48 protein-coding genes, 2 other RNA genes and 3 pseudogenes (1 of these 53 running past the window's edge) are annotated in these 57671 nt (G+C 58.8%); 28 read left to right on the top strand and 25 right to left on the bottom strand.

Annotation, left to right across the window (positions count from 1 at the left end; genetic code table 11):
- Both ACZ9H3_RS00265 and ACZ9H3_RS00260 read right to left on the bottom strand, forming a co-directional pair.
- Positions 1-32: the beginning of an extracellular solute-binding protein gene (locus ACZ9H3_RS00265; protein ID WP_099773984.1), read on the bottom strand. The gene continues 1096 nt to the left of window position 1, outside the view; 32 of the gene's 1128 nt are visible here — the first part of the coding sequence; it begins with the start codon at positions 30-32; its stop codon lies off the left edge, out of view.
- A gap of 97 nt (positions 33-129) precedes the next feature.
- Entirely contained in the window at positions 130-477 is a 348-nt protein-coding gene (locus ACZ9H3_RS00260) for a hypothetical protein (protein ID WP_330523901.1), read from the bottom strand.
- On the opposite strand from ACZ9H3_RS00260, the pseudogene ACZ9H3_RS00255 reads away from it, so the two are divergent.
- Positions 461-1555, top strand: a pseudogene (locus tag ACZ9H3_RS00255) (cache domain-containing sensor histidine kinase); the annotation flags it as partial. The gene ACZ9H3_RS00260 and the pseudogene ACZ9H3_RS00255 sit on opposite strands and share 17 nt — an antisense overlap.
- Positions 1529-2294: pseudogene (locus ACZ9H3_RS00250) on the top strand (methyl-accepting chemotaxis protein); the annotation flags it as partial. The pseudogenes ACZ9H3_RS00255 and ACZ9H3_RS00250, both read left to right, overlap by 27 nt.
- Positions 2295-2457: 163 nt before the next feature.
- On the opposite strand, the gene ACZ9H3_RS00245 reads toward ACZ9H3_RS00250, so the two are convergent.
- Entirely contained in the window at positions 2458-3204 is a 747-nt protein-coding gene (locus tag ACZ9H3_RS00245) for a substrate-binding periplasmic protein (RefSeq protein ID WP_476222656.1), read from the bottom strand.
- A 224-nt stretch (positions 3205-3428) separates the two neighbouring features.
- Here ACZ9H3_RS00245 and ACZ9H3_RS00240 point away from each other — a divergent pair, with 224 nt between their 5' ends.
- Positions 3429-3980 (top strand): 3'-5' exonuclease, encoded by a 552-nt coding sequence (locus ACZ9H3_RS00240; protein WP_330523899.1) that lies wholly within the window; start codon positions 3429-3431, stop codon positions 3978-3980.
- A 71-nt stretch (positions 3981-4051) separates the two neighbouring features.
- The gene (ppnP, locus tag ACZ9H3_RS00235; RefSeq protein ID WP_065761227.1) at positions 4052-4336 is read left to right on the top strand and encodes a pyrimidine/purine nucleoside phosphorylase; all 285 of its coding nucleotides are present in this window, start codon (positions 4052-4054) and stop codon (positions 4334-4336) included.
- Here the strand turns inward: ppnP and ACZ9H3_RS00230 are convergent.
- A complete protein-coding gene (locus tag ACZ9H3_RS00230) occupies positions 4333-5064 on the bottom strand; it encodes an alpha/beta family hydrolase (protein WP_476218922.1) in 732 nt (243 codons plus the stop codon). The genes ppnP and ACZ9H3_RS00230 overlap by 4 nt on opposite strands.
- A gap of 49 nt (positions 5065-5113) precedes the next feature.
- Here ACZ9H3_RS00230 and ccoN (ACZ9H3_RS00225) point away from each other — a divergent pair, with 49 nt between their 5' ends.
- The 17 genes and pseudogenes from ccoN (ACZ9H3_RS00225) (at position 5114) to ACZ9H3_RS00145 (ending at position 21235) form a co-directional block, all read left to right on the top strand.
- A complete protein-coding gene (ccoN, locus tag ACZ9H3_RS00225) occupies positions 5114-6544 on the top strand; it encodes a cytochrome-c oxidase, cbb3-type subunit I (RefSeq protein WP_099773981.1) in 1431 nt (476 codons plus the stop codon).
- Positions 6545-6554: 10 nt separating this feature from the next.
- Positions 6555-7163: a cytochrome-c oxidase, cbb3-type subunit II gene (gene ccoO / locus ACZ9H3_RS00220; protein ID WP_065761969.1), complete on the top strand. Its 609-nt coding sequence runs from the start codon at positions 6555-6557 to the stop codon at positions 7161-7163.
- Between the two features lie 5 nt (positions 7164-7168).
- Complete coding sequence (locus ACZ9H3_RS00215; protein WP_454241092.1) at positions 7169-7366, top strand: cbb3-type cytochrome oxidase subunit 3; 198 nt, start codon at positions 7169-7171, stop codon at positions 7364-7366.
- A complete protein-coding gene (gene ccoP, locus ACZ9H3_RS00210; protein ID WP_065761967.1) occupies positions 7363-8298 on the top strand; it encodes a cytochrome-c oxidase, cbb3-type subunit III in 936 nt (311 codons plus the stop codon). The genes ACZ9H3_RS00215 and ccoP (ACZ9H3_RS00210) overlap by 4 nt, the downstream gene beginning before the upstream one ends.
- Positions 8299-8795: 497 nt before the next feature.
- Positions 8796-10235, top strand: a complete 1440-nt coding sequence (gene ccoN, locus ACZ9H3_RS00205) for a cytochrome-c oxidase, cbb3-type subunit I (protein ID WP_099773980.1) — start codon at positions 8796-8798, stop codon at positions 10233-10235.
- Complete coding sequence (gene ccoO / locus ACZ9H3_RS00200) at positions 10235-10843, top strand: cytochrome-c oxidase, cbb3-type subunit II (protein WP_065761564.1); 609 nt, start codon at positions 10235-10237, stop codon at positions 10841-10843. Before ccoN (ACZ9H3_RS00205) ends, ccoO (ACZ9H3_RS00200) begins: the two co-directional genes overlap by 1 nt.
- A 5-nt stretch (positions 10844-10848) precedes the next feature.
- Positions 10849-11046, top strand: a complete 198-nt coding sequence (locus tag ACZ9H3_RS00195; protein WP_065761563.1) for a CcoQ/FixQ family Cbb3-type cytochrome c oxidase assembly chaperone — start codon at positions 10849-10851, stop codon at positions 11044-11046.
- Positions 11043-12023: a cytochrome-c oxidase, cbb3-type subunit III gene (gene ccoP, locus ACZ9H3_RS00190; protein ID WP_065761562.1), complete on the top strand. Its 981-nt coding sequence runs from the start codon at positions 11043-11045 to the stop codon at positions 12021-12023. Before ACZ9H3_RS00195 ends, ccoP (ACZ9H3_RS00190) begins: the two co-directional genes overlap by 4 nt.
- A 274-nt stretch (positions 12024-12297) precedes the next feature.
- Positions 12298-13713 carry a cytochrome c oxidase accessory protein CcoG gene (ccoG, locus tag ACZ9H3_RS00185; RefSeq protein WP_476218917.1) on the top strand — a complete coding sequence of 472 codons (1416 nt, stop codon included), beginning with the start codon at positions 12298-12300 and terminating at the stop codon, positions 13711-13713.
- A 12-nt stretch (positions 13714-13725) separates the two neighbouring features.
- Entirely contained in the window at positions 13726-14265 is a 540-nt protein-coding gene (locus tag ACZ9H3_RS00180) for a FixH family protein (protein WP_330523897.1), read from the top strand.
- A 78-nt stretch (positions 14266-14343) separates the two neighbouring features.
- Positions 14344-16794, top strand: coding sequence for a heavy metal translocating P-type ATPase (locus ACZ9H3_RS00175; protein ID WP_476218914.1), 2451 nt, complete (start codon positions 14344-14346; stop codon positions 16792-16794).
- A gap of 13 nt (positions 16795-16807) precedes the next feature.
- Complete coding sequence (ccoS, locus tag ACZ9H3_RS00170; protein WP_330523895.1) at positions 16808-17035, top strand: cbb3-type cytochrome oxidase assembly protein CcoS; 228 nt, start codon at positions 16808-16810, stop codon at positions 17033-17035.
- A complete protein-coding gene (locus tag ACZ9H3_RS00165; protein ID WP_065761557.1) occupies positions 17028-17711 on the top strand; it encodes a sulfite exporter TauE/SafE family protein in 684 nt (227 codons plus the stop codon). The genes ccoS and ACZ9H3_RS00165 overlap by 8 nt, the downstream gene beginning before the upstream one ends.
- A gap of 82 nt (positions 17712-17793) precedes the next feature.
- Positions 17794-19176 carry an oxygen-independent coproporphyrinogen III oxidase gene (gene hemN / locus ACZ9H3_RS00160; RefSeq protein WP_330523893.1) on the top strand — a complete coding sequence of 461 codons (1383 nt, stop codon included), beginning with the start codon at positions 17794-17796 and terminating at the stop codon, positions 19174-19176.
- Between the two features lie 110 nt (positions 19177-19286).
- Entirely contained in the window at positions 19287-20021 is a 735-nt protein-coding gene (fnrA, locus tag ACZ9H3_RS00155; protein WP_330523892.1) for a Crp/Fnr family transcriptional regulator FnrA, read from the top strand.
- Between the two features lie 56 nt (positions 20022-20077).
- Positions 20078-20626: an adenine phosphoribosyltransferase gene (locus tag ACZ9H3_RS00150; RefSeq protein ID WP_065761554.1), complete on the top strand. Its 549-nt coding sequence runs from the start codon at positions 20078-20080 to the stop codon at positions 20624-20626.
- Positions 20627-20778: 152 nt separating this feature from the next.
- Positions 20779-21235, top strand: a pseudogene (locus ACZ9H3_RS00145) (REP-associated tyrosine transposase).
- Positions 21236-21575: 340 nt separating this feature from the next.
- Here the strand turns inward: ACZ9H3_RS00145 and recR are convergent.
- The 8 genes from recR to ACZ9H3_RS00105 all read right to left on the bottom strand — a co-directional run bounded on the left by recR (position 21576) and on the right by ACZ9H3_RS00105 (position 30354).
- Positions 21576-22178, bottom strand: a complete 603-nt coding sequence (recR, locus tag ACZ9H3_RS00140) for a recombination mediator RecR (protein ID WP_065760962.1) — start codon at positions 22176-22178, stop codon at positions 21576-21578.
- Between the two features lie 99 nt (positions 22179-22277).
- On the bottom strand, positions 22278-23006 hold the full coding sequence (locus ACZ9H3_RS00135; protein ID WP_065760961.1) for a pilus assembly protein: 729 nt from the start codon (positions 23004-23006) through the stop codon (positions 22278-22280).
- Positions 23007-23212: 206 nt separating this feature from the next.
- Complete coding sequence (locus ACZ9H3_RS00130; protein WP_099773973.1) at positions 23213-23671, bottom strand: CS1 type fimbrial major subunit; 459 nt, start codon at positions 23669-23671, stop codon at positions 23213-23215.
- A 100-nt stretch (positions 23672-23771) separates the two neighbouring features.
- Positions 23772-24512 carry a fimbrial biogenesis chaperone gene (locus tag ACZ9H3_RS00125; protein ID WP_476218909.1) on the bottom strand — a complete coding sequence of 247 codons (741 nt, stop codon included), beginning with the start codon at positions 24510-24512 and terminating at the stop codon, positions 23772-23774.
- 39 nt (positions 24513-24551) lie between these two features.
- Positions 24552-25760 carry a hypothetical protein gene (locus ACZ9H3_RS00120; RefSeq protein ID WP_476218907.1) on the bottom strand — a complete coding sequence of 403 codons (1209 nt, stop codon included), beginning with the start codon at positions 25758-25760 and terminating at the stop codon, positions 24552-24554.
- Positions 25761-25791: 31 nt separating this feature from the next.
- Positions 25792-28329 carry a CS1-pili formation C-terminal domain-containing protein gene (locus tag ACZ9H3_RS00115; protein WP_476218905.1) on the bottom strand — a complete coding sequence of 846 codons (2538 nt, stop codon included), beginning with the start codon at positions 28327-28329 and terminating at the stop codon, positions 25792-25794.
- 169 nt (positions 28330-28498) lie between these two features.
- Complete coding sequence (locus ACZ9H3_RS00110; RefSeq protein ID WP_476218903.1) at positions 28499-28963, bottom strand: CS1 type fimbrial major subunit; 465 nt, start codon at positions 28961-28963, stop codon at positions 28499-28501.
- A 1094-nt stretch (positions 28964-30057) separates the two neighbouring features.
- A complete protein-coding gene (locus tag ACZ9H3_RS00105) occupies positions 30058-30354 on the bottom strand; it encodes a DUF3077 domain-containing protein (RefSeq protein ID WP_476218901.1) in 297 nt (98 codons plus the stop codon).
- A 571-nt stretch (positions 30355-30925) separates the two neighbouring features.
- Between ACZ9H3_RS00105 and ACZ9H3_RS00100 the strand changes: the two genes are divergently transcribed.
- Positions 30926-31845 (top strand): IS5 family transposase gene (locus ACZ9H3_RS00100; RefSeq protein WP_476218899.1). Its coding sequence is split into 2 segments (ribosomal slippage): positions 30926-31382 and positions 31382-31845, totalling 921 coding nucleotides; the frame shifts between segments, so codons are not numbered across the junction.
- A 367-nt stretch (positions 31846-32212) separates the two neighbouring features.
- On the opposite strand, the gene ACZ9H3_RS00095 is transcribed toward ACZ9H3_RS00100, so the two are convergent.
- The 5 genes from ACZ9H3_RS00095 to ffs (ACZ9H3_RS00075) form a co-directional block, all read right to left on the bottom strand.
- Positions 32213-32689 carry a CS1 type fimbrial major subunit gene (locus tag ACZ9H3_RS00095; RefSeq protein ID WP_476218897.1) on the bottom strand — a complete coding sequence of 159 codons (477 nt, stop codon included), beginning with the start codon at positions 32687-32689 and terminating at the stop codon, positions 32213-32215.
- Positions 32690-33935: 1246 nt separating this feature from the next.
- On the bottom strand, positions 33936-34403 hold the full coding sequence (locus ACZ9H3_RS00090) for a CS1 type fimbrial major subunit (RefSeq protein ID WP_476218895.1): 468 nt from the start codon (positions 34401-34403) through the stop codon (positions 33936-33938).
- Between the two features lie 292 nt (positions 34404-34695).
- The gene (locus ACZ9H3_RS00085) at positions 34696-35022 is read right to left on the bottom strand and encodes a YbaB/EbfC family nucleoid-associated protein (protein WP_065760970.1); all 327 of its coding nucleotides are present in this window, start codon (positions 35020-35022) and stop codon (positions 34696-34698) included.
- Between the two features lie 70 nt (positions 35023-35092).
- Positions 35093-37123, bottom strand: a complete 2031-nt coding sequence (gene dnaX, locus ACZ9H3_RS00080) for a DNA polymerase III subunit gamma/tau (protein WP_476218894.1) — start codon at positions 37121-37123, stop codon at positions 35093-35095.
- 197 nt (positions 37124-37320) lie between these two features.
- An RNA gene (ffs, locus tag ACZ9H3_RS00075) (signal recognition particle sRNA small type) lies at positions 37321-37415 on the bottom strand.
- A gap of 149 nt (positions 37416-37564) precedes the next feature.
- Here ffs (ACZ9H3_RS00075) and ACZ9H3_RS00070 point away from each other — a divergent pair.
- The 4 genes from ACZ9H3_RS00070 to ACZ9H3_RS00055 all read left to right on the top strand — a co-directional run bounded on the left by ACZ9H3_RS00070 (position 37565) and on the right by ACZ9H3_RS00055 (position 42144).
- A complete protein-coding gene (locus ACZ9H3_RS00070; protein WP_476218893.1) occupies positions 37565-38863 on the top strand; it encodes a tyrosine-type recombinase/integrase in 1299 nt (432 codons plus the stop codon).
- Positions 38864-39801: 938 nt separating this feature from the next.
- Positions 39802-40464 carry a hypothetical protein gene (locus ACZ9H3_RS00065; RefSeq protein WP_476218891.1) on the top strand — a complete coding sequence of 221 codons (663 nt, stop codon included), beginning with the start codon at positions 39802-39804 and terminating at the stop codon, positions 40462-40464.
- 713 nt (positions 40465-41177) lie between these two features.
- Positions 41178-41393 carry a hypothetical protein gene (locus ACZ9H3_RS00060; protein ID WP_476218889.1) on the top strand — a complete coding sequence of 72 codons (216 nt, stop codon included), beginning with the start codon at positions 41178-41180 and terminating at the stop codon, positions 41391-41393.
- 133 nt (positions 41394-41526) lie between these two features.
- The gene (locus tag ACZ9H3_RS00055; protein WP_476218887.1) at positions 41527-42144 is read left to right on the top strand and encodes a recombinase family protein; all 618 of its coding nucleotides are present in this window, start codon (positions 41527-41529) and stop codon (positions 42142-42144) included.
- Positions 42145-42363: 219 nt separating this feature from the next.
- On the opposite strand, the gene ACZ9H3_RS00050 is transcribed toward ACZ9H3_RS00055, so the two are convergent.
- The 8 genes from ACZ9H3_RS00050 to ACZ9H3_RS00015 form a co-directional block, all read right to left on the bottom strand.
- Positions 42364-43035: a hypothetical protein gene (locus ACZ9H3_RS00050; protein ID WP_476218885.1), complete on the bottom strand. Its 672-nt coding sequence runs from the start codon at positions 43033-43035 to the stop codon at positions 42364-42366.
- A 153-nt stretch (positions 43036-43188) separates the two neighbouring features.
- Positions 43189-44223, bottom strand: coding sequence for a hypothetical protein (locus ACZ9H3_RS00045; RefSeq protein ID WP_476218883.1), 1035 nt, complete (start codon positions 44221-44223; stop codon positions 43189-43191).
- Positions 44224-44387: 164 nt separating this feature from the next.
- Positions 44388-45293: a DUF4352 domain-containing protein gene (locus tag ACZ9H3_RS00040; RefSeq protein ID WP_476218881.1), complete on the bottom strand. Its 906-nt coding sequence runs from the start codon at positions 45291-45293 to the stop codon at positions 44388-44390.
- Between the two features lie 348 nt (positions 45294-45641).
- Positions 45642-45738: signal recognition particle sRNA small type (gene ffs, locus ACZ9H3_RS00035), an RNA gene on the bottom strand.
- Positions 45739-45849: 111 nt separating this feature from the next.
- Entirely contained in the window at positions 45850-48216 is a 2367-nt protein-coding gene (gene ligA / locus ACZ9H3_RS00030; protein ID WP_476218879.1) for an NAD-dependent DNA ligase LigA, read from the bottom strand.
- Positions 48217-48456: 240 nt separating this feature from the next.
- On the bottom strand, positions 48457-49335 hold the full coding sequence (gene zipA / locus ACZ9H3_RS00025; protein ID WP_454241080.1) for a cell division protein ZipA: 879 nt from the start codon (positions 49333-49335) through the stop codon (positions 48457-48459).
- Positions 49336-49539: 204 nt separating this feature from the next.
- Positions 49540-53028, bottom strand: a complete 3489-nt coding sequence (gene smc / locus ACZ9H3_RS00020; protein ID WP_476218876.1) for a chromosome segregation protein SMC — start codon at positions 53026-53028, stop codon at positions 49540-49542.
- Positions 53029-53030: 2 nt separating this feature from the next.
- Positions 53031-53690, bottom strand: coding sequence for a GntR family transcriptional regulator (locus tag ACZ9H3_RS00015; protein WP_065760382.1), 660 nt, complete (start codon positions 53688-53690; stop codon positions 53031-53033).
- Between the two features lie 239 nt (positions 53691-53929).
- Here ACZ9H3_RS00015 and xdhA point away from each other — a divergent pair, with 239 nt between their 5' ends.
- Together xdhA and xdhB are read left to right on the top strand one after the other, a co-directional pair.
- Positions 53930-55384, top strand: a complete 1455-nt coding sequence (xdhA, locus tag ACZ9H3_RS00010; RefSeq protein WP_476218873.1) for a xanthine dehydrogenase small subunit — start codon at positions 53930-53932, stop codon at positions 55382-55384.
- Positions 55377-57671 (top strand): xanthine dehydrogenase molybdopterin binding subunit (xdhB, locus tag ACZ9H3_RS00005; protein ID WP_476218871.1); only part of this gene is annotated, 2295 nt, incomplete at its 3' end. The genes xdhA and xdhB, both read left to right, overlap by 8 nt.

The following is a 57671-nucleotide window of genomic DNA, read 5'->3' as shown; positions in this document are numbered from 1 at the left end:
GTACGGCGTGAAAGGTCGATGCTTTTTTTCATTATTGTCTCTCCTCGGTGATGGAAAGTTGCTTCTGTCCTTCTGGCCTCGCCTCTTGCTTTTTTTCTGTTTGGGTACGCGAACAGAGGAGGAATACCGTCAACGCCCCCTTCCTCTCAGCCCCGCCGCAGCAACATAAACATTGAATTGAATGCCCCCATACGACCCAGCATTGACGGATTCCCGAGAAGCATTGCAGCAGATACCCACACGCCGTTTTTGTACGTGTCCGACCTGAAATTGATCAGATCCGCCCTTGCCGATTTTATTGGGCTCAGGCGTGCCAAACTGCTGACGTACACCGCTCGATTGGCGATTTTTGCGTACTTCAAGGACGGCATCCCCAGGTTGCTCTTTCAATGGGCCACCACGTTTTTCTGAAACAGCTAATTCACCCGGACAACACAAATAATAAAAAGTAGAGGGTTGTATGACGATTCGCTTCAAACTCATAGCCGCCTTTATTGGCGTCACGTTGATTCCCGTATTGATGATTACGTTGTTTGTCGCCAACCAGGCGATGAACAGGGAACGCGAACAGTTCAACCAGAGCAGCATTAAACAAATTCATGAAGTGGATAATGCCTTTTCTTTCTTCCTTGAAAGTGTCGCAGAAAACGTCACGCTATTGAGTCAGACGCAGGTATTGAAGTCCGCCGACAATACCCTTCAGCGTTATATCGAAACATCACACGTGACGAAGATGCACGCCCCTGATAGCGGGGTGGGCGCTGCGATCTATGAGCTGTTCGCACAGATGGGCAAATCGCACCCCAGTTACGCCTACGTCTATGCGGCCACGAGCCAGGGGCATTATCTGCAATGGCCAGAGTCAGATATCCGCGCCCACTACGACCCACGTGAACGGCCTTGGTTCAAGGCCGCCCTTACGGGCAATGGCAAGCCTGTTCGCACGCAGGCTTATACGTTTGCCGAGGATAACGCCGTTATTGTTTCCACGGCACAGACCTTTATCGATGCCGATGGCGGAACGGGTGTCGTGTCGCTGGACGTTTCGCTGAACAAGTTGACCGAAGTGGCCGGAAAGATCCGTTTTGGTAACAACGGCTATCTGTTGTTAGTGGAGAGTGACGGCAACGTGCTGGCCGACCCAATGCACCCCACCAACAATTTCAAAGCCCTGGCAAGCCTGGGTGACGGGTATGCCTTTCTTGCCAACCAACCAGCAGGTTTCTACACCGTGCAACTGGATGGCAAAGACTACAACGCCAGCGTGTACAAGTCGCAAACCTTGGGCTGGACCTACATTGCCCTGATCGATAGCAGCGAAATCAACGCTGGCGGCTGGCACCTGGTGTGGGTGATCACATTGCTGGGCGCTGTCCTGGTGATGATCTTCGGGCTGTGCGGCGTAGCACTGTCCCACGTGCTGATTGCACCGATCAACACAACCTCAGCGGGCTTGCGCGATATTGCCAGCGGCGAGGCCGACCTGACGCGCCGTTTACAGATCAAGGGCAACGATGAAACCGCACAAATGGCCAAGGGCTTCAATGGCTTTGTCGACAGTATCCAGAACTTGATCAAGGATATTCGCGCGTCCAGCGTGCAGGTCGAACAAAGCGCTGCGGCTATCGGTGTCCAGGCCAGCCAGCTCGACGATACGGCACAACGTCAGTCGACGGCGGTGGACATGGTCTCTACTGCGTTCCATGAAATGGTCGCCACCGCCAATGAAGTGGCGATCAACTGCAATCGCGCCGCCGAAGCCGCACAGCACGGCCAGGACCAGGCGCACAAAGGCCAGCAGGTTATCGGGCTCATGGTCAGCCAGGTTGGCAGCCTGGGGGACCGTATTCGTCAGGCCGCGGAGTCGATCAGCCAACTGGAGCACAATACCCAGGGTATCACCGCGATTCTCGACACCATCCGCGGTATCGCTGAGCAGACCAACCTGTTGGCGCTCAATGCCGCCATCGAGGCCGCACGCGCAGGCGATCAGGGACGTGGTTTTGCGGTAGTGGCCGACGAAGTGCGTGCATTGGCCAAGCGCACCTCCGATTCAACCGAACAGATCAACGGCTTGCTCGGCAAACTGGTCAGCAGTAGCCAGAGCGTGGCGATGGAAATGCATCACAGCCTGGTGCAGTCAAACGAATCGGTCGAATTTACGGCTCAGGTGGAGGCAGCATTTGCCGGTGTGCATGAGGCCGTGACTACGATCAAGGATATGAATACCCAGATTGCCACCGCCGCCGAAGAACAACATGCCGTGGCCGAAGACATCAACCGCCATATCGCCGATATTCACAGCGATGCCAGTCGTATCAGTGAAGTATCCAGTGTGTCCAGGACCACCACGCGCTCGCTGACCCAGATCTCAAGCGAGCTGAACACCTTGGTGGGGCGCTTCCGCACCGATTGAGTGCTGTACAGGTGTGTTGGCAGGCTAGGCCTGCAACGGCGTCAACGCGACTTCGCGACGTGGATTTGATACGGCTTGAAAATACCCGCCAGCTTTCCATTGTCGCGTAGTTGCTGCAGCAGCGCCTGGAACGCTTCGCCGCTGATCGGTGCACCGGGGCGCAACAAGGCGAAGTGATGGTAAACCTGATCCACTCGTTCGGAAGCCAACAGCTGTTCAGCGCTGCCAGGATTACGCGCCAGGTAATCCGACAGGTACGAACGGGTAACCAAGGCAATATCCGCCCGGTCGCGCTGAACCATCAACAGGTTGCTGTCGTGGGAATAGGTCAGCGTGGCGTTGTAAAGCTCAGCCAGGTCGCGTGGGTTTGAGTTGAACTTGGCAAAGGCGTAGTGATAGCCACTGAACAGTGCCAGTCGCTTACCCTGAAGGTCGGCGAAATACGCTTGATCACGGCCAGGCAGGCGATGGGTAACGAACACCTCGGCATCCTCAAGCCCCATGTCGACGCTGGCATGAGGAATCTGTTGCCAGCCCCATTCAGGGTTCTCGAAGATCGCCATATCGATGCGACCGTGCTGGAAGTCGCGAAAGCGTCGCGGGATCGACGTGGGCACCAGAACGAAGCGGTACTGCTGCTGCAGTTGGTTGAGGGCATCGATCAGTTGCGGCAACAAGCCTGTATCAGCGCCTTGCTCGGGGCGTACCGTGTAAGGAGGGAAATGCGCGGCGCCCACCCGGACCTCAACATCCTCGAATGCACTTGCCGACGGAGCGAGCCACGCCATGGCAAACAGTAGCAGAGCGGACAACAGCGGCGGCAATGGCACGGACTTCAAGGCTACACACTCTCGACGGACGGGACGTGGACGCCCTTTAAGCTAGGCGTTTTACCACGTTTGCACAACCAAAGAGTAGGCCAGCAAGGGCGCCACCGCTGCCAAAACAGGGGATATCCTAAACGCCGCGCATTGGCTACGCTCTAGCCAGCATATTGGATGGGAAGCGGATGATGGGGCATTGGCTGGTAATCGACCTGGAAGCCACCACTGACGACGGTGGCTGGCCAGTCGCGGAAATGGAAATCATTGAAATCGGTGCCAGCCTGGTCAACCGCGACGGCCGCGAGGTGGACCACTTCCAGCGGTTTATACGGCCACGGCGTCGCCCCCAGCTGACCACGTTCTGCCGCGAGCTGACCCATATCAGCCAGACCAATGTCGATACAGCAGCCTCGTTCATGGAGGTCTGGGCGCAATTCGAGCGCTGGCTCAGCCACCATCAGCCGCACCTTGAGGGTTGGGTCAGTTGGGGAGACTACGACCGCAAGCAGTTGCTGCAGGAATGGCAACAGCATGAGGTCGACAGCCTGCTGGCCAACATTCCCCATATCAACCTGAAACAGCACTTCGCCAAGGCCCGACACCTGCAACGTCCGCTCGGCCTGAATGGCGCGCTGCAACTGGCCGGCCTGCAGTTTTGCGGGCAGCAGCACCGCGCCCTGGAAGATGCCCGCAACACGGCGCGCCTGCTACCGTTGACCCTGCCTGCCAGCGGCATTTGAAAGCGGATGACGGCAACCGGGCGCTTGGGCATACTGGCCAACCTTTTTTCCCCCTTTTTCAGGAGTCGCCCATGTTTAAAGTCAACGAGTACTTTGATGGCACGGTCAAATCCATCGCATTCGGCACCGCCGAAGGTCCGGCCACGATTGGCGTGATGGCTCCGGGCGAATACGAGTTCGGTACCAGCCAGCGCGAGATCATGCATGTGGTCTCCGGGGCCCTGACCGTCAAGCTGCCAGACAGCGACAACTGGGAAACCTTCAGCGCTGGCAGCCAGTTCAATGTACCGGCCAACAGCAAGTTCCAACTGAAAGTCGCTGTCGACACCGCCTACCTTTGCGAGTACCGCGGTTAAGCAATCGTCGCCGGGGTTGCCCTGACCCCGGCACTCACTTCATCAATGAAGCGCACAACCCGGTCTGCCGCCGTCTGTAAATGATCGGCATGACTGAACCCCGACGCCTTGAGTGGCTTCAAGTCATGGTCAGCGGCGTGCAGCCAGCACAGCTCGATGGCTGACGACAACGCATACCCCTCCACTGTTTGGCGATTGCCCAGCGCGTCACGTTCGCCCTGAATGATCAGGGTCGGCGTCTTCAGTACTGCCAGATGCGCTACCCGAGGTTTTTCCGGCTTGCCCGTCGCATAGAACGGATACCCCAGGCAAACCAGTGCATCGGCGCCCAGTTCATCGGCCAACAAGCTCGCCATGCGCCCGCCCATGGACTTGCCACCGATTGCCAATACCCCAGCGACCGATGGTCGCACTTGACAGTACACCTCGCGCCAGTATTCGAGCAGTACCGCCTGCGGATTCGGCGGCCTTTTGCCGCCATCCAGCCGTCGCTGAGCCATGTAGGGAAACTCAAAGCGCAACACCGCCAACCCTTGCCCCGCAAGCCTTTGCGCCATGTCTTCCATGAACGCGCTGTCCATGGGGGCGCCTGCACCATGGGCCAGAATCAACACGTCGCGACAGGGTTTATCCCCCTGATTCTGCGGGGCATTCCAGCGCCAGCCACGTGCCGCCACCCGTTGCGCCCATTGATCCCCGTCAATACCGGCCAATTGCCCATTACTCATGCTTGCCTCGCTAATAAGTCTGCCTATAACCGTGGATGGGAACCCATACATGAACACAACCAGCAGTACCGCCTACAACTACAAGGTGGTCCGCCAATTCGCCATTATGACGGTGGTGTGGGGGATAGTCGGGATGGGACTCGGCGTTTTTCTTGCCGCGCAACTCGTCTGGCCTTCACTCAACTTCGACCTCCCCTGGACCAGCTTCGGGCGCCTGCGCCCGCTGCACACCAACGCGGTGATCTTCGCCTTCGGTGGTTGTGCATTGTTCGCCAGTTCCTACTACTCGGTGCAACGCACCTGCCAGACCACGCTGTTTTCGCCGCGTCTGGCCGCGTTCACCTTCTGGGCCTGGCAACTGGTCATCGTCCTGGCTGCCGTATCCCTGCCGCTGGGCTTCACCAGCTCCAAGGAATACGCTGAGCTGGAATGGCCAATCGACCTGCTGATCACCATCGTCTGGGTCGCTTACGCCGTGGTGTTCTTCGGCACGCTGATGAAACGCACCACCAAGCACATCTACGTGGGCAACTGGTTCTTCGGTGCATTCATCATTACCGTGGCCATCCTGCACATCGTCAACAACCTGGAAGTGCCGGTCAGCCTGACCAAGTCCTACTCACTGTACAGTGGCGCCACTGACGCCATGGTTCAGTGGTGGTACGGCCATAACGCCGTAGGCTTCTTCCTGACCGCAGGCTTCCTCGGCATGATGTACTACTTTGTGCCCAAGCAAGCCGAACGTCCGGTGTACTCCTATCGCCTGTCGATCGTGCACTTCTGGGCACTGATCACCCTGTACATCTGGGCCGGCCCGCACCACCTGCACTATACCGCCCTGCCCGACTGGGCTCAGTCGCTGGGCATGGTCATGTCGCTGATCCTGCTGGCGCCAAGCTGGGGTGGCATGATCAACGGCATGATGACCCTCTCGGGCGCCTGGCATAAGCTGCGCAGCGACCCGATCCTGCGCTTCCTGGTGGTATCGCTGGCGTTCTACGGCATGTCGACCTTCGAAGGCCCGATGATGGCCATCAAGACCGTCAACGCGCTGTCCCACTACACCGACTGGACCATCGGCCACGTACATGCGGGCGCCCTGGGCTGGGTCGCGATGATCTCCATCGGCGCGCTGTACCACATGATCCCGAAAGTCTTCGGTCGTGAGCAGATGCACAGCATCGGCCTGATCAACGCCCACTTCTGGCTGGCCACCATCGGCACCGTGCTCTACATCGCCTCGATGTGGGTCAACGGTATCGCCCAAGGCCTGATGTGGCGCGCGGTCAACGCCGACGGCACCCTGACCTACTCCTTCGTCGAGACCCTGGTCGCCAGCCACCCTGGCTTCATCGTGCGCTTCGTCGGCGGTGCCATCTTCCTGACTGGCATGTTGCTGATGGCCTGGAACACCTGGCGCACCGTGACCGTCGCCGCTCCGGCCAAAACCGAAGCCGACGCCGCCACCCAGCTGGCCTGAGGAAAGCGAAATGAAACACGAAACTATTGAGAAGAACGTCTTCCTGCTGGTGCTGCTGATGGTGGTCGCCGTGAGCATCGGTGGCCTGACCCAGATCGTCCCGCTGTTTTTCCAGGACGTCACCAACAAGCCGGTCGAGGGCATGAAGCCCTACACCGCACTGCAACTGGAAGGCCGTGACATCTACATCCGCGAAGGCTGCGTCGGCTGCCACTCGCAGATGATCCGCCCGTTCCGTGCTGAAACCGAGCGCTACGGCCACTACTCGGTTGCCGGTGAGAGCGTCTGGGACCACCCGTTCCTGTGGGGTTCCAAGCGTACCGGCCCGGATCTGGCCCGTGTCGGCGCTCGCTACTCCGACGACTGGCACCGTGCGCACCTGTACAACCCGCGCAACGTCGTGCCTGAGTCGAAGATGCCCGCCTACCCATGGCTGGTGGCCAACCAGGTCGACAGCACGCACACCGAAGCCAAGCTGCGCACCATGCGCACCCTTGGCGTGCCGTACAGCGATGCCGACATCGCCGGTGCCCGCGACGCAGTCAAGGGCAAGACCGAAATGGATGCGCTGGTCGCCTACCTGCAGGTGCTCGGCACCGCGATCAAGAACAAGAGGTAAGCCCCATGGACTTCACACTGGATATCGGCCAGCTACGCGGCCTGGGCACACTGCTGGTGATGATCGCCTTCATCGGCCTGGCCTTCTGGGTGTTCAACGCCCGCCGCGACCGTGACTTTGCCGAGGCACGCCTGCTGCCGTTCGCCGATGATCGCCTGCCCCCTACCGCCAATGAACCCGCCTTGAGGAGTACCCGGCAATGACCACCTTCTGGAGTACGTATATCTGCGTACTGACAATCGGTAGCCTGGTTGGCCTGACCTGGCTGCTACTGGCCACACGCAAAGGCGAAAGCAAAGGTTCCACCGACCAGACCATGGGCCACAGCTTCGACGGCATCGAGGAATACGACAACCCGCTGCCCAAGTGGTGGTTCTGGCTGTTCGTTGGCACCCTGATGTTCTCGGTCGGCTACCTGATCCTCTACCCTGGCCTGGGTAACTGGAAAGGCATGCTGCCTGGCTACAAGGACGGCTGGACCGGCGTTAACGAATGGCAGAAAGAGATGGACAAGGCAGACGCCAAGTTCGGACCGATCTTCGCCAAATTCGCCGCCATGCCAGTGGAGGAAGTGGCCAAGGACCCACAAGCCCTGAAAATGGGTGGCCGCCTGTTCGCCTCCAACTGCTCGGTGTGCCACGGTTCCGACGCCAAGGGCGCCTATGGCTTCCCTAACCTGACCGACAATGACTGGCGCTGGGGTGGCGAGCCGGAGACCATCAAGGCCTCGATCCTCAATGGCCGTCACGGCATCATGCCGGCCTGGGCTGAAGTGATTGGCGAACAAGGTGTAGCCGACGTGGCAGCCTTTGTCCTGACCAACCTCGATGGCCGCACCCTGCCAGAAGGCACGAAAGCCGATCCGGCCAATGGCCAGAAGCTCTTCGCAACCAACTGCGTGGCCTGCCACGGGCCTGAAGGCAAAGGTACCCCAGCCATGGGCGCACCGAACCTGACTCACCCACAGGCGTTCATCTACGGTTCGAGCTTTGCCCAACTGCAGCAGACCATCCGTTACGGCCGCCAGGGCCAGATGCCTGCCCAGCAGGAAATCCAGGGTAACGACAAGGTTCACCTGCTGGCCGCCTACGTCTACAGCCTGTCCAAGGGGAACGAACAGGCCTCTGCCAAGTGAAATGATTTTGTAACTGAGGCTTGACTAAAAACGCCGCACCTTCAGGGGTGCGGCGGCTTATCCCCCCTCCTTCACCCCGCCTTGCGACCAAGTGTCGCAGCCAGGCACACCCTCGCCTTGCACCGCCATCAATTGGAACTAAGCTTGTTGCCACAGTGGGTGGAATGAGCGGTCCTGCTGCACTTTTCTGGGGCACTCACCGCCAACGATTCGGCGCAAAGGCTGATAGGGCGGCTCATGTCAGCCATCCTCGACCCGACAGCCGTTTCGACAAACGGTGCATCCGCGCGATTGTCCGGTAATAAAAACCGAAAAATCGTACACATAAAAGTAAATTAACTGTGTACAATTTTCGCGCCAGAAAAGCTCGAAAGGGCCGCAACACACGCTCTGGCAAGGATCGGCGCGGATGCCATCGCGTTGCAATAACCACACGGTTTATACATACTTGCGCCGATTTTTACCCTAAAAAAACACCCAAACCGTGGAACCTTAGAATGAGCACAGCAATCAGTCCGACTGCTTATAACTATAAGGTAGTCCGCCAGTTCGCCATCATGACGGTGGTCTGGGGGATCCTTGGCATGGGGCTTGGTGTCTTCATTGCCTCGCAATTGGTATGGCCCCAGCTGAACCTGGACCTGCCCTGGACGACCTTTGGACGCCTTCGCCCGCTGCACACCAACCTGGTGATTTTCGCCTTTGGTGGATGTGCGCTGTTTGCCACCTCCTATTACGTCGTGCAGCGTACCTGCCAGACGCGACTGATCTCTGACAGCCTTGCGGCCTTCACCTTCTGGGGTTGGCAAGCCGTGATCGTCGGTGCACTCATCACCTTGCCGATGGGCTACACCACGACCAAGGAATACGCAGAGCTGGAGTGGCCGATCGCCATTCTGCTGGCCATTGTCTGGGTGACCTACGGTATTGTGTTCTTTGGCACCATCGTCAAGCGCAAGACCAAGCACATCTATGTCGGTAACTGGTTCTACGGCGCCTTCATCGTGGTCACCGCGATGCTGCACATCGTCAACCACATGTCGTTGCCGGTCAGCCTGTTCAAGTCCTACTCGGCTTACTCCGGCGCCACCGATGCAATGATCCAGTGGTGGTACGGCCACAACGCCGTGGGCTTCTTCCTGACCACCGGCTTCCTGGGCATGATGTACTACTTCGTACCCAAGCAGGCCGAGCGTCCGATCTACTCCTATCGCCTGTCGATCGTGCACTTCTGGGCGCTGATCACCCTGTACATCTGGGCCGGCCCGCACCACCTGCACTACACCGCCCTGCCAGACTGGGCCCAATCGCTGGGCATGGCCATGTCGATCATCCTGCTGGCACCAAGCTGGGGCGGCATGATCAACGGCATGATGACCCTGTCGGGCGCTTGGCATAAGCTGCGCACCGACCCGATCCTGCGCTTCCTGGTGGTATCGCTGGCGTTCTACGGCATGTCGACCTTCGAAGGCCCGATGATGGCCATCAAGACCGTCAACTCGCTGTCGCACTACACCGACTGGACCATCGGCCACGTACACGCCGGCGCTCTGGGCTGGGTAGCGATGATCTCCATCGGCGCCCTGTACCACCTGATTCCGAAGGTCTACGGTCGCGAGCAGATGCACAGCATCGGCCTGATCAACGCCCACTTCTGGCTGGCCACTATCGGTACCGTGCTGTACATCGCCTCGATGTGGGTCAACGGTATCACCCAGGGCCTGATGTGGCGTGCAATCAACGATGACGGCACCCTCACCTACTCCTTCGTCGAAGCGCTGCAAGCCAGCCACCCGGGCTTCATCGTCCGTGCACTGGGCGGTGCGTTCTTCGCCTCCGGCATGCTGCTGATGGCGTACAACGTCTACCGTACCGTACGCGCCTCGAAGCCGGCAGAAGCTGAAGCCGCCGCTCAGATCGTAGTTGGAGCTCACTGATGAAGCACGAAGTAGTCGAGAAGAATATCGGCCTGCTGGCCTTCTTCATGGTCATCGCCGTCAGTATCGGCGGCCTGACCCAGATCGTCCCGCTGTTCTTCCAGGACGTCACCAACAAGCCGGTCGAAGGCATGAAGCCGCGCACCGCGCTGGAACTGGAAGGCCGTGATGTATACATCGCCAACGGCTGTGTCGGCTGCCACTCGCAGATGATCCGCCCGTTCCGTGCTGAAACCGAGCGCTACGGCCACTACTCGGTTGCCGGTGAAAGCGTCTGGGATCACCCGTTCCTGTGGGGTTCCAAGCGTACCGGCCCGGACCTGGCCCGTGTTGGCGGTCGCTACTCCGACGACTGGCACCGTGCGCACCTGTACAACCCGCGCAACGTCGTGCCTGAGTCGAAGATGCCTTCCTACCCATGGCTGGTAGAGAACAAGCTCGACGGCAAGGAAACCGCCAAGAAGATGGAAGTCCTGCGCACCCTGGGCGTGCCGTACACCGACGAAGACATCGCCGGTGCCCGCGACGCGGTCAAGGGCAAGACTGAAATGGACGCCCTGGTTGCCTACCTGCAAGGGCTGGGCACCATCATCAAAAGCAAACGGTGACCTTGATGGATATCGGGATGATTCGTGGCCTGGGCACCGTCGTGGTGATGGTGGCCTTCATTGGCCTGGCGTTGTGGGTATTCAGTTCTCGACGCAAGTCTGAGTTCGACGAAGCGACCTTGCTGCCTTTCGCGGATGATCCCGAGGCCATCAAGCACGTCGAGCAAGCGCAAGCGAGAGCTTCTAGGAGTAACAACGAATGACTACCTTCTGGAGTCTGTACGTCACCGTTTTGAGTCTGGGCACCATCTTCGCCCTGACCTGGCTGCTGCTGTCCACCCGCAAGGGCCAGCGCAGCGAAGCCACCGATGAAACCGTGGGCCACTCCTTCGATGGTATCGAGGAGTACGACAACCCACTGCCGAAATGGTGGTTCATGCTGTTCGTCGGCACCATCATCTTTGCCCTGGGCTACCTGGTGCTTTACCCAGGCCTGGGCAACTGGAAAGGCATGTTGCCAGGTTATCAGTACCTGGATAACGACAAGAAAACCGAGTTCGCCAACGGCCAGCCTGGCTGGACCGGCGTTCACGAGTGGGAAAAGGAAATGGCGCGCTCGGATGCCAAGTTTGGGCCTATCTTCGCCAAATTTGCTGCCATGCCGATTGAGGAAGTCGCCAAGGATCCGCAAGCACTGAAAATGGGTGGCCGCCTGTTCGCCTCCAACTGCTCGGTGTGCCACGGTTCCGACGCGAAGGGCTCCTACGGTTTCCCGAACCTGACCGACAACGACTGGCGCTGGGGCGGCGAGCCGGAAACCATCAAGACCACCATCATGGCCGGTCGTCATGGTGTGATGCCTGCCTGGGCTGAAGTGATTGGCGAGCAAGGCGTAGCCGACGTGGCGGCCTTTGTCCTGACCAACCTCGATGGCCGTACCCTGCCAGAAGGCGCGAAAGCCGATCCGGCCAACGGCCAGAAGCTCTTCGCTGCCAACTGCGTGGCGTGCCACGGGCCTGAAGGCAAAGGTACCCCGGCCATGGGCGCACCGAACCTGACTCACCCACAGGCGTTCATCTACGGTTCGAGCTTTGCTCAACTGCAGCAGACCATCCGTTATGGCCGTCAGGGCCAGATGCCTGCCCAGCAGGACCTGCAGGGTAACGACAAGGTTCACCTGCTGGCAGCCTACGTCTACAGCCTGTCGCACCAAGCCGACAAGGCGACCGACGCGAAGTAATTCGATCGGCTGAAAGAAGCCCCGCCAGCCTGCGCTGACGGGGCTTTTTTACACCCATTAGGCCGTGACGGATTCCGCGATCACCGGCTTCGTGACCTGCGTCAATTGACACATGCCATTACACTATCGCAAAGCTTTACCCAACGCGGCCAAAAGTCGCACCCCTCCCCCGTAATGCCAGTACAGGCGTATCATGCGCCCTAGAGCATCAAGCTTTTGACTGCGGCCTGCATGTACGGGTCGTGGCACTTTTCCACTGCCGTGGGACTCAATGATGAGCAACCAGATTCCGGTACACGACGTCACACCGCCTGCCAAGAAAGCCGACAACAGCGTCGACCTCTATGCCTCTCGTGACAAAATCTATACCCGCGCTTTCACCGGCCTGTTCCGCAACCTGCGGATGGTTGGCGGCGCAGTCCTGTTCGTGCTCTATTTCGGCACCGTCTGGCTGAACTGGGGCAACCACCAGGCCGTCTGGTGGAACCTGCCCGAGCGCAAGTTCTACATCTTTGGCGCGACCATCTGGCCGCAGGATTTCATCCTGCTTTCTGGCCTGTTGATCGTGGCGGCCTTCGGCCTGTTCTTCATCACCGTCTTCGCCGGCCGGGTGTGGTGTGGCTACACCTGCCCGCAAAGTGTCTGGACCTGGGTCTTCATGTGGTGCGAAAAGGTCACCGAAGGCGACCGCAACCAGCGCATGAAACTCGACAAGGCCCCGATGAGCGGCAACAAATTCCTGCGCAAACTGGCCAAACACAGCCTGTGGCTGCTGATCGGTTTTGTCACCGGGATGACCTTCGTCGGCTACTTCTCGCCGATCCGCGATCTGGCGGTAGAGTTCTTCACCGGCCAGGCCGATGGCTGGGCCTACTTCTGGGTGGGTTTCTTCACCCTGGCCACCTACGGCAACGCCGGCTGGCTGCGCGAGCAGGTGTGCATCTACATGTGCCCGTACGCCCGCTTCCAGAGCGTCATGTTCGACAAGGACACCCTGATCGTCTCCTACGACCCGCGCCGGGGCGAAGCCCGTGGCCCGCGTAAAAAGGATATCGACTACAAGGCCAAAGGCCTGGGTGACTGCATCGACTGCACCATGTGCGTTCAAGTGTGCCCGACCGGCATTGATATCCGTGACGGCCTGCAGATCGAGTGCATCGGCTGTGCCGCCTGTATCGACGCCTGCGACACCATCATGGACAAGATGAACTACCCACGCGGGCTGATCAGCTACACCACCGAGCACAACCTGTCGGGGCAGAAAACCCACATGGTGCGCCCACGCCTGATCGGCTACGCCATTGTGCTGTTGACCATGATCGGCCTGCTGACCAGCGCCTTCGTCATGCGTTCGCTGGTTGGCTTCGATGTCAGCAAAGACCGCGTCCTGTACCGTGAAAACGCCCAGGGCCGGATCGAAAACGTCTACAGCCTGAAAGTCATGAACAAGGACCAGCGCGACCACGTGTACGTGCTCGATGCCGTCGGCCTGCCAGGCCTCAAGCTTGAAGCCGTGCGTGAAGTCAGCGTCGCTGCCGGCGATATCGTCAGCCTGCCCGTGCAACTGTCGATGGCACCGGAACAACTGCCCTCGACCACCAACGAAGTCACCTTCATCCTGCGCGACGCCGATGACAGCAACGTCCAGGTTGAAGCCAAGAGCCGATTCATCGGCCCGCAAATTCGATAAGAGAGTCTGCCAATGCGTTCAGCAACTGCCGCAAGCCCCTGGTACAAGCACCTCTGGCCCTGGATCATCATTGGCATTCTGGCCACATCGGTGACCCTCAGCCTGACCATGGTTGGCATCGCGGTAAACAACCCGGACAACCTGGTCAACGACAACTACTACGAGGCCGGCAAAGGCATCAACCGCTCACTCGACCGCGAGTTGCTGGCGCAGACGCTCAAGCTCAAGGCCAGCGTGCACCTGGACGAGCTCACCGGCGAAGTCGACCTGCGCCTGCAGGGCGACAGCCAGCCGCAACGCCTGGAGCTGAACCTGATCTCGCCAACGCAGCCCGAGAAAGACCGCAAGATTGAGCTGGTACGCAGTGAAAGTGAACCCGGCCGCTACCTTGGCCAGCTCAATGACAAGGTAGAAGGTCGGCGTTTCGTGGAATTGCTGGGCAGCCAGGACGAGCACGTCTGGCGCCTGTTCGAGGAAGAGCAGGTCGGCCACGACAAAACCCTGGTACTGGGCGATGAAGCCCTTCAGGGCGCCGAACACCTGGAACAATGAGTTTCGCCATCATCGCTGGCACGCTCGGCCCCTGCGGGGGTCGCCTGTGCCCGTCCTGAACTGCCTGCGATAGACACCATGACCAGCCCCACCCCCTGCTACCACTGCGCCCTGCCCGTCCCTGGCGGCAGCCACTTCACCGCTGTGGTACTGGGTGAACCGCGCCAGTTCTGCTGCCCGGGCTGCCAGGCAGTCGCCGAAGCCATCGTCGCCGGCAACCTGGAAAGCTACTACCAGCACCGCAGCGAAGCCAGCGCCAACCCTGATGCACTGCCCCTGCAACTGGTCGATGAACTGGCCCTGTACGACCGTCCCGACGTCCAGAAACCATTCGTGCGCCACACCGGCGAACAGGCCGAGACCACCCTGCTGATCGAGGGCATCAGTTGCGCCGCCTGTGGCTGGCTGATCGAAAAGCACCTGCGCAACCTGCCCGGCGTGGCCGAAGCCCGGCTGAACCTGTCGAATCACCGCCTGCAAGTGCACTGGAGCGACAGCCAACTCCCGCTGTCAAAAATGCTCGCCGAACTGCGCCAGATCGGCTACGCCGCGCACCCCTACCAGGCCGACCGCGCCGCCGAGCAACTGGCCAATGAAAACCGTACAGCCCTGCGCCAACTGGGCGTTGCCGGGCTGCTGTGGTTCCAGGCGATGATGGCAACCATGGCCACCTGGCCGGAGTTCAACATTGACCTCAGCCCGGAACTGCACACCATCCTGCGTTGGGTGGCGATGTTCCTGACCACCCCGATTGTCTTCTACAGCTGTGCGCCGTTCTTCCGCGGCGCCGCCCGTGATCTACGTACACGCCACCTGACCATGGACGTCTCGGTGTCACTGGCCATTGGCCTGGCCTACGGCGCCGGTATCTGGACGGCCATCACCGGCAGTGGCGAGCTGTACTTCGACGCGGTCGGCATGTTCGCCCTGTTCCTGCTGGCCGGCCGCTACCTGGAGCGGCGGGCCCGCGAACGAACCGCAGCGGCTACCGCGCAACTGGTCAACCTGCTCCCGGCTTCCTGCCTGCGCCTGGACGCACAGGGCAGCAGTGAACGCATCCTGCTCAGCGAACTGCACGTGGGTGACCGCGTGCTGGTCCACCCGGGCGCCGTGCTGCCCGCCGATGGGCGCATCCTTGACGGCCAGTCCAGCGTCGATGAATCGCTGCTCACCGGCGAGTACCTGCCACAACCGCGCCAACCCGGCGATGCCGTGACCGCCGGTACCCTGAACGTGGAAAGCGTGCTCACCGTCGAGGTACAGGCACTGGGCCATGACACCCGGCTGTCTGCCATTGTCCGCCTGCTGGAGCGGGCGCAGTCGGAAAAGCCCCGGCTGGCGGTGATCGCCGACCGCGCCTCACAGTGGTTCCTGCTGTTCACCCTGATCGCTTCGGTTGCAATCGGCCTGCTCTGGTGGCAACTGGATGCCGACCGGGCCTTCTGGATCGTGCTGGCCATGCTGGTTGCCACCTGCCCGTGCGCCCTGTCGCTGGCCACCCCCACGGCACTCACCGCCGCCACCGGCACCCTGCACAAGCTGGGCCTGCTGCTCACCCGCGGCCATGTGCTGGAAGGCCTGAACCAGATCGACACCGTGATCTTCGACAAGACCGGCACCCTGACCGAAGGCCGCCTGACCCTGCGCAGCATTCGCCCACTCGGCAACGCCGACGCCGATCACTGCCTGAAACTGGCGGCCGCCCTCGAAAACCGCTCCGAGCACCCGATTGCCCGCGCCTTCGGTCGCGTCCAACACGTCGCTGACGAAGTCCAGGCCTCACCCGGCCTCGGCCTTGAGGGCCAGGTTGACGGGCAGCGGCTGCGCATCGGTCAGCCCGCCTTTGTTTGTGCCCTCAGCGACAGTACCGTGCCGTCGATGCCCAATGAGGCCGGGCAATGGCTGCTGCTCGGCGACACCCAGGGCCCGCTGGCCTGGTTTGGCCTGGACGACCGCCTGCGCCATGACGCCAGCGACCTGGTGGCGGCGTGCAAGGCCCGCGGCTGGAAAACCCTGCTGCTCTCCGGGGACAGCTCCCCCATGGTCGCCAGCGTCGCGGCAGAACTGAACATCGACCTGGCCATCGGCGGCCTGCGCCCGGACGACAAACTGGAGAAGCTCAAGGCATTGCAAAACGAAGGGCACAAAGTGCTGATGCTCGGCGACGGCGTCAACGACGTGCCGGTGCTGGCAGCCGCCGACATCAGCATTGCCATGGGCTCCGCCACCGACCTGGCCAAGACCAGCGCCGATGCGGTGTTGCTGTCCAATCGGCTGGACGCACTGGTGCATGCCTTCGCCCTGGCCCGGCGCACCCGCCGCATTATTATCGAGAACCTGCTCTGGGCAAGCCTGTACAATGGCCTGATGCTGCCGTTCGCGGCACTGGGCTGGATCACACCGGTCTGGGCGGCGGTCGGCATGTCGATCAGCTCATTGATCGTGGTGCTCAACGCACTGCGCCTGACCCGCGTCGCCGGTGATTCGGCCCAGGCCGCGCCTGCCACCTCTCGCCCCGCGACGGCCTGACCAGGAGATTTCCATGCCCGCGCTCTATGTCATGATTCCTGCTGCGCTGCTGATCGTTGCCATCGCCGTGTACATTTTTTTCTGGGCGGTCGACAGCGGCCAGTATGACGACCTCGAAGGCCCAGCCCACAGCATCCTGTTCGACGACCAGGACCCAAAACACCAGGCGGCGGTAGACACCACGCAAGCGACTCAAAAAACCGCCAGCCCCGACGACGAAGGCGCCCCACCCCGTGGCTGACCTGCTGCCCCTGCTGAGTTCGGCGCTGATTCTGGGTTTGCTCGGCGGCGGCCATTGCCTGGGCATGTGCGGCGGCCTGATGGGCGCCCTGACCCTGGCGATCCCGCAGGAGCAACGCAGCCGCCGCCTGCGCCTGCTGCTGGCCTACAACCTGGGCCGCATCCTCAGTTATGCCACCGCCGGCCTGCTGCTCGGCCTGGCAGGCTGGGCACTGGGCAATAGCCCGCTCGCCACCGGCATGCGCGTCGTGGCGGCACTGCTGCTGATTGCCATGGGCTTGTACCTGGCAGGGTGGTGGAGCGGCCTCACCCGTATCGAAGGCCTTGGCCGAGGCCTGTGGCGGCATATCCAGCCGATTGCCAACCGCCTGCTGCCGGTGTCCAGCGCGCCACGCGCCCTGCTGCTCGGCGCGCTTTGGGGCTGGTTGCCGTGCGGCCTGGTCTACAGCACCCTGCTGTGGGCCGCCAGCCAGGGCAATGCCCTCGACAGCGCCCTGCTGATGCTCGCCTTCGGCCTCGGCACCTGGCCGGTCCTGCTAGCCACCGGCCTTGCCGCCGAACGCACCCGCGCAGTACTGCGTAAACGGGGCGTGCGCATCGCGGGCGGCCTGCTGGTGATCCTCTTCGGCCTCTGGACCCTGCCCGGCCCGCACCAGCATTGGCTGATGGGCCACTGAAGCGGCGTTGATGCAAATCAACACCCTGTTGCGAATCGCTCCCTAGACTTCAAACATTGCCGCATCTCTAGGGACTGCCTCCATGCTCGACGTACTTCGTTGGGACTCTGACCTGATTCGCCGTTACGATCTGGCAGGCCCACGCTACACCTCCTATCCAACTGCCGTGCAACTGCACAGCCAGGTGGGCGCCTTCGACCTGCTGCACGCCCTGCGTGACAGCCGTCGAGCGGTGCGCCCGCTGTCGCTGTATGTGCATGTGCCCTTCTGCGCCAATATTTGCTACTACTGCGCCTGCAACAAAGTCATCACCAAAGACCGTGGTCGCGCCCAGCCCTACCTGCAGCGCCTGGAGCAGGAAATCCAGCTGATTGCCTGCCACCTCGACCCTAACCAACAGGTCGAGCAGTTGCACCTGGGGGGCGGTACTCCCACCTTCCTCAGCCACGAAGAACTGCGCCAGCTCATGGCTCACCTGCGCAAGCACTTCAACTTGCTCGACGACGACTCCGGCGACTACGGCATCGAAATCGACCCGCGCGAAGCCGACTGGTCGACCATGGGCCTGCTGCGCGAACTGGGCTTCAACCGCGTCAGCCTTGGCGTACAAGACCTCGACCCGCAAGTACAGCGGGCCATCAACCGCCTGCAAAGCCTGGAGCAAACCCGTGCGATCATGGAGGCCGCACGTACCCTGCAGTTCCGTTCAGTCAACCTCGACCTGATCTACGGCCTGCCCAAGCAGACCCCGGAAGGTTTTGCCCGCACGGTCGAGGAAGTGATCAAACTGCAACCAGACCGGCTCTCGGTGTTCAACTACGCACACCTGCCCGAGCGCTTCATGCCGCAACGGCGGATCGACGCCAACGACCTCCCCGCCCCTGCGGCCAAACTCGAGATGCTGCACAACACCATCGAACAGCTCACCGCTGCGGGCTACCGCTACATTGGCATGGACCACTTCGCCCTGCCGGACGACGAACTGGCCATCGCCCAGGAAGAATCGACCTTGCAGCGCAACTTCCAGGGTTACACCACCCACGGGCACTGCGACCTGATTGGCCTGGGTGTTTCGGCGATCAGCCAGATCGGCGACCTGTACTGCCAGAACAGCAGCGACCTGAACGAATACCAGAACAGCCTGACCCTGTCACAACTGGCCACCAGCCGCGGGCTGATCTGCAACCAGGACGACCGCGTGCGCCGCGCCGTGATCCAGCAGTTGATCTGCCATTTCGAGCTGAAGTTCGAGACCATCGAACAAGCATTCACCCTCGACTTTCGCGGCTACTTCAAGGACCAATGGCCGGCACTGGAAGGCATGGCCAAGGACGGCCTGATCAGCCTCGACGCCCAAGGCATCACGGTACTGCCAGCGGGCCGCTTGCTGGTGCGCTCGGTGTGCATGGTCTTCGACGCCTACCTGGACCTGCACAACCGCCAGCGTTTCTCGCGGGTCATTTGACGATGAGTGGCCACAGACACCGATCAACAGCCTGTATAGCGCGCTGGCTTCAGGGAATTTGCTGAGTTACCCTTATGGCTTATGTGTGCTTTACCACAAGGACTGATGAAATGTCTGAGCCAGTTAAACAACGCGCTCACAACCAAGCCCATTGCAAGGATTGCAGCCTGGCGCCCCTGTGTCTCCCCCTGTCACTCAACATGGAAGACATGGACGCACTGGACGACATCGTCAAACGCGGGCGTCCGTTGAAGAAAGGCGAGTTTCTGTTTCGACAGGGCGAAAACTTCGGCTCGGTCTATGCCGTACGCTCAGGCGCACTGAAGACCTTCAGCCTGAGCGACAGCGGCGAAGAACAGATCACCGGCTTCCACCTCCCCAGTGAGCTGGTCGGGCTTTCCGGCATGGACACCGAGGCCTATCCGGTATCAGCCCAGGCCCAGGAAACCACATCGGTGTGCGAGATTCCCTTTGAGCGCCTGGACGAACTCTCGGTACAACTGCCGCAATTGCGTCGCCAGTTGATGCGCGTCATGAGCCGGGAAATTCGTGACGACCAGCAAATGATGCTGCTGCTGTCGAAGAAAACCGCCGACGAGCGTATCGCCACTTTCCTGGTCAACCTGTCGGCGCGCTTCCGTGCTCGCGGCTACTCGGCCAACCAGTTCCGCCTGAGCATGTCGCGCAACGAAATCGGCAACTACCTGGGCCTGGCGGTGGAAACCGTGTCCCGGGTGTTTACCCGCTTCCAGCAGAACGGCCTGATCGAAGCCGAAGGCAAGGAAGTGCGCATCGTGGACCCGATCCAGCTGTGTGCCCTGGCGGGCGGCGCCCTGGAAGGCTGAACACCGCGTATAAGCGGGTATACTGATGGGCATTTGTTCCTCAGGATACCCGCACCATGCCCAGCGACACTTTCAACCTCAAGGCCTTGATCCGCCCGGTAATGGACTTCCCCAAGCCCGGCGTCGTGTTTCGCGACATCACCCCGCTGTTTCAATCGCCCCGAGGCCTGCGCCATGTCGCCGACGCCTTTATCGAACGCTACGTCGAAGCTGAGTTCAGCCATATCGGCGCCATGGATGCGCGTGGCTTTCTGATCGGCGCGATCATTGCCCACCAGTTGAACAAACCGCTGATACTGTTCCGCAAGCAAGGCAAACTGCCTGCAGATGTGCTGACCGAAGGCTACCAGACCGAATACGGCGAAGCCTTTCTGGAAGTGCATGCCGACAGCCTGTGCGAAGGTGACTCGGTACTGATCTTCGACGACCTGATCGCCACGGGTGGCACGCTGCTGGCCGCGGCCAACCTGATACGCCGCACCGGCGCCCAGGTGTTTGAAGCCGCAGCGATCATTGACCTGCCCGAACTGGGCGGCTCACAGCGCCTGCAGGCGGCGGGCATTCCGACGTTCTGCCTGACCACCTTCTCCCTGAGCGAACAGTAGCCAAGACACCGTCGCAGGCAAGCCTGTTGCCACAGGAGCCCGGGCAGCAGGCTGCCTGCGATACCGTTATCCGCACACATCCAGTGCCATTGATATAACCCCCGTACCCCATCGTCCATCTACTTTGAATCATGACTTCCAAGGAGATAGACATGGACCGTCCAAGCGCCCATCGCCTTCGGCGGGGCAGGTTTTCCGAACCTGGCAGGCTGTATCTGTTGACCAGCGTCACAGAGCATCGAACACCTATCCTCACAGACCTGAGGCTCGCACGACTGTTGGTCGCTGAGTTCCGCCATGCACAACAGGCAAGCACTGCGCGATCACTCGCCTGGGTGGTAATGCCCGATCACTTCCATTGGCTGATGGAACTGCGACAGACAACCTTGAGCAGTGTGATGCGGCAGCTCAAATCGCGAAGCACCTGCGCAATAAACAAGGCCTGCCTACGTTCGGGCCGGCTATGGCAAGCAGGCTTCCATGACCGCGCGTTACGCCACGAAGAAGATGTTCGGGCCATTGCCCGCTATATCATCGCCAACCCCACTGCGCGCCGGGCTGGTTCAAAAAATTGGCGACTACCCTCACTGGGATGCCGCCTGGCTCTGAACCACTGAATGCCTGTGATGGCTAGTGACTGCATCGCGGGCAAGCCCGGCTCCTACAGCTGGCGCAGACCCTGTTGGAGCTGGCTTACCTGCGATGGCCTCGGTGGGGTGCCAGCGAGTTCGCGGCGTCTGTATCGCGGGCAAGACCCAATCCCACAGCTGGCGCGGGCTCTGTTGGAGCAGGCTTGCCTGCGATGGCGTCGGTGAGGTACCAGTGAGTGCGCGGCGTCCGTATCGCGGGCAAGCCCGGCTCCTACAGGTTGCGCGGGCCCTGTTGGAGCTGGCTTGCCTGCGATGGCGTCGGTGGGGTACCAGTGAGTGCGATGCTTTTCGTACAGCGACTAAAGCGAGATTGGTTTACGTCCGGCGAACGAATGCGCCAAGGTACCGCCGTCGACCAGTTCCAGCTCACCACCCAGCGGCACGCCATGGGCAATGCGCGATGCGACGACGCCTTTGTCAGCCAGCAACTGGGCGATGTAATGCGCAGTCGCCTCCCCTTCCACCGTCGGGTTGGTGGCCAGGATCACTTCACGCACGCTGCTCTGCTCGGCAATGCGGGCCATCAACTGCGGGATGCCGATAGCCTCAGGGCCCAAACCGTCGAGCGGCGACAAATGGCCCTTGAGCACAAAGTAACGCCCCCGATAACCGGTCTGCTCCACCGCATACACGTCCATCGGCCCTTCAACCACACACAGCAGGCTGTCGTCACGACGCGGGTCGGCACATTGTGGGCAGAGCTCTTGCTCGGTCAGGGTTCGGCATTGGCGGCAATGCCCAACCCCATCCATGGCCTGGCTTAGTGCCAACGCCAGGCGCGCACCGCCACTGCGGTCACGCTCCAGCAAGTGCAGCGCCATACGCTGCGCCGTTTTCTGGCCGACACCCGGCAAGGTACGCAAGGCGTCGATCAACTGTCGGATGAGTGGGCTGAAGCTCATGGGAAAAGGCCTGAACGCGACTAAACGCGGTTTATACCCGGCTGCCGGGGTGGCGTCAAATCCACGGCAACGCCCCCCGCCACCCTGCCCAAGGGTTACTTAGCGTTCGATTTCGGTCTTTTTCTCGCCTTCGATCAGGTCGAAGGCATAGCTGCGCCCGCCGGTTTTATCGAACTCAAGCACAGCCCCTGGCAGCAAACGGTGCACAACAGCCGAGGCGCAGTTCTTGCCCTTGCTTTCACAGGCACGGAAACGGTCCAGTTCCACGGTTGCATTACCATTGTTACGCACCACCAGCTTGCCCTGGCGCTCATCTATATCGACCTTGAACTGGGTGTTCGTTGGGCGTACGTAGAACAGCGAACCGAAACCCGCCATGACCTGAACACCGGCTTCCAGGCTGTCCTTGTAGTCCTTGGCACCGTCGGCATTCACCTCAAAGCCATCACCAACCTCAGGCACCACGGGGTTGAAGCGCAGGCGGTAGTAGCGCTCGCGGTCGCGCTCACCCCGGTACAGCAAACGCACCGACTGCATGCCAGAGGCCGGGATAATCAACCGAGCGGGGCTTACCACCAGTGAGCGGCTGGCACTGTCCTGGCCATCGAGGGACACTTCACGGAACTTGCCGTCCGGCCCACGCACCAGCTCCCAGACGCTGACCTTGACGAACGCCGTGGAAGTGCCGCCATTGTAGATACGCTTGACCTGAGTGGTCTTGGAGGCATCGAGATAATCGTTCAGGGCGCCGATGTTCAGGCGTGGCATCGCTTGGGCAGCCCAGGGTTGCAACAACAGCGCAGCGGCAATGATCAGTAGTTTTTTCATGGCATAAACCCTTGTTAATGGTATTTGGAAACAACCAACTAACCGGCATGCAATGATCCCTAACCGGCGAGGCAGATTCTTCCAAACAAACAGCCGCGGACATACCGGGCTATTCCGCTAGAGGTGTAGGACTATTCCTACCAAGGGCACTACCAAAGACACTGCCAAACCACACATCCCAAGCTCAGCGCCCGGCGCCACATCACTCACAAGGGTGTTTCAAAGATCAGATTGACAAACCCCTGATAATGCCCGGGCGCATAGGGCCCGTCAGCGGCAGAGATCTGCACCGGCATGTACGCCTGCACGCTGCTGTCGGCGGCCGAAAGCACCTCTTGAGCGATCAGGTTCAGCTCTCTGCCGTTCACCTTCACAGTGAGTGGAATTGAATCCGAACCACTGGTAATCACCGGCTGCTGGACCAGCCTGGCCTGGATGCCCCCCGAAACGCTCTTGGCGATATAGCGCTTGGTCAACGGCCGCAGGCGCTGCTGCATCACGTTATAGCTCAGCGCCTGGCTGCGCTGGTCCCAACCGCCTTCAGCTTGGACATAAAACTCCTGCGACGGAACCTGAACAATGACCTCAACCTGTTTCCGAATATCCACTGCCATTGCACTGCCCGCGACGAGCAATGCTAACGGGATAGCCAAGTACTTTTTCATATTAGGCTCGCTAAAAAATTCTCAGATACAGGCCCGACAATGCCAACGCACCTGGGGTTACCTGCCCAAGGCCACTGCATAACCGGCCAACAACACACACTCAGCCTTTAAGCGCGTAGGGTTTAAGGGCCTCGCCTTCGCGCAGCTCGAACTGGTACGTGCGCCCGGCCTGCTTGGTGAACTCACGCACCTTCCCGGGCCGCACATGGTAGGTATACGGGGCAGTACACTGCTCGCCCTTGCTGTCACAGTCCTTGAACGACTCCAACACCACCGACGCCGTACCGTTGTTACGCACCCGGAACATACGCGGCTGGTCATCCAGCACCGTGGCATAGCGGACGTTACGCGGTGCCACCAGCAGTACCGTGCCAAAGCCCTTGAGCACACTGACGTCCGCTGCAAGGGTTTTCTGGTACTGGGCCGCCTCTTCCTTGCTCAGGGCAAACTCATCCTCGCCTTTGGGCAACACCGGCTTGAAGCGCAGACGAAAGTAGCGCTCCACCGTCCGGTCACCGCGAAACAGCAGGCGTACGTTCTGCATACCCTGGGCCGGAATGATCAACCGCGAAGGCGTTGCCACCAGCGCCCGTTGCCCGCTGTCCTGGCCATCCAGCGGGGTTTCCTTGACCTTATCGTCGTGATCGAAATGCATCTCGGCCACCGACACGCTGACAAAGGCCGTTGAGCTGCCGATGTTGTTCAAGCGCTTTTGCATCGTGCTGCGCTCTGCGCCCAGGTAGTCATACAACGTGCCGACGTAAAGCTCGGGCATGGCCTGCGCCACACAGGCCTGGCCAAGCAGCAGCGCTGCCCACAACTGACGTTTGATCATTACCATTACGCTCCTCTTGAGCCGCCTCACCTCGCACCCCAGGTGCTAGAGCAAGGCATCGAACACCACCGTGACATTCCCCCGGTAGGTGTCTCCCGGGTTTGCCACCATCGCTGCCGCTTCACCAGGGGCCGTCGCAAAATGTAGCGCCCCGGGCTGGTTGAACACCGGCGTCACCGTCTCGACACGCAGCGGCATCGTGCGCCCGGTCGGGATCGGGTGGCGCTCTACCGCCTGCCCGTTATGGAGCTGAAGGCCCCCGGGCAGCGACATCTTTATATCCAACGCGGCAGTATGGTTATTGCGGGGGTTTCGAACACCACATAAGAGGCCGACTGGGTACTCACACTCCATGAAAACAGACATCGGCCCGGTTTTGGTAATCCGGAACGGCAGGTCGCGCACCAACTTCTCGGGCGCAGGCCCGCCATTCAGCCAGCGCATCCAGCCACCGGGCGGCTCGAGAATGACCTTGTCGGAGTTGGCCGGGAACTGCAGTTCGAAGGCGTGTCGTACATCGAGTTCGAATTTGATTTTCAGGCTATTGGTATTGAGGTTTGTGACGTTATTACCGAGAGCAATTTCACCATTCTCGCCAACAGTGTAATTTACCTCACCCGTATAGATACCTGCTGGCAATGAAAGTGGGTTAGGGGCGATCATGCTGTAACCAACAGAAAACTCTGAAATATCCGCAACAGCCCTAAGCCCCTCAGCGTCCCGATCAGAACCCGCGTGACAACCAGTGGGAGCATCAGGATTATTAATACGCCACAGATTAACAGCCCAAGTACCATTACTAAGAGCCGGCTCCAATACTCCACACCCCCCAAAGACATACGCCCCATAATTCGAGGGTAATCCGAGGCCACTTCTTTTTACTAAATACACACTGGACGACGTGAACGAAAAATTCAATTGAACAGGAGGCCCACCAGCCACAGAAACGTCGACAAGCCGACTTCTCGGAAGCAGCACATAAAATTTGTCTCTCTCATTTGGGGCCCACGTCACCGTTTCTTTAGTGTAATTAATACCTAAATCAATGGATTTTCCATCCTCCCCCTGACATGGAGCATAAGACGGCCAACGACTACAAAACCCACTAATCGGCGTCGTATTCTTAAACCGCGTATTCGTCGTAGAAGGCCGGTACTCCGCCGTAATCGTCACCTCGGATGCCGCCGCAACCTCGGCGCCACCCAGCAGCGCCAGCGAAAGCGCCGCCAGGCGCATTGTTTTCATCGGTTTCATACCGACCTCTCCATCGTCGTTGTCGTCAAGGTTAGCCACGCTTGGCGCTTGGCGCCTTGGCCGGTTCTGCCGCTGCCAGCCGCTCGGGCGTGCAGGTCTGGTCGCCGACCAGCAACACATCGTGCTCACGCTCGTAGCGGTCTTTGTCCAGGCGCAGGAAGCACTGCTGGCCACCTTTGTGCCGCACTTCCAGCGTAGGCGTGGACTCGCTCATTTCCACCGAGAAGAACCCATCGGCCTCACTGACACTGCGGCTGGCATGGTTGATTACCATCGCGCCACGCAGCGGCTCGCCGCTCTTGTCGAGCAACCGGCCGATCACGGTCACGGTGCGCATGATCCGCACTTTCTGGTATGCCACACCGCCCTTGTTCAGGTGGTAGCTGGCCGAGGCCGGCTGGATTACCGCCGCAGGCGCCGCATCGCCGTTGAAGTCGAACTGCAGGTTGCCGGACTTGTACGCCGACACCGGGACCAGGTTGCGCCCCGGTTTAAGGGTGCTGGCCAAGCCCTGTTGGTCGTAGGCCTGCATTTCCAGGTCGGTGAAGTCGGACTCGACATCCACCACCATGGCCGACTGCATCAGGCCGGTGTCGCCGGTCATGGCCACTGAGCCGCCACCAATGCCCACGGTGCTTTGCAGGTTCAGGCCGCCACTCAGTTCGTTGTTGAACGATGAGGTTTGCAGGTGGGCAGAACCGGACATGGCACGGCCTTGCAGCTCTGCACTGGAACCAACGCCCACGCCGAAGCTGTCGGCGTTGAGGGTACCGGTCACGCTGCGCAGCACGCCGTGGTCGAGTTGCTGCTGATAGCTGAGCGAGGCGTTGTGCTCGCGGCTGCCGTCACGGCCAGTGCGGCTGCCAAGGCTGCCATAGGCACGGCTGCCATCGCTGCCCAGGCTCATGGTCAGGCTGACATCGACGCCGCGGTTACGCGCCCCACCGCTGCTGGCACTGCCGGGGCGGTCGAACACCGAGAAACGCCAGGTCGCATCCGAACCCATGACCATGCCACGGCGCACCCAGGACAAGTCGACACCCACACCCGAGTTGGCACCAGTGCTGTGGTTAACCCGCAGGTTGGCGCTGTTCTTGTCGTCCAGGCGCTGCTGCAGGCTGAGCGAATTCTGTTGCGTTTCACGCACTTCACGCTTGGCACGGCTGTTCAGGCGGTCTACCGAGTTACCGGTGGTGGTCTCTATCCAGGAACGGCTGTGGCTGAGGACCACGCTGCCGCCTTTGTGGGCATAGATGCTTTGCAGGTCGTAGCCATTGCCCTGGTTTTCGGTGTGATGCAGGTTACCGTACAGCTTGACGTTGTCTTTGATGTCCCAATCCAGCGAGGTGCCGTACTGCATGGCGTCGTTGACTCGCTCGGTAGAAAGCCCCAGCACGGCACGTGGGTGCAGCAGGTAGTTGGCCATCACCCCGGCGCCCAGGCTTTTCGCCCGGTCATCCTGCCAATTGCTCAACAGGTCCTGGCTTTGCCCCAGGTAGGCGTTGTAGCGCCAGCGCTGATCGGGGTTCGACCAGTTGCGTGGCTTGTACACGAACTCTTCGCTACGCGAGGTGATCTCGCCATCTTCAATCAGGCGCACTTCCACTTCATAGATACCCCCCGGCAGGCTGCGCGTGTCGAGGGTTTGCAGGCCTGGTTGCACGGCCTGGGTGTAAATCAACGAGCCATCACGGTACACCTCGACCGTCGCCGGGCGGTTGGGCGTGACGTAGATCGGGGTGGTGCTGGCCTGGCCGTCATTGATCACCAGGCTGTCGTTCGAGCCGAACATGAACCCTACGATGCCCTCCGGGCGACTGCCCAGGGTGTTCGGCTGACGGGTAAGCCCTTGAGCGCTCGGGGCAAAGTAGCCCAAACGGTAGAAGCGGTCATCGACCAGGCGGTCGGCGTGCAGGTCACTGACCCGGTAGCGTTGCATCTGGCCGCCGGTACCCGAACTGCGGTCCACCTGGCCACGGGCCGTGGTGGTCCACTGCCCTACACTGCCTACACCTTCCAGGGTGTAGGTGCCATGCACGTCGCGCTCACCGCCGGAAAGGTTCAACTGGTTGCGCAGCAGCACGCCGTGGCTGCCCTGCTCGGGCAAGGCATGAAAACGCGCCAGGCTGGCATCACGCTCGGCGGCCTGGGTCAGAATCGACAGCTGCGAGTTGGCCAGGCTGTAATGCAGGGCCAAGAGGCCATTGGCGCATTTTTTGGTGCAATCGCCCAACGGCTGCGGTTCGTTCAACGTGGCCAACCACTGCTGCAACACCTGCGCCGAAACCTCCGACTCGTGGGTATCGGTGTACTCAAGCAGTTGAACCTTCTCGTCACGGCTGAGCACCAGCATGGCTTCTGCCATGAAGCGGCCGTCGAGGTCGACCCGTACGGCCAGGGGTACATCAAAGAAATGATCACGAAACTCCGCCGGCAGGCCCTGGGCCTGGGTCAGCAGCGAGATTGCGCTCGAGGGCTGCTGGTTGGCCTGAGCTGTACCCAGCCCAATGCTCAACGCACCGGCCAGTGCAAGCGCTAACAAACTTTTGGCGTACGGAAAAGTTGTCATGATCATCTCTCGGGCAATAAGTCCCCGGCTCGCGCAAAAACAAGCGCGAACGATTAAAGATGGGGAGGTTTAAACGGGAAAAGCGCAATAGCAGCCTGGGGGCACGAGGGGGAACACAATACCCCCAGGCATTCAAACTAGAGACGGTGTAGCGATTACAACTAGAACATCAAGGATCTGGAGTTTCAAACGTCATGTTGATAGTGCCACTGTAGTCACCTGGCTGATATGGACCGGCCTGAGCAGCAACATTGAACATCATGAACGACTCTGTAGCGGCAACAGGAGCCGGGATAACTTCCGTGCTGGTAGTAGTCAGTGCGATGCCGTTCAACTTAACATCAAGGCGAATGGCGTTTGCGCCGCTGTTGATTTGCGGCAAGCTGTCAAGCTTGGCGCTAATGGCGCCCTCGGTGCTCTTGGCAACATAACGTTTCTGGACGGGCATCAAAGTTCCCGGAACCGGATCGTAAGCAAGTGCTTGAGGGGCAGTATCCCAACCTGCCTCAGCCTGAACATAGAATGCACTGGTTGGAATATAAGCAGTGACATCAACTGCCTTGCTTTCCGTCTGAACAGCAAAGGCGCTACCAGCAGCGAGCATGGCGAAAGGAACAACCATAAACTTTTTCATTTGAACTCCACAGGGAATTTCGAGAAACGATGTGTTTGATGCAATCGACAGCCTTACATAAGCAAGTTTCTGTCTATGGCTTACAGCGCTTTCTGTCAGACATTCATCACTGCTAACCAATGCGCACAGTATGGCGATTGCTTTACACGCAAGATGTAGGTACTAAGCTCAGAAAATGTAGGAATATTCTTACTAAAGCCCGCGATAAGCGCATAAGCCGTGACTACACCTTTGTAGGAGCAGGCCTTGCCTACGATAGGATCAGTGGGGTATCAGCACGCACGCAGCGCCTGCCACACTTGTTGGCAACACGGTCATTCTGTAGGAGCAAGGCTTGCCTGCGATGGCTTCGGTGGGGTTTCAGTGAGTCCGTGGTGCCTGCATCGGGGGCAAGCGCGGTTTTTGTTGGAGCTGGCTTGCCTGCGATGGCGTCGGCGGGGTGTCAGTGAGTGCGCGGCGTCTGCATCGCGGGCAAGCCCGGCTCCTACAGGTTGCGCGGGCTCTGTTGGAGCTGGCTTGCCTGCGATGGCGTCGGCGGGGTGTCAGTGAGTGCGCGGCGTTTGCATCGCGGGCAAGCCCGGCTCCCACAGCTGGCGCGAGCCGTGTTGGAGCTGGCTTGCCTGCGATGGCGTCGGTGGGGTTTCAGTGAGTGCGCGGCGTTTGCATCGCGGGCAAGCCCGGCTCCTACAGCTGGTGCAGGCTCTGTTGGAGCTGGCTTGCCTGCGATGGCGTCGGTGGGGTGTCAGTGAGTACGCGGCGCTTGCATCGCGGGCAAGCCCGGCTCCTACAGGCTGGCGCGGGCTCTGTTGGAGCTGGCTTGCCTGCGATGGCTTCGGTGGGGTGTCATTGAGTTCGCGGCGCCTGCATCGCGGGCAAGCCCGGCTCCTACAGGCTGGCGCGGGCTCTGTTGGAGCTGGCTTGCCTGCGATGGCTTCGGTGGGGTGTCATTGAGTTCGCGGCGCCTGCATCGCGGGCAAGCCCGGCTCCTACAGCTTGCGTGGGCTCTGTTGGAGCTGGCTTGCCTGCGATGGCTTCGGTGGAGTGTCAGTGCGTTCGCAGCGCCTGCATCGTTGGCAACATGCACTGTCTTTGGCTTAAAAAGCCTCGTCGCAACCCTCGATCAACGCATCGACAACCGCCTTGGCGCTGCTCAAGGTATGCCGAAGCAGCCAGGCAGCATTGCCCTGCAGCGGCACGTCCCCCATCGCCGCGTCATACAACACGCCCTGCATCGTACCGAGCAATTCAGACACACTCTCCAGCGCATCAGGCATGGCAATACCGGGCACAACAGCAAACAACTTGCCCTGCTTCGCCGCATCGCCAGTGCCATGAAACAACGCACCTGAACCCGTGCTAACAAGGAACCTCTGCCGCTCCTCGGGCGTCATTGGGCACCGCCTTGCCTGGCAGGCGGGAAAGCGTTGGGCATGAGGGTGTGGGATAGGCTGAATATCTGCATGATGGGCTCCAAGTTTGCTCTGGAGCTGCCACGATCCTTCCTACGGGATTGGGTGGCAGCTGTGCATGGGGTAGGAATACCGGGAAACTTGGAACCCGGCCAGGCCGAAGCCTGCCCACACACAGCCGCCATAACGCGAACCACACGCTCAAAAAAGATGCGTGCAATCGCTATGGAGACGCGATGTGCGCCAAGTTATCCAACGGGTTCCTACGCCCGGCCACGGGATTGACCGTGACTTTCGCTGACGAGTCAGCGACGGGCGAACCATACCGAGCCTGACCGCAGGCTGCAACCCGGTTTACAGCTGGGGTTCTGCACACCTCGCCATGACCGCACATGCTGCACAAGGGATGGTGCAGCGTGACAAAGAGCATCCAGGTCACTACAGAAAAATACTACAAAGCATTAAGGATTCTCCGATCAAGTCAGCACAGGCCACCTGACCTGTGCTGAAATAGCCCTCCGTCCAATTGCCCTCTACAAGCCCCCTCCATCCCATGAGTCAGATGAGCTTTTCCGATTTCGAGTACGCCGGTAAGCGCAAGCAAACCCGTCGCGAGCGTTTCCTGGCCGAGATGGAGCAGGTGGTGCCGTGGAGCGGTTTGGTGGCATTGATCGAGCCGCATTACCCAAAGGCCGGCGGTGGTCGCAAGCCGTACCCACTGGATACCATGCTGCGCATTCACCTGCTACAGAACTGGTTCTCGCTGAGCGACCCAGCCATGGAAGAGGCGCTGTACGAGATCACTTCGATGCGCCAGTTTGCTCGCCTGACGCTCAGCGCTCCGATCCCCGAAGATACGACAATCATGAATTTCCGGCACCTGCTGGAGAAACACGAACTAGCTTCGGGGATTCTGGAAACCATCAACAATTACCTACGAGACAAGGGCCTGTCGTTGCGCCAGGGCACCATTGTCCACGCGCCCAGTTCGACCAAGAACAAGGAGGGCAGCGCGATCCCGAGATGCATCAGACGAAGAAGGGTAACCAGTACTTCTTCGGCATGAAGGCGCATATCGGTGCCGATGCCGAGTCGGGCCTGGTGCACCACGTCCACGGCACAGCGGCGAATGTGGCTGATGTAACGGAGGTCGCTCACCTGTTGCATGGCGATGAAAATGTCATCTGTGCCGATGCGGGTTATACCGGCGTGGAGAAGCGGCCGGAGCACGAAGGACGGCCGGTAATCTGGCAGATTGCGGCTCGTCGTAGTACCTACAAGCACTTGAACAAACGCAGCGTGCTCTACAAAGCCAGACGCAAGATCGAGAAGGTCAAAGCGCAGGCGCGAGCGAAAGTCGAACATCCATTCCGTGTGATCAAGCGCCAATTCGGTTATGTGAAAACCCGCTTTCGTGGGTTGGCCAAGAACACGGCGCAACTGACCACGCTGTTTGCCCTGTCGAATCTGTAGATGGTGCGCAGGCAATTATTGCCTGCTGTGGGAGAGGTGCGCCCATGAGGGCAGATAACCAAGGCTTTGCCTTGGTTATCCAATAATGAGCGGCTGAAAATCGGGTTTTTCGGCATCCCCAGGCCGTCCATTTCCGGCTGATGAGCAACTTGTTCGGAGCTTCCCTAACAAACTTTTGGCGTACGGAAAAGTTGTCATGATCATCTCTCGGGCAATAAGTCCCCGACTCGCGCAAAAACAAGCGCGAACAATTAAAGATGGGGAGGTTTAAACGGGAAAAGCGTAATAGCAGCCTGGGGGCACGAGGGGGAACACAATACCCCCAGGCATTCAAACTAGAGACGGTGTAGCGGTTATTCCAAAAATGTTACGGCACAGTAATTGGCGCCGGAGTTTCAAACGTCATGTTGACAGTGCCGCTGTAGTTACCAGGCTGATATGGACCGGCCTGAGCAGCAACATTGAACATCATGAACGACTCTGTCGCGGCAACAGGAGCCGGGATAACTTCCGTGCTGGTAGTAGTCAGTGCGATGCCGTTCAACTTAACATCAAGGAGAATGGCGTTTGCGCCGCTGTTGATTTGCGGCAAACTGTCAAGCTTGGCGCTAATGGCGCCCTCGGTGCTCTTGGCAACATAACGTTTTTGGAAGGGTATCAAAGCTCCCGGAACCGGATCGTAAGCCAATGCTTGAGGGGCAGTATCCCAACCTGCCTCAGCCTGAACATAGAATGCACTGGTTGGAATATAAGCAGTGACATCAACTGCCTTGCTTTCCGTCTGAACAGCAAAGGCGCTACCAGCAGCGAGCATGACGAAAGGAACAACCATAAACTTTTTCATTTGAACTCCACAGGGAATTTCGAGAAACGATGTGTTTGATGTAATCGACAGCCTTACATAAGCAAGTTCCTGTCTATGGCTTACAGCGCTATCTGTCAGACATTCATCACTGCTAACCAATGCGCACAGTATGGCGATTGCTTTACACGCAAGATGTAGGTACCAAGTTCAAAAAATATAGGAATATTCTTACTAAAGCCCGCGATAAGCGCATAACCCGTGACTGCACCGTTGTAGGAGTAGGCCTTGCCTACGATAGGATCAGTGGGGTATCAGCACGCACGCAGCGCCTACCACATTTGTTGGCAACACGGTCACTCTGTAGGAGCAAGGCTTGCCTGCGATGGCGTCGGTGGGGTGTCAGTGAGTCCGCGGAGTTTGTATCGCGGGCAAGCCCGGCTCCTACAGGCTAGCGCGGGCTCTGTTGGAGCTGGCTTGCCTGCGATGGCTTCGGTAGGGTTTCAGTGAGTGCGCGGCGTTTGCATCGCGGGCAAGACCCGCTCCTACAGCTGGCGCGGGGCCTGTTGGAGCTGGCTTGCCTGCGATAGCGTCGGCGGGGTGTCAGTGAGTGCGCGGCGTTTGCATCGCGGGCAAGACCCGCTCCTACAGCTGGCGCGGGGCCTGTTGGAGCTGGCTTGCCTGCGATGGCTTCGGTGGGGTTTCAGTAAGTGCGCGGCGTTTGCATCGCGGGCAAGCCCGGCTCCTACAGGTTGCACTTTCTGTTGGAGCTGGTTTGCCTGCGATGGCTTCGGTGGGGTGCCAGTGAGTGCGCGGCGTTTGCATCGCGGGCAAGACCCGCTCCTACAGCTGGCGCGGGGCCTGTTGGAGCTGGCTTGCCTGCGATGGCTTCGGTGGGGTTTCAGTGAGTGCGCGGCGTTTGCATCGCGGGCAAGACCCGCTCCTACAGCTGGCGCGGGCTCTGTTGGAGCTGGCTTGCCTGCGATGATTTCGGTGGGGTGCCAGCGAGTTCGCGGTGCCTGCATCGCGGGCAAGACCCGCTCCTACAGGCTGGCGCGGGCGCTGTTGGAGCTGGCTTGCCTGCGATGATTTCGGTGGGGTGCCAGCGAGTTCGCGGTGCCTGCATCGCGGGCAAGACCCGCTCCTACAGGCTGGCGCGAGCCGTGTTGGAGCTGGCTTGCCTGCGATGGCTTCGGTGGGGTGCCGTAGACCTAAACGAAAAAACCTGGGGTTCGCACTGCATCAAGTGCGAACCCCGGGTTTGGCAGAAGCGCTATATGCTAAGCAATCAGCGCGAAACAAGCGGTGTTTCAAAGGTCATGTTGACCATGCCCGAGTAACTACCCGGCGCATAAGGGCCCGCCTGGGCAGAGATTTCGATCGGAATGAACACCTGGTTGCCCCTTTGACTCTCAGGCACCACAATCTTGGCGGTATTGTCCAGAGCAACCCCATTGATGCTGACATTAAGGTTGATTGCATCGGCGCCACTATTCATCTGGGCCGGGCCTTCAAGTCGGGCCTCAATGGCCCCGGTGGTGCTCTTGGCAATCAGGCGCTGAACGACGGGCCTCAGCGTTTCGGTTACCACGTTGTAGCTCAACTCTTGCACCCGAGTATCCCAGCCGTTTTCAGCCACAACATAAAACGCAGCGGCAGGAATATGGGCAATGACTTCAACTTGCTTGCGAACGGTGTTACTGGCAAAAACGCTACCGGCAGCGAGCATGGCGAACGGGATGATCCAGTATTTCATGATATGCACCTTTGATAATGTGCGAATTCAAGCGGTTAGTAAGGCTTAACAGAAACGCCAACCGGCGCCCCCTGTTCATGGCCTGCAGCGCTATCATTCAGATCGCAGTCGCTGCCAACCAATGCGCACATTATCGACATCCTTCTGCCCCGCTTATGTAGGCGCAGAGCTCGAAGGACGTAGGAATTTTCCTCAGGATTTTCAATTTCGCATCATTTGCCTACAAGTAATCTCTAATGTTCGAACAAAAAAAATGCCAGGCATTGGCCTGGCATTTTTTAAGACTGACGCCTTAGAACGGCATTTTGAAGCCCGGTGGCAGTTGCATGCCGGCGGTCATGCTGCCCATTTTGTCCTGGCTGTTCTGCTCGACCTTGCGTACCGCGTCGTTGACGGCGGCGGCGATCAGGTCTTCGAGGACTTCCTTGTCTTCCTGCATCAGGCTGTCGTCGATGCTGATGCGCTTGACGTCGTGACGCCCGGTCATCACCACGCTGACCAGGCCTGCACCGGATTGACCGGTCACTTCAGCATTGGCCAGTTCTTCCTGCATCTTGGCCATTTTTTCCTGCATCTGCTGTGCCTGCTTCATCAGGCCGGCCATGCCACCTTTCATCATGGGGATCACCTCAAGTATCACATTACGGAATACGGCCAGGAGCACGCTCCAGGCCGCCAGTGTCATTCAGTTACTCGCTTTGGCCAACCAAAGCGTCCACAGGTTCAATAGTATCCTCACGCACCACGGCACCGAACTGCTGGATCATCTGCTGGATGAACGGATCAGCATGAATTGACGCTTCAGCATCACGCTGGCGCTCGGCACGGCGACGCGCAGCGGCCTGGGCCGGGGTTTCCTGCTGGGGCTGGATCAGTTCAATGACCAGGTTGATGCTGCGCCCCAGGTGCTGGTTCAGCGCGTCGTTAAGGCGACGTTGCTGGGTGGCGTTGAACAACGCGCCCTGCCCTGGGTCCAGATGCAGCAGCCAATTGTCGCCCTCGGCGGCCATCAGGGTGCAGTTGGCGGCGATATTGCCGGTCATGCCGGAAACCGGCAACGCAGGGAACATTTCCAACCATTGCAGCGCAAGCCCGGTGGCCGGCTGGGCGGCCGGCAAGACTACCGGTTCAGGCTCGGCAACGGCGGGCACCATTTCGCTGGCCAGTTCGTCCAGGTAGCTGTAGCCCATCGGGTCCAGCTCAGGTTCGTAGTAATCCTCGTCCAGCGGCGGCTCGTCGTCACGCTCCATGCCCGCCGGGCTGTAGCTGGCATCATCGTGCGGTGGCGGCGCTTCCTGCACCGGCGCGGCCACTGAAACAACAGGCTGTGCCGCCTCGACCACGTCCGCTTCAGCGACTGGCTCTGGCTCTGGCTCTAAAGCAGGCTGCACCATGGGCGGGTCGTTCCACGGCAGATCGATCTCGGCCTCAGCCGGTACCGACACAACGGGAGCGGGTTCTGCAACCGGTTCAGGCTCAGCCGGCAAGACCGGCACAGGGGCTGGTGACTCGGCCACGGCCACGGGCGCCTGTACCGGCGGCATAGCGGTGGCCGCAGCCACTGCTACCGTGGAATCAGCTGTGGCCTGGCTGATCCCCACTGGCTTTAGCGTTGGCCTGGGTGCGTCCGGGGTATCGGCCGGACGGAAGGCCAGCATCCGCAACAGCACCATCTCGAAACCACTGCGCGGGTCGGGTGCCAGCGGCAGGTCACGGCGGCCAATCAGGCCCATCTGGTAGTAAAACTGCACATCTTCGGCAGGCAGTGCCTGCGCCAGTGCCAGCACGCGTTCGCGGTCACCCTGGCCGTTATCGACCGCCTCGGGCAAGGCCTGGGCAATGGCCACGCGGTGCAGCACATTGAGCATTTCAGCGAGCACACCGCTCCAGTCCGGGCCCTGTTCGGCCAATTGCCGAACCGCCTCGAGCAATGCCCTGGCATCGCCCTCAAGCAGTGCCTGGAGCACTCCGTAGACCTGGCCGTGGTCAAGGGTACCGAGCATCGCCCGGACATCGGCGGCCAACACCTTGCCTTCACCAAAGGCGATGGCCTGGTCGGTCAGGCTCATGGCGTCACGCATCGAACCGTCGGCAGCGCGACCAAGCAGCCACAGTGCATCATCTTCAAACGGTACGTTCTCGACACCCAACACATGGCTCAGGTGCTCGACAACGCGTTCCGGGGTCATGTTTTTCAGCGAGAACTGCAGGCAGCGCGACAGGATCGTGGCCGGCAGTTTCTGCGGATCGGTGGTGGCGAGGATGAACTTGACGTAAGGCGGCGGCTCTTCCAGCGTCTTGAGCAAGGCGTTGAACGAGTGGCTGGAGAGCATGTGGACTTCGTCGATCAGGTAGACCTTGAAGCGCCCACGGCTAGGGGCGTACTGCACGTTGTCGAGCAGCTCGCGGGTGTCCTCGACCTTGGTCCGGCTGGCGGCGTCGATCTCGATCAGGTCGACAAAACGCCCTTCGTCGATCTCCCGGCAGACCGAACAGGTGCCGCACGGGGTCGAGGTGATGCCGGTTTCGCAGTTAACGCATTTGGCAATAATGCGCGCGATGGTGGTCTTGCCCACACCCCGGGTACCGGTAAACAGGTAGGCGTGGTGCAGGCGCTGGTTGTCCAGCGCGTTGATGAGGGCCTTGAGCACATGGGTCTGGCCGACCATTTCGCGGAACGAGCGCGGACGCCATTTACGTGCAAGAACCTGATAACTCATCGAAAACCGTCGCGATCCAGAAGCTGAAGAGGGCTAATGCTAGCGGAGCGGGGGCAAAATTGCATCCGGTGTCGTCTACGCTGTGCAAGAGGACAGGCAGCAGGCGGCTCAATCGTCGAAAAGCCGACCGCTCACACAGCAAAAGCGCTGTCTGAGAGAGGAAATATAAGGAGGGGTGACTTTCTAAATGGAGGCGACCCCACCAGCCACACCCCGGCACACGATGTTCCCGCTATGGCTGCTCCCTTCCGGGCCTGACCAGGTGGCATGCAAGCATGCTGGGTAATCGTTGCGGGCCTTTTGGGGTAAGGGTTTCAGGCTGATGAGGTAGCAAGCTTTCCACCTGTGCGGACACTCAGCACGGGCGCTCAAAGGACGAGGTGTGACCAGAATTGTTCCACTCAACTGGTCCACTTTATTGGTCCACTCTGGTGCTCTCTCATGGCCTACATCGTCCGTCGCCAATCCGTTTACTACCTTAACCTTCGACTACCGAAGCACCTATTCCCCAAGCGTCACACCCTTCGCATATCCCTACGGGTGCGAGAGCGTCAGGCAGCCCTATTCCTTGCCACCTCATTGGCTCAGCAGGTAAGTAAACACTTGAGTGAACACCCTCTGACGCCCCCCGAAACGCTGCGTGCGTTGTGCGTGCAGTGGCGTGAATCCACACCTAAGCCAACCGTCCAGACTGCACCTCGGAAGGCTCCAGCACCCACAGCAAAGCAGAGAAGCGACGGACCTACCCTCGCCACCCTCGCCAAGCTATATACAGAAGAAGGGAAACGCGGCGGTACATGGCGACAGGGCAGCACTGATGACATCGAGCGCGCCCTTGCCGACCTGTTCGAGCTTATGGGTGACATGCCAGCCGCAGCCTTCGACGTGCAGCAAGCTCGCCTATTAAAGGAACGGCTCAGTCGTTGCCCCCAGTACTTTGGCTTACGCCCTGAGTTCAAAGGCAAGACACTGAAACAGGTTGTCGAGTCCGCCTGCACGTACAAGACGATCACGGCGGTTACGGTGAACAATCGCTTACGCAAGCTCTCGGCCTTCCTGAACTGGTGCAAGTCAAACGGGTACATAGCGGAGAATCCGCTGGTGGGCATGAAAGTCATGACGGGATCAGCCAAGGACGCACGGCTCTCATTTGATCCAGACGACCTGACTGCCCTTCTCGATTTAACCGCACTCACGTCTGAGGCACGTAAGCATCCTTGGCGATACTGGCTCCCGCTTTTGGGGAGGTTTACTGGAGCCCGATTGGAAGAGCTTTGCCAGTTGCGGACTGGCGACTTCATCAACCTGCAAGGCATCGAGTGCATGCGCATAGACGATAGCCACGAATCCCAAAATCTTAAGAACAGCAGTAGTCGTCGAACACTGCCGATTCATCCTGAACTGATTCGTCTCGGATTCCTTGACTATATGAACGGTAAACGCGATCAGGGCTCAGAACGCTTGTTCCCTGAGCTTGATTCGGTGCGAGGAAAGCTCGGCCACGCCCCATCAAAATGGTTCAGTCGGTACAGGACTAAAAGGGGGGTAAATGATCCGAAGAAAACATTCCACAGCTTCCGTCACACGATGATCGATGATCTGCGAGAGGCAGGAGTTCAAGACTCCTTGATCAAACGAATAGTTGGGCATGAAGATTCTGCCGTTACATTTGGCGTTTATGGAAGCCGAACGCCCATAAAAGCGATGGCAGATGCTCTTTCACACCTACACCCCACTTAACACACAAAAAACCCAGAAGCAACTAAGTCTTGACAGGCGACCCTACGTTATGAGACTATTTCTGTCTGCCCAGTAAGCAGACATACAACTAAGAAGCCTCTACGCGACCTCAGTGCAAATAAAAAGCACAGAAATCGCAGGAGGTTTTTTAACGTCTAAATTTTGGCTGACCATTACCGACGGTCACAGCAGATTATGAAAAGCTCCATGATAAACGCAATCGAAGCAACACCAACATTTAGGTCGACGACATCGAATAGCTGAGTTAGCACTCCTCCGTAGAGAGAAGAATGACGAGCCCGATGCCGACCTTGAGTCGGTATTTTTACGCCCATTTTTCAGTAGAACGGAGGTATTTATGAACATCAGACTTACTTAACTTACCAGCACTACTGTGATCAGCACTGGCCAACCACTTCGGCCAAAATCTATGTAGGCATAACCAAATAGAGGTGAACGCCAACCCAAAAATAACACAAGGAGAAATATAAAAATGCCGAATTACATTGTAATCGATAAAGAATCAAATCTGATAGTCAAGATCATTAGTTCAAGCCTCAAACCAAGGCTGACTACAAAGTATCGTGCAGTACGGGTGTCCGATGCCATCTTGGCCAAGTACGATAAACGGGCAAGGCTGCGATCCCGCAACGGTACTTTGGTCGACGTCGGAGAGCTAGCAAGCGTAAGCCCTGCTTTTTTCGAACTGCTACAGGTTCGTAACTAGAACCACTACTTACTGGCCCAAACTCATGTAAAAAAGCCTAACCCTACCTACCCTATGGGCTGGGTATTTTTGTATGAGTTTCAACCAGTATATACGGGGGTGTATTTGTCGAAAATAGGCAAAGCACACCCTTCAACAAGACAAGTAACAGTAACCGGCAATACCGCGAGGAATGCCCATGAAGAGATAAATAGAACAGGAGAACCAACCCATGCAACACATCGCACGTATGCGTACACATAACATCGACGGATTTATTGTTGACCCAGCCACAGGCCAAGTGCTGGGAAGCTACACCACCCACGCCCTAGCCCCCGCCCCCTACGATTACGAACTGCCCCAGGTCGGTAAGACCTCAGCGACACACAAAAGCTTTGAGCTTGATCCGGCGCCACGTCCTGACGTTACCGAAGTTGAAGTGGAAGGTGTGCCAGATAGCGTGATTGACCTTGACGCCCAACGAGCTAAACGCGGGCCAAAGCCCAAGGTGAAGCCCAACCAGATCGTCAGCTTGTTGAAGGTGGCCCACGCCGAGAAACGTGGATGGGTGGACGATTATGTTTATGGTTCCTGCTATGTAGCGGCCGGCGATAGCAACGACAAGCTGAACGTAAAGCCTTCCCACGTACTACGGGCATGCCTTTTGGATGAGATCAGTGTTGAGGTCGTGAAGCGCGTGATTCGCCTTGAAGGATTGCGCCCCATGAGCGACCAGCAAGCACGAAGAATCTGCCAGTGTGCACGACTCGCCATTGGCGGAATGGAGCTCTACCTTGAACGCAATCCGACTGTCCTCCAGCAACTCCAGTTCGAAGTGGACTTTTCCAATTCGTACCACGATGGCAGCACGGATATTCTGCAAGAATTGGCTTGAATTTAATTACGCTCGGATAAGAGAGAGAAGCGAACGACCTTTAGGGTAGGTCACATCGGTGGCTGAATTACGCTCGGATATAGAAGGTGAAACATTCGCACACTGAAATGACACTACCCAGTCGGTACGACTGAAGGTTGATACACTTGGAATGTTATGGGGGATAATAATTGATGAAATCAACCCCCCAAAAAAGTGGTTATACTCCGTGACGTTGCCGTCACAAGGCTACCCTTTATCATCCTGACAGGATGGTTCTGTACGGATCAAGAACGTCAGTTCTTAGGGTAGGCATTATCTGTTTTGTTTTTATCTGGGTAACTCTTCCAGTGCAAACCTTCTGAACGAAGCTCAGGTTGTTTCCCTCCTTGATGCGTAGCATACATGTCCCTGCTGTTTATACATTGCGTGACTTTAATAGGATTGATAAAAACCAACCAGTTAACCCAAGTAAACCTATACAAAACTTATGATCTTAATCCTTGGGTATTGCGAAGGAAAATCTTGCCAATATCGCTACACACCCTGATTTCATTGACTGTAAGCCATATTGAACAATATCCTGCTAAGTTTATTTTGTACGAATTAGCACAATAAACCCCTTCTTCTCCCCACATCGCTAAGCAATTTCCTTTTTCTCAGGCGGCGCCGGGAATTGAAAAAATGCAAAAATGGTAATCTGGCCGCACACCTAACACTCAAGGACGACTGCCATGCCAGACAACACAGAAGCCAACATAGCGACCGCAGATGTACTCACTCTGCTGTTGCACAACCAACATGCCTTAGCCGCAGCAATCGAAGAGTTGACCCTGTGGGCTAAGGCCAGTGGTTCAAGCGAAACGCATGAAAACGCGGTCACCGCATTGCAGGCTCTCGATGCGAACGCGTCCGCCATCACCGCTGGAATTCTAAAGCTCAGGCAATAATTGCTATCAAAGAACTCTAGTTGTCTGGTAGTGCGATAACCGTCCGTCCGAAACTATCAGATAATTATTCCAGATAGCTAACTGATCGCATTATCATAGATCTATCGAATGTTACTCTAACGGATAGCTAGCCATGAACGCCCACCTGTATCTCCGTGCATCTACCAAGGATCAAGACGCCAATCGTGCAAAGACTTCCCTAGAGAAATTCGCTGGTGATAACGGTTTGACGATTGCAGGTATCTACAGCGAGAACATAAGCGGGACTAAGCTGGAACGCCCTGAGTTGATGAAGCTATTGAACATTGCTGAAGCTGGAGACGTGTTGTTGTGCGAATCCGTAGACAGGTTGAGCCGCCTGTCTCAAGCAGATTGGGAGACCCTCAAGACCACAATCAAGGCCAAGGGGCTACGTCTGGTAATCGCTGACCTTCCAACCAGTTGGCAGATGGCAACAAGCGGCATTGCAGGTGAAGTGATGCGGGTAATCAACGATATGCTCATCGAACTCATGGCAACCATGGCTCGTCTCGACCAAGAAAAACGTGTTGAACGTATCATGGAAGGCTTGAAGAACAAGCGGATTGCAGAACCACATTGGAAGCCAGCGGGGAAAGGCAAAGACACCGCCAAATGGGCTAAGGTGAAGGAAACTCTAGCAAAGCACCCAACTATGTCTGCTGATGATATCGCCAAGGTGGCTGGCTGTGGCGTTGCTACGGTGTACAGGATCAAGCGTGAGATGGCTTGAGGCTTGCCGCAGATAGCGTTGTTATAAGCGGCTCTCAAAGGACTCAGAGTTATTTAATATTTACGACAACTTCTGGCTTGGCCGATTGCACATCGTTAAGAGATGCACGCTTAATTCTATTTTTCCAAACGCCATACACCCCGTCTGTATTACTTTCTCCAGCCTGAAATCAAGAACAAGCTTAAGGTGCATGGTCATCGCGGCGCGGGGGCTGGGAAATCAGTATATGATGCCCCCTACAATAATTTGGTTATAGAACGTCTCGCCAAATTCTGTTGGCCTTACAGAGATATCCATATCGGCCGTATCACCACTGTAGGTTGATTTATAGCCAACCTTCAGCAATCCATAATTTGCCAGTATGCTTGCAGCTGGTGCATCAACCGCAATCATGCCTTTAATTTGATAACATTGCTTTATCTGTTGCTGTAGGTATGGGTTCAAGCTCTTGATGATGTGAGCATAAATGTCGAAAGATTGCTTACTTATCGTGCCAAGAGTCATGAGTGCAAAGGCGCGCCCAAGCATTGTCGCAAGCTTGGGGTGATCCAGTTTATCTAAGATCATCAAAGCTACTTCACCTACATTTTCGACCCCTTCCTGATCGGCACAATTCTTGTTTAGGAACTCAATACGCTTGCGGGGAGAAACCTTGTTGATTTCTGTAAGGAAAGCAAGCATATTCTTTGCAAAGAAATGTGCAGAGACTTTGTTACCCGCCTTGTATAGGCTAATTGCAATGCTGAGTATTGGAATCTCTTTGAACACTCCATCTATACAAAACTTGTCTTCCAAGACAGCATCAATGGCTACCTCTCCACCATCTTTGAAGAGTTCTAGTGCTTGCTCGCTGTTCTTGATTGTAGTGATGAAATTACTAACGGTGCCCATGAGTTTCTCCGCTGGCAGGACGGGAGGCATCGTAGCCTACTCTAAACCAAATGGCCAACACCGTTATCTACTTCCAATAAAACTGTGTTTGTAAGGGGCTACTTTTCGGCGGCGAGGCTAGCGGAGTTTCGTGTGAAAACACTCTTTCCTGCATCACTTAGGAATCAACAGATAGGCAAGATAGCTATTTATTAGAGCCCCCAAAATCGTCGCCAACCATGAAACTATTGATACACCGTACTTAGAGTTGAGAGATTGCTTACCCCTGCTCATTCTAATCGTGGCATTGGGAATGTATGACATATGCAACCACTCGATAATCCTTATAGTAATTACAAACACCACTACGAAGCCTGCCCTTTTCCAGAATGACTGAATATCCACTATCACAACCAACATAGCGAAGAATGCTAGCTGAGTCAGGCTAACGCCATGCTTTTTGAAGTTCGTTACTAAATTCCTCCTTCTCTTATTGAGTTCATCCAGCAAAACCCTTGCTTTCCCCTCAACCCAAATTTCACGCACACCTTGAACAACAATTTTGCTTATACCATGTTCAACAAGTTCAACAATGACCATCTTGTTCACGCCGAACTCATCCGGTTCCTGTATGAACAATTTCAGATAATTCAGTTCATCAAGACCATCAATTGCAGCTTCAAAATCAGCACCATACTTAGTGACCTCTGACCCACCATTGCGGTATGTGATAATCAGCCGCCCACCTGAATTGAAATCTTTCTTCACCAATTCGATCAGTGAAAGTACAGCCTCTCTATCTAAATTCAACGCACCTAGAGTATGGGTGCGTGTATAGAACTGCTCGATTTTTACGTCCGAGGTCGAAGCATTTAGGGTTTTAGACCCACCATGAGGATGTGCGATAAATGGCCCGCCAGACCCGAGGGTAGTCGACCACTCACCTTTCAAACTTCCCTCCGTAGTAAGAACACCCTCAACCGTCAAGTCGCCGAACATCACGTTCTCAACAACAGTCGCTGTCTTTCCTGTTAAATGAATACCGTCTTTGAACGTGCCTGTCACATTGTACACGACGACGCCATACTGTTCATCTTGAAATCTAATGATCCCTTCAAGCTCGTCCTCATCCCTAGTAAAGGAGATAGCAAGATTTCCAGTATTTGTACCAAATGCCCTGCCTGCCCAGCTTTTCCCTAAATGTGCCATAACTCGCCCCCTCAGAAATACCTGAACATTCTTACCACTGCATATGGCTCATCATTGGTACTGTAGCTACAGGCCCAACCAGTGCAACCAACTGTGCTTTCATTATAATTTTCTCCATTACGTTAATAGCAGATTGTGCTCACCGTCTGACCATAGGGCAAGTATCATACGGCAGGTAACCGAGTGCACCAAAGCTTCTTGTCCTCTGCATTTCTACCCGGCCTCCAATAAACGTCACCACTCAATTCATTGGGAACTTTGTAGACAATCTTCGTTGTGAGCTTGATGAAGGGATTCAGAGACCTCAATCGGATGCCGTACCCTTCACTCATTACCGATTCCGTAGTGTCAAATTTATAATCCTTGCCGTCCTTCCTGATAAACAGACTTCCCTCAAATGGGAGTCGGCCCTCGTTGTCAGTATTCTTAAAAGTGGCGTTCACCGTGAGATAACGCGCATCAGCATCTGGCTTTACAGCAGTGAAGCGATTGCCAGTATCAATGGACTTACTGAGAGTGCAATCATTTACAGTCACGTCGAAATATCCAACTTGCGCCTGCATGCCAACCCGCTTCTCCTCAAGCCCCTTCAGGTAAGTTGTGACATACATGTTGTAGGCATTGGTCGAAGAGCTTGCCATGGCGCCTACACGACATACACCTACGTTGTAGGCGTCCGTTGAGAGTTTTCGCTCTTTAAGCGCAGCTCTCAATGCGGTGTTAGCCTCATCGAAGTCATGCCCCATCAGCCACCCCATGGATTGCTTGCGGGATAGTTCTTTGAGCTTCATCAAATCAGCGTTGAACTCCTTACCCTTCCGTTGGGCATAGAAGTCTCCTAAAACAGTGTCGTTACCAAGAGCAAACCCGAGGGACTCGGCAGTCATCAATGTTTTCTGGACTGAGAAAAGGAACTCATTTTCTTCTGTAGATAGGCCACTTCCATCAACTAGAACTTTGTCGCAGTCTGGCAGCACCTGCTTATTGGCGTTCTTCTTCGTAGCTGCGATGGATAATCCGGGGACTGCAAGACAGATCATCAGAGTGATCGCGAAGCGACTGGTACGCATTTCAAATCCCTTTGGACGGCCTTAAGTGATGGCCAAAGCGTATCCAGATGGCACGTTGCCAACAACAAATTTCACTTGGATATTGGCTACGGATGACTCGAATACACCCAGAGGGGTGGGCTGGATGATGCTAGCGTGGGCACGACCGCGATAAACCTTAGCCCCCGCCCAGCCCCGGATACTCAACAACGACAACGCAGATCAATCGGCCGTAATGGCGAGATGAAAATGATCAAGGTAAGATTGCCAGCACAGTGCACCACTTAGGTGTACCTAAACGCTGTCACACTTCGAGATTTTTTGAGCGAGAAATCCTTGAGAATTCAAGGACTTACGTAATGGAGGCGGCCCCACCAGCCACACCCCGGCACACGATGTTCCCGCTATGGCTGCTCCCTTCCGGGCCTGACCAGGTTGACGGGTAATCGTTGCGGGGGGACCGATGGGGCCACCACTACGCGGCTCATCAAGCGACGAGCCGCGCCATTGTACCGGTCTTGCGCCAAGTTACAACCTCTGCCTCAAGAAAAAACCAACGTTTCTCAAGGACTTGGCTTCATGCCTCGATGCCGTGGCTGGCGAGGAAGACGACAAAGGCGTCCTCATCCATCACCTGAAGGCCCAGTTCATTGGCCTTGGCCAGCTTGGAACCCGCGCCGGGGCCGGCGACCACGCAGTGGGTCTTGGCCGAGACCGAGCCGGCAACCTTGGCACCCAGCCCTTCCAGCTTGACCTTCGCCACGTCGCGACTCATGCGCTCCAGGGTACCGGTGAGCACCCAGGTCTGGCCGGCCAGCGGCAAGCCTTCGGCGACTTTTTTCTCACTGGCCCAGTGCATGCCGAACTCAGACAATTGCGCCTCGATGGCAAGCGCCTGGGCTACGTTGTCCGGTACGGCGAAAAATTCACACAAGCCCTGCTTGGCCTTTTCGTTAAGGCCTTTCATGACGCTCAGTTCGAGCCAGTCGCGGCTCAGCGCGATCACCTGCTCGAGGCTGCCGGCTTTTTCGGCCAGGTTCCTGGCGCCGGTCGCGGCAATGCCCGGGATGTTCAGTTTTTCGATGAGGCCTGCCAGGGTGGTGCTGGCAGCGAACTCGGCATGCACCTCGCCTTCATCCTGCAAGGCGATGCCGGCGCCGAGCAATTGGTTGATGACCGCCTGGTTGTGGGCGTCGCCAAAGAAACTGTGGATCTCATGGGCCACTTCCAGGCCGATATCCGGCAGGTAGGTCAGCACTTGAGGCAACGCCACCCTCACCCGCGCCAGCGAACCCAGGGAGCGCGCCAGCACCTTGGCGGTTTCTTCGCCGACATCAGGAATACCCAAGGCATAAATGAACCGCGCCAACGCTGGCTGTTTGCTCTGCTCGATGGCCGCCAGCAGGTTCTTGCTGGACAACTCGGCAAAGCCTTCCAGGTCGACGATCTGCTCGAAGGTCAGGCTGTAGAGATCGGCAGGCGAACGGATCAGGCCTTCGTCGACCAGTTGCTCGACGCTTTTCTCACCCAGCCCGTCGATGTCCATGGCTCGGCGCGAGACGTAATGGATGATCGCCTGCTTGACCTGCGCGGCACACGCCAGGCGCCCGACACAGCGGTAGACGGCGCCCTCGCTGACCGTCTCCTTGCCCTTGCTGCGCTTGACCAACTGGGTACGCTCGACGTGCGAACCACACACCGGGCAGGTGTGCGGAATATGAACCGGGCGTGCATCTTCCGGGCGCCGTTCCAGCACCACCTGCATGACCTGAGGAATCACGTCGCCAGCACGGCGGATGATCACCGTGTCACCGATCCGCAAGCCCAGCCGGTCGACTTCGTCCATGTTGTGCAAGGTCGCGTTGGCTACCGTGACCCCGGCGACCTTCACCGGCTTCAGGCGCGCCACTGGCGTCACCGCGCCGGTACGGCCCACCTGAAATTCCACGTCGAGTACTTCGGTCAGCTCTTCCATGGCCGGAAACTTGTGGGCAATCGCCCAACGCGGCTCACGCGCGCGAAAACCCAACTCGCGCTGATAGGCAAGGCTGTTGACCTTGAACACCACGCCGTCGATTTCATAGGGCAGGTCATTGCGGCGACGGCCGATGTCGCGGTAGTAGTCCAGGCATTGCGCTACACCCACGGCCAGTTTCAGTTCGTGGCTGATCGGCAAGCCCCAGGCCTTGAGTTGCTGCAAAATGCCGACATGGGTGTCGGCAATGTCTGCCGAGACCTGCCCCAGGCCATAGCAGCAGAACTCCAGCGGCCGGCTCGCGGTGACTTTCGAGTCGAGCTGACGCAGGCTGCCTGCGGCGGCGTTACGCGGGTTGGCGAAGGTTTTGCCGCCGTTTTCGATCTGGCTGGCGTTCAACCGATCGAAGCCCGCCTTGGACATGAACACTTCACCGCGCACCTCCAAAACGGCCGGCCACCCTGCCCCCTCTAGCTTGAGCGGAATGTTGCGCACGGTACGCACGTTGACACTGATGTCTTCGCCGGTGGTGCCATCGCCACGGGTTGCGCCTTGCACCAGCAGGCCATCGCGATAGAGCAGGCTGACCGCCAGGCCATCGAGCTTCGGCTCGCAGCTGTACTCCACGGCCGCGCCGTCCCCGAACAGGTCGCCCGCTGGCAGCTCCAGCCCTTCGACCACCCGTCGATCAAAGTCACGCAGGTCGCTTTCATCGAAAGCGTTACCCAGGCTCAGCATGGGCACTTCATGGCGCACCTGGCTGAAGGCCGACAGCGCTGCGCCACCAACACGCTGGGTGGGCGAGTCGGCTGTCACCAGTTCGGGGTGTTCTGCTTCCAGGGCCTGCAGTTCGCGGAACAGGCGGTCATACTCGACATCCGGAATGCTCGGGGCATCCTGCTCGTAGTAGCGCCGGTTGTGCTGCTGGAGTTCGGCACGCAGTGCGAGGATTCGGGTTTCGACGGTCATGTTCGTGTTCTCTTGCCATGCAAAAGAGCAACCCTGGCTGCCCAGGCTGCTGACACACCCCCGCTTTTCAGCGGTTTTCTCACGGTAGGAGCAGGCTTGTCTGCGATGCAGGCGCCGCGAATTCACGGGCACCCCATCGATCGCTTCGCAGGCACGCCTGCTCCCACGAAGATCACACAGGGGGGCTGTCAGCAACCTGAGCAGCCGTGGCTGCTCTTTGAGTGTTTAGGGTGCTTGGGATCAACGCTTCTGGGTCAGCGCCCGACGCTCGAACTCGACGATGCGCTGGCGGTAGTGCTCGATGGTCTGCGCGGTCATGACGCTACGCTGGTCATCTTTGAGCTCACCGTTGAGCTCGTGGGCCAGTTTGCGTGCAGCCGCCACCATCACGTCGAATGCCTGCTTCGGATGACGCGGGCCCGGCAGGCCCAGGAAGAAGCTCACTGCACGCGTGCTGAAGTGGTCGATGTCGTCTAGGTCAAATACACCTGGCTTGACTGCGTTGGCCATGGAGAACAGCACTTCGCCGTTACCGGCCATGCTTTCGTGACGGTGGAAAATGTCCATTTCGCCAAAACGCAAACCGCTTTCAAGAATGTTCTGCAGCAGCGCCGGGCCCTTGAAGCCGCCCTCGTCACGGGAAATCACGCTGATCACCAGCACTTCTTCTACCGGTGGCAACTCTTTGCCTGCATTGGCAGCGCCAAAGCCGGTGCTCTTGGTGCGCGTTTCGTCCGGGAAGTCATCGGACGCATCGGCGAACAGGTCCGGCTCACGCGGCTCAGCGGCCAGGTTCAGGTCGCCCTGTTGCGGCTCGCTGTTACGCTTGTTGCGCTTGGAAGACTTCGGCTTGCTCTCACGTTCACGCTCACGCAGCGGCGCACTCATGGATGGCAGGTCCTGCTCATCCAGCTCCGGCTCCTTGTGATTGTCCAGCACACGGGAAGGCCCCAGCACATCAGGGCTGCTCTCCTCGTCAGGCAGGTTGGAGAAACTGCGATCCAGACGGAATTTCAGCTTACCCTTGCCACCACGCATACGACGCCAGCCGTCAAAAAGAATACCGGCGATGACAATAATGCCGATGACGATCAGCCACTCGCGCAGACCGATTTCCATGTAATCCCGTGCCTCTGTAAAAAATGCTGATAAATAAAGGGCTTAAAGCCCTTTAAAACGTGGCGCCAACTCTATGTTCTGACAGGCGTTTTGCCCACGCGTAATAAAAATTGCCATTAAGCTAGCACGACCAAAGATAACTTTACACCGTCTGTCGCAACTGACAGGTCCATTAAGCGCAGGTTCACGCCTTATGACACCCGATCAGGCGTCGACCATTGCCATCGCCTCCTCCACATCAACCGCCACCAGGCGCGAGCAACCGGGCTCGTGCATGGTCACCCCCATCAATTGATCGGCCATTTCCATGGCGATCTTGTTGTGGGTGATATAGATGAATTGCACGGTCTGGCTCATTTCTTTTACCAGCCGGGCATAACGCCCCACGTTGGCATCGTCCAGTGGTGCATCGACTTCGTCGAGCATACAGAACGGTGCCGGGTTCAACTTGAAGATCGCGAACACCAACGCCAGGGCAGTCAACGCCTTCTCCCCACCGGACAACAGGTGGATGGTGCTGTTTTTCTTCCCAGGCGGGCGCGCCATGATCGTCACCCCTGTATCGAGTAAATCTTCGCCCGTCAGTTCCAGGTAAGCGCTGCCGCCACCGAAAACTTTTGGGAAAAGTGCCTGTAAACCGGCATTTATCTGATCAAAGGTATCCTTGAAGCGATTACGGGTTTCCTTGTCGATCTTGCGAATGACGTTTTCCAGCGTCTCCAGCGCCTCGACCAGGTCGTCGTTCTGCGCGTCCAGGTAGCGCTTGCGCTCGGACTGCTGCTGGTACTCATCAATGGCCGCCAGGTTGATAGCGCCCAGGCGCTGGATACGCCCGTCGATACGCTCCAGTTCAAGCGCCGCTTCCTGCTCGCTGGCCTGCTCGGTCAGGGTTTCGAGCACGCCGTGCAGGTCATAGCCATCGGTGTGCAGTTGTTCCTGCAAGGCCTTGCGCTGAACACTCAGCCCTTGCCATTCCATACGGTGCTGCTCAAGCTGGCCGCGCAGCAACTGGGACTGCTGCTCCGCCTGGCTGCGACGTTTCTCGGCCTCGCGCAACTCGCGGTCGGCTTCGTCCATGTGCAGGCGCGCCTGACGCATTTCGTCATCGACGCTCATGCGTTTTTCCAGCAACTCTTCGAGCTTGAGCCGCAGCTCTTCCAGCGGCGCCTCGCCCTCTTCCAGGTTCAGCGTCAACTGCTCACGCTTTTCCGTCAGCCGCTCGGACTGCAACTCGAGGCGCTCCAGCGCCTGACGCGTGGAGTCGTGCTGGGCACGCAGCGAGCCCAAACGCACCGCCAACTGGTGGGCGTGGTCCTTGTGCTGCCGCGCCTCCTGACGCACCCGGTCAAGCCGCTCGCGCAGGTTGTCGCGCTGGGCCAGCAACAGCTCACGCTGCTCGGTGTCCTGGGCCATAAGGTCAAGCGCTTCCTGCAGTTGCAAGCGCGATTCACCGAGGCTTTCGTGCTCGATGGCACGCTGCTCAAGCACCTCGCTCAATTCCTCGTCAAGACGGCGACGGCGCAGCGCCAGCTGCTCGGCACGCGCCTTGCCCGCCGACAACTGCGCCTTGAGCTCGCCCTGCTGGCGCGCTTCGTCCTGTGCCCGGCGACGGATCTGCTCGCGACCGTCCTCCAGGCTGCGCTGTTGCTCGCGCAGCGTGAGCAGTTGCTCGTCCAGAAGCTCCAGTTCGGCCTGCAAGGCTTCGTGCTCAAGGCGCAGTTGCTCAAGCTCCTGCCCTCGGGCGAGCACCCCGCCTTCGGCATCACTGGCACGCGACACCCGCAAGAAGTGCCGCCCGACCCAATAACCGTCACGGCTGACCAGGCTCTGCCCTTCGGCCAGTTGGCCACGCAGCGCCAACGCCGCATCGAGATCTTCCACCGGGCGTACCTGCCCCAGCCACGGGGCCAGGTCGACACGGCCTTGAACCTTGTCGAGCAAACTGCCCGGCAGGCTCGTCGCAGTGCCGCGTACATCGAGCAGGCGCAATGCGCCTTGATCGAAGCTGGCCAGGTCCAGACCGGTGAACGCATCGACCAGCACGGCCTGCAGGTCAGCGCCCAGCACGGTCTCGACCGCCAGTTCCCAGCCCGGCTCGACGCGCAAGCCCTCGGCCAGTCGCGGACGCTGCGCCAGGCCCTGCGCCTGCAACCAGCGAGCGGTGCCGCTGCCAGGGTCCAGCGCGGCCTGCTGCAAGGCTTCCAGCGAGGCCAGACGACCACCCAGGCGCTGCAACTCGCCCTGGGTTTGCTGCTGAGCGCTGCCAACCTGCTGCAACTGCTCGCGCAGCGCCTCAAGCCGCTCGACGGCCTGCTGCTCTTCCAGTTGCAGGTCTTCAAGGAGCAGTTCACTGCTGGCCAATTGCTCGCCCAGCTCCAGTATCGCCGCGTCTTCAGGGTCGGCACTGAGCTGGTCACGCTCCTCGCCCAGTTTGCGCTGACGCTCGGCCAGACGCTCCAGGCTGTGCTCCAGTTGCTGAATGCGCGACTGCTGCACTTCGGCCTGACGGCGCGGCTCGGCCGAACGGGTATTGAAGCTATCCCATTGTTCCTGCCAGCCATGCATGGTGCCTTCGGCTTCTTCCAGCGTCGCGGCAGACTCTTCGGCAGCCGCCAGGGTCATTTCCTGCTCGGGCTCGAGCATTTCCAGCTCTTCAGCCAGGGTTGCCAGCAACGTGCGGTCATGCCCCAGGTGCGACTCGGTTTCCTGACGCGAACGCTCGGCCTCCTTGAGGTCATCCTGCAATTGGCGCAAGCGCTGCTGGCCATGCTGGATGCTTTGCTCGACCCGGGCGATATCACCGCCCACCGAATAGAACCGCCCCTGAACCAGATTGAACCGTTCAGACAGCTCATGGTGACCGTCACGCAGGCGCTCGATGCTGGCATCGGCATTGCGCTGTTCCGCAACCAATGCCTCGAAGGCCACTTCCTGATCGCCGATGATCGCTTCACGCTGGCCCACCTGATCGTTCAGTGCACGCCAGCGCAGTGCCGCCAGCTGCGCCTTGAGCTGGCGTTCCTCGGCCTTGTATTCCTTGTACTTCTCGGCAGCCTGGGCCTGGCGGTGCAAGCGTTCAAGCTGGCGCTCCAGCTCTTCGCGCAGGTCGGTCAGGCGCTCGAGGTTTTCATGGGTGCGGCGAATGCGGTTCTCGGTTTCGCGGCGGCGCTCCTTGTACTTGGAGATACCGGCGGCTTCTTCGATGAAGTTGCGCAGCTCTTCGGGCTTGGCTTCGATCAGCTTGGAAATCATGCCCTGCTCGATGATCGAGTAGCTGCGTGGCCCCAGGCCGGTGCCGAGAAAGATATCGGTAATGTCACGGCGCCGGCATTTGGTGCCATTGAGGAAATAGGTGTTCTGGGCGTCTCGGGTGACCTTGCGGCGAATGGAGATCTCCGCATAGGCGGCGTACTCGCCGACCAAGGTGTTGTCGCTGTTGTCGAAGACCAGTTCGATACTCGCCTGGCTGACCGGCTTGCGGCTGGTCGAACCATTGAAGATGACATCGGTCATCGACTCGCCGCGCAGGTTCTTGGCCGAGCTTTCGCCCATCACCCAACGCACCGCGTCGATGATGTTGGACTTGCCACAGCCATTGGGCCCGACAACGGCCGCCATGTTACTGGGGAAGTTGACGGTGGTCGGGTCGACGAAGGACTTGAACCCGGCCAGGCGAATGCACTTGAGGCGCATGCTCAGGCAGGTACCAGCGCCGTCAGCACAAGGTCGCAACTGCGCTGACAATACTCGACCAGCACACTGCGGATGCGCGGCAGGTCACGTGCGACCACGGCCTCGAGCAATTGCGCGAACAGCACCAGGAAGTCATCCATTTCGGCCTTGCGCTGATCCAGCGCCAGGTAATACGTGCGACTCATGGCCGGCTGCAGGTTTTCGACGGTTTCCTGCAGGTAAGGGTTGTTGGCAAACGGATAGGCCGCGCGCATTACCGCGAAGCTGTCTTCAACGAATGCCTTGATGTCCTTGCGCTCGCAGGCAGCGCGCAAACGCTGCTGAATGACCAGAAACGGAGCAAGCTCGGTGTCGCTGCGCAGGTGCGTGGCAACGGCATTGCCCAACAGGATGTACAGCTCGCTCATCAGCGTGCAGAGGCTGCGTACATTGTGCTCGTTTAGCTCGGTAACGTGCGCGCCGCGACGCGGCAGGATCGTGACCAGATGCCGGCGTTCGAGAATCAGCAGCGCCTCACGCACGGAGCCGCGGCTGACATTCAGCGCCTGGGTGACCTTCAGCTCCTGGATACGCTCGGCGGGTTTGAGCTCGCCGCGAATGATCCGTTCGGCCAGGTAATGGGCAATTTGCTCGGAGAGGCTGTCCGGCGCCTTGAACGTCATGGTTTTCCTTCAAACTCTTTGAACGGTGCACAAGGGCGGGATTGTAGCGCACTTGCCCCCCACTCGCGCAGGGCCTCTCGGCCCGTTCTATGCTTAAAAAGTCAGGTGTAGAGCGTACCAAGCGCCATTTCGATCATTTTCCTGACCCGCAAGTCAGAAAGATGTTGACCGAAAAGTCAGGCCTGCTTAGAGTCAGCACAACCCCGCTCAACAACAATAATTCGCTTGTGAGGCCTTCCGTGATCCAGTTTCTCTTTAATCAGGAGCTGCGCAGTGAGCACGCCCTGGACCCCAATCTGACAGTGCTTGAATACCTGCGTGAACACCTGGGCAAACCCGGCACCAAGGAAGGCTGCGCCAGCGGCGACTGCGGCGCTTGCACTGTCGTGGTCGCTGAGCGCCATACGGATCAGGACGGCCTCGAACGCCTGCGCTATCGCAGCCTGAATGCGTGCCTGACCTTTGTGTCGGCGCTGCATGGCAAACAACTGATCAGTGTTGAAGGGCTCAAACACCAAGGGCAGTTGCACAGCGTTCAACAGGCAATGGTCGACTGCCACGGCTCACAATGCGGCTTCTGCACGCCCGGCGTGGTGATGTCGCTGTTCGCCCTGCAGAAGAACAGCGACGCCCCGGACCTGCACAAGGCCCAGGAGGCGCTGGCAGGCAACCTCTGCCGCTGCACCGGTTACCGGCCGATTCTGGCAGCCGCCGAACAGGCCTGCTGCCAGCCGCCAGCCGACCCGTTCGATGCCGCCGAGGCGCAAACCATCGCCCGGCTCAAGGCGATTGCGCCCAAAGAAACCGGCGAGCTCAACAGCGGCGATAAACGCTGCCTGGTTCCACTGACCGTGGCCGACCTGGCCGAGCTCTATGGCTCGCACCCGGAAGCGCGCCTGCTGGCCGGTGGTACCGACCTGGCACTTGAGGTGACGCAGTTCCACAAGACCCTGCCAGTGATGATCTACGTCGGTAACGTCGCCGAGATGAAGCGCATCGAGCACGTCGACGCGCATATCGAGATTGGTGCCGCCACGCCATTGACCGACTGCTATGACGCACTGAGCGCCGAGTACCCCGACTTTGGCGAGCTGCTGCACCGCTTCGCCTCGCTGCAAATCCGTAACCAGGGCACCTTGGGCGGCAATATTGGCAACGCATCACCGATTGGCGACGCCCCACCCCTGCTGATCGCCCTGGGCGCCCAGATCGTCCTGCGCAAAGGCGACAGCCAGCGCACCCTGGCCCTGGAAGACTACTTCATCGATTACCGCATCACCGCCCGCCAGGAGAGCGAGTTCATCGAGAAGATCATCGTGCCGAAGGCTTCACCCGGCTGGGCGTTCCGCGCCTACAAGCTGTCCAAACGCCTGGACGACGATATCTCGGCGGTCTGCGCGGCAATCAACCTGCGCATCGAAGGCGGCGTCATCCACGAGGCACGCATCGCCTTCGGCGGCATGGCGGCCATCCCGAAACGCGCCCAGGCCTGTGAAACGCTGCTGACAGGCAAGCCCTGGAGCCAGGCACTGATTGAACAGGCCTGCCAGGCCTTGAGCGAAGACTTCACACCGCTGTCGGATTTTCGCGCGAGCAAGGAGTACCGCTTGCTCAGTGCGCAGAACCTGCTGCGCAAATACTTCATCGAACTGCAAACACCGCACATCGAGACTCGGGTGACCGCTTATGTCTAACCATCCTCACGTCGCCAAGAGCCAGGCAGAGCTGGCCGACCTGTTCAGCCAGGACATGACCAGCGGTGTAGGCCGCAGCGTCAAGCACGACAGCGCCGACAAGCATGTGTCCGGCGAAGCGGTGTATATCGATGACCGCCTGGAGTTCCCGAATCAGTTGCACGTGTATGCCCGGTTGTCCGACCGTGCCCATGCGCGCATTGTCAGTATCGACACCGCGCCCTGCTACGCCTTCGAGGGCGTGCGCATTGCCATTACTCACGAAGACATACCGGGCTTGAAAGACATCGGCCCGCTGCTGCCGGGCGACCCCTTGCTGGCCATCGACACCGTGCAGTTCGTCGGCCAGCCGGTGGTGGCTGTGGCCGCACGCGACCTCGACACCGCGCGCCGCGCCGCGCTGGCAGCGATCATCACCTACGAAGACCTGGAGCCGGTGCTCGATGTGGTCGACGCGCTGCGCAAAAAGCACTTTGTCCTCGACAGCCACACCCACCGGCGCGGGGACTCGGCCAGCGCATTGCGCGATGCACCCCATCGCTTGCAGGGCACCCTGCATATCGGCGGCCAGGAGCATTTCTACCTGGAAACCCAGATCTCTTCGGTGATGCCCACCGAAGACGGCGGCATGATCGTCTACTGCTCGACCCAGAACCCCACCGAGGTGCAGAAACTGGTCGCCGAAGTGCTCGATGTACCGATGAACAAGGTGGTGGTCGACATGCGCCGGATGGGCGGTGGCTTTGGCGGCAAGGAAACCCAGGCGGCGAGCCCGGCCTGCCTTTGCGCGGTGATCGCGCACCTGACCGGCCAGCCGACCAAGATGCGCCTGCCTCGCATGGAAGACATGGTCATGACCGGCAAGCGTCACCCCTTCTACGTCGAATACGATGTCGGTTTCGATGACCGCGGACGCCTGCAGGGCATCAATTTCGAACTGGCCGGTAACTGCGGCTGCTCGCCCGACCTGTCGGCGTCCATCGTCGACCGCGCCATGTTCCACGCCGACAACGCCTATTACCTGGGCGACGCCACGGTCAACGGCCACCGCTGCAAGACTAACACCGCCTCAAACACCGCCTACCGGGGCTTCGGCGGCCCACAGGGGATGGTCGCCATCGAGGAAGTGATGGACCGTATTGCCCGCCATCTGGTGCTCGACCCGCTGGCGGTGCGCAAGGCCAACTATTACGGCAAGACCGAGCGCAACGTCACCCATTACCACCAGACCGTCGAGCACAACATGCTCGAAGAAATCACCGCAGAGCTGGAAGCCAGCAGCGACTACGCCGAGCGCCGCGAGTCGATTCGCCGCTACAACGCCAACAGCCCGATACTGAAGAAAGGCCTGGCCCTGACACCGGTAAAATTCGGTATTTCCTTTACCGCCAGCTTCCTTAACCAGGCCGGTGCGCTGATACACCTCTATACCGACGGCAGCATCCACCTGAACCACGGCGGCACCGAGATGGGCCAGGGCCTCAACACCAAGGTTGCCCAAGTGGTGGCCGAAGTATTCCAGGTCGATATCTCGCGTATCCAGATCACCGCGACCAACACCGACAAGGTGCCCAACACTTCGCCGACTGCGGCGTCCAGCGGCGCCGACCTGAACGGCAAGGCTGCGCAGAACGCGGCTGAAACCCTGAAGCAACGCCTGGTCGAATTTGCCGCGCGGCAGTACAAGGTCAGCGCGGAAGACGTCGTGTTTCACAATGGCCATGTGCGTGTGCGCGATGAGATCCTGTCCTTTGACACCTTGGTGCAGCAGGCCTACTTCGCTCAGGTTTCACTGTCGAGCACCGGCTTCTACAAGACCCCGAAAATCTACTACGACCGCAGCCAGGCCCGTGGCCGCCCCTTTTACTACTACGCCTTTGGCGCGGCCTGCGCCGAGGTGATCGTCGACACCCTGACCGGCGAGTACAAGGTACTGCGCACCGACATCCTGCATGACGTCGGCGCGTCACTGAACCCGGCCATCGACATCGGTCAGGTGGAAGGCGGTTTCGTCCAGGGCATGGGCTGGCTGACCACCGAAGAGCTGGTGTGGAACGCCAAGGGCAAACTGATGACCAGCGGCCCGGCCAGCTACAAGATTCCGGCCGTGGCCGACATGCCGATCGACCTGCGGGTGCGCCTGGTCGAGAACCGCAAGAACCCGGAGGACACGGTGTTCCACTCCAAGGCCGTAGGCGAGCCGCCGTTCATGCTCGGTATCGCCGTCTGGTGTGCCATCAAGGATGCCGTGGCCAGCCTGGCCGATTACCGTGAGCAACCGCTGATC

Source organism: Pseudomonas sp. TE3910 (assembly GCF_056279025.1).
This window is presented reverse-complemented; position numbering and strand designations above follow the sequence as displayed.

What these genes read in the sequence shown, in the direction of transcription:
- ACZ9H3_RS00245 (WP_476222656.1), bottom strand. Translation starts at nt 3,204, where the DNA reads ATGGCGTGGCTCGCTCCGTCGGCAAGTGCATTCGAGGATGTTGAGGTC.
- ACZ9H3_RS00240 (WP_330523899.1), top strand. Translation starts at nt 3,429, where the DNA reads ATGGGGCATTGGCTGGTAATCGACCTGGAAGCCACCACTGACGACGGT.
- ppnP (WP_065761227.1), top strand. Translation starts at nt 4,052, where the DNA reads ATGTTTAAAGTCAACGAGTACTTTGATGGCACGGTCAAATCCATCGCA.
- ACZ9H3_RS00230 (WP_476218922.1), bottom strand. Translation starts at nt 5,064, where the DNA reads ATGAGTAATGGGCAATTGGCCGGTATTGACGGGGATCAATGGGCGCAA.
- ccoN (WP_099773981.1), top strand. Translation starts at nt 5,114, where the DNA reads ATGAACACAACCAGCAGTACCGCCTACAACTACAAGGTGGTCCGCCAA.
- ccoO (WP_065761969.1), top strand. Translation starts at nt 6,555, where the DNA reads ATGAAACACGAAACTATTGAGAAGAACGTCTTCCTGCTGGTGCTGCTG.
- ACZ9H3_RS00215 (WP_454241092.1), top strand. Translation starts at nt 7,169, where the DNA reads ATGGACTTCACACTGGATATCGGCCAGCTACGCGGCCTGGGCACACTG.
- ccoP (WP_065761967.1), top strand. Translation starts at nt 7,363, where the DNA reads ATGACCACCTTCTGGAGTACGTATATCTGCGTACTGACAATCGGTAGC.
- ccoN (WP_099773980.1), top strand. Translation starts at nt 8,796, where the DNA reads ATGAGCACAGCAATCAGTCCGACTGCTTATAACTATAAGGTAGTCCGC.
- ccoO (WP_065761564.1), top strand. Translation starts at nt 10,235, where the DNA reads ATGAAGCACGAAGTAGTCGAGAAGAATATCGGCCTGCTGGCCTTCTTC.
- ACZ9H3_RS00195 (WP_065761563.1), top strand. Translation starts at nt 10,849, where the DNA reads ATGGATATCGGGATGATTCGTGGCCTGGGCACCGTCGTGGTGATGGTG.
- ccoP (WP_065761562.1), top strand. Translation starts at nt 11,043, where the DNA reads ATGACTACCTTCTGGAGTCTGTACGTCACCGTTTTGAGTCTGGGCACC.
- ccoG (WP_476218917.1), top strand. Translation starts at nt 12,298, where the DNA reads ATGAGCAACCAGATTCCGGTACACGACGTCACACCGCCTGCCAAGAAA.
- ACZ9H3_RS00180 (WP_330523897.1), top strand. Translation starts at nt 13,726, where the DNA reads ATGCGTTCAGCAACTGCCGCAAGCCCCTGGTACAAGCACCTCTGGCCC.
- ACZ9H3_RS00175 (WP_476218914.1), top strand. Translation starts at nt 14,344, where the DNA reads ATGACCAGCCCCACCCCCTGCTACCACTGCGCCCTGCCCGTCCCTGGC.
- ccoS (WP_330523895.1), top strand. Translation starts at nt 16,808, where the DNA reads ATGCCCGCGCTCTATGTCATGATTCCTGCTGCGCTGCTGATCGTTGCC.
- hemN (WP_330523893.1), top strand. Translation starts at nt 17,794, where the DNA reads ATGCTCGACGTACTTCGTTGGGACTCTGACCTGATTCGCCGTTACGAT.
- fnrA (WP_330523892.1), top strand. Translation starts at nt 19,287, where the DNA reads ATGTCTGAGCCAGTTAAACAACGCGCTCACAACCAAGCCCATTGCAAG.
- ACZ9H3_RS00150 (WP_065761554.1), top strand. Translation starts at nt 20,078, where the DNA reads ATGCCCAGCGACACTTTCAACCTCAAGGCCTTGATCCGCCCGGTAATG.
- recR (WP_065760962.1), bottom strand. Translation starts at nt 22,178, where the DNA reads ATGAGCTTCAGCCCACTCATCCGACAGTTGATCGACGCCTTGCGTACC.
- ACZ9H3_RS00135 (WP_065760961.1), bottom strand. Translation starts at nt 23,006, where the DNA reads ATGAAAAAACTACTGATCATTGCCGCTGCGCTGTTGTTGCAACCCTGG.
- ACZ9H3_RS00130 (WP_099773973.1), bottom strand. Translation starts at nt 23,671, where the DNA reads ATGAAAAAGTACTTGGCTATCCCGTTAGCATTGCTCGTCGCGGGCAGT.
- ACZ9H3_RS00125 (WP_476218909.1), bottom strand. Translation starts at nt 24,512, where the DNA reads ATGGTAATGATCAAACGTCAGTTGTGGGCAGCGCTGCTGCTTGGCCAG.
- ACZ9H3_RS00120 (WP_476218907.1), bottom strand. Translation starts at nt 25,760, where the DNA reads ATGAAACCGATGAAAACAATGCGCCTGGCGGCGCTTTCGCTGGCGCTG.
- ACZ9H3_RS00115 (WP_476218905.1), bottom strand. Translation starts at nt 28,329, where the DNA reads ATGACAACTTTTCCGTACGCCAAAAGTTTGTTAGCGCTTGCACTGGCC.
- ACZ9H3_RS00110 (WP_476218903.1), bottom strand. Translation starts at nt 28,963, where the DNA reads ATGAAAAAGTTTATGGTTGTTCCTTTCGCCATGCTCGCTGCTGGTAGC.
- ACZ9H3_RS00105 (WP_476218901.1), bottom strand. Translation starts at nt 30,354, where the DNA reads ATGACGCCCGAGGAGCGGCAGAGGTTCCTTGTTAGCACGGGTTCAGGT.
- ACZ9H3_RS00095 (WP_476218897.1), bottom strand. Translation starts at nt 32,689, where the DNA reads ATGAAAAAGTTTATGGTTGTTCCTTTCGTCATGCTCGCTGCTGGTAGC.
- ACZ9H3_RS00090 (WP_476218895.1), bottom strand. Translation starts at nt 34,403, where the DNA reads ATGAAATACTGGATCATCCCGTTCGCCATGCTCGCTGCCGGTAGCGTT.
- ACZ9H3_RS00085 (WP_065760970.1), bottom strand. Translation starts at nt 35,022, where the DNA reads ATGATGAAAGGTGGCATGGCCGGCCTGATGAAGCAGGCACAGCAGATG.
- dnaX (WP_476218894.1), bottom strand. Translation starts at nt 37,123, where the DNA reads ATGAGTTATCAGGTTCTTGCACGTAAATGGCGTCCGCGCTCGTTCCGC.
- ACZ9H3_RS00070 (WP_476218893.1), top strand. Translation starts at nt 37,565, where the DNA reads ATGGCCTACATCGTCCGTCGCCAATCCGTTTACTACCTTAACCTTCGA.
- ACZ9H3_RS00065 (WP_476218891.1), top strand. Translation starts at nt 39,802, where the DNA reads ATGCAACACATCGCACGTATGCGTACACATAACATCGACGGATTTATT.
- ACZ9H3_RS00060 (WP_476218889.1), top strand. Translation starts at nt 41,178, where the DNA reads ATGCCAGACAACACAGAAGCCAACATAGCGACCGCAGATGTACTCACT.
- ACZ9H3_RS00055 (WP_476218887.1), top strand. Translation starts at nt 41,527, where the DNA reads ATGAACGCCCACCTGTATCTCCGTGCATCTACCAAGGATCAAGACGCC.
- ACZ9H3_RS00050 (WP_476218885.1), bottom strand. Translation starts at nt 43,035, where the DNA reads ATGGGCACCGTTAGTAATTTCATCACTACAATCAAGAACAGCGAGCAA.
- ACZ9H3_RS00045 (WP_476218883.1), bottom strand. Translation starts at nt 44,223, where the DNA reads ATGGCACATTTAGGGAAAAGCTGGGCAGGCAGGGCATTTGGTACAAAT.
- ACZ9H3_RS00040 (WP_476218881.1), bottom strand. Translation starts at nt 45,293, where the DNA reads ATGCGTACCAGTCGCTTCGCGATCACTCTGATGATCTGTCTTGCAGTC.
- ligA (WP_476218879.1), bottom strand. Translation starts at nt 48,216, where the DNA reads ATGACCGTCGAAACCCGAATCCTCGCACTGCGTGCCGAACTCCAGCAG.
- zipA (WP_454241080.1), bottom strand. Translation starts at nt 49,335, where the DNA reads ATGGAAATCGGTCTGCGCGAGTGGCTGATCGTCATCGGCATTATTGTC.
- smc (WP_476218876.1), bottom strand. Translation starts at nt 53,028, where the DNA reads ATGCGCCTCAAGTGCATTCGCCTGGCCGGGTTCAAGTCCTTCGTCGAC.
- ACZ9H3_RS00015 (WP_065760382.1), bottom strand. Translation starts at nt 53,690, where the DNA reads ATGACGTTCAAGGCGCCGGACAGCCTCTCCGAGCAAATTGCCCATTAC.